We start from the raw sequence: 55,026 nt of genomic DNA on the forward strand, positions 1-55,026 counted from the left end.
AAGGCCGCTTCGATGGTTGCGACGTTCCCGCCATGGCCGTTCAGCCAGTAGATCCGCTCGAAGCCGTGGCGCATCAGGCTTTCGGTCCAGTCCGCCATGGCCGCGATCATCGTGGTCGGGCGCAACGTGATCGTGCCGGGAAAGCCGAGGTGATGCTGGGCGCAGCCGACCGAGAAGGTCGGGCCGACCAGAAGGTCATGCGGCGCCTGCGCTTCTGCATGGCGGGCGATGATCTCCGGGCAGAGCGCATCGGTGCCGATAAAGCCGTTTGGCCCGTGCTGTTCCATCGAGCCGATGGGGATCAGGATGGTGCGCGATTTCTGCAGCCAGGCTTCGATATCCTGCCAGGTGGAGACGGGAAGCAGCATGGGATCTGTCCTCTTTTCAGGCCTTCCGGGGCGCGAGCCGTCGCGTGATGTGGCCCATCTTGCGGCCGGGGCGGGCTTCGTGCTTGCCATAAAGGGTCAGCACGTCGCCGGGGGCAAGGCTGGCCGGATCGACATTGCCTGCCTCGCCGATCAGGTTTTCCATCTCGGCGTCGAACAGCCGGCGCGTATCGCCCAGCGGCCAGCCGCAGATGGCGCGGATATGCTGTTCGAACTGGCCAGTCTGGCAGGCTTCCGGCGTCCAGTGGCCGGAATTGTGGACGCGCGGCGCAAATTCGTTCGCTAGCAGGCTACCATCCGGCAGCACGAACAGTTCCAGCGCCAGCACGCCGACATGACCCAGCGCATCGACCAGCGCGATGGCCTTCTCCCGTGCGGCCTGTTCCACGGCAATCGGCAAGCCGGAGGGGACGGTGGAGGTCGAAAGGATGCCATCCTTGTGTACATTGTGCGGCGGCGCCCAGGTCGCCGTCTTGCCAAGGCTGGAGCGGGCGACGATGACGGAGATTTCGCGCTCAAACGGAACAGGCGCTTCCAGCACGCAGGGCGCGGCGCCGACATCGGCCCAGGCGGCGGCGATGTCATCGACTGAGCGGATCCAGGCCTGGCCCTTGCCATCATAGCCGTCGCGGCGGGTCTTCAGCAGTCCGGTTCCGCCAAGCTCCGGCAGGGCCTTGGCAATGTCCTGATCCGAATTGATCACACGATAGTCCGCCGTGGCGATGCCGATATCGTTCAGGAAGGCCTTCTCCTCGGCCCGGTCCTGCGAGACGGCGAGCGACTTTGCGCCGGGATAAAGGTGGTGGCCCGTCGCCTCGATGACGTCGGCGGCGATGACGGGGATGTTCTCGAATTCCAGCGTGATGACGGCGCAGGCCTTTGCGAACTCGGCCAGTAGTGCCTTGTTATCATAGGCACCTTTCCAGTGATGGCGAGCAACGCGTGCGGCGGGTGGATCGTCTTCCGGGCAATAGATGTCGACATCGAAGCCCAGCCGCTGCGCGGCATTCGCCAGCATGCGGCCCAGCTGGCCGCCGCCGAGGATCCCGATAACGCTGCCTGGCGCGACAGATGTCATCCCTCAGGCGTCTCCCCGACCCCATCGGTCTGCGCCTGACGGTAAGCATCGAGCTTGGCGGCAACGGCATCGTCTTCCAGCGCCACGATGGAGGCGGCCATGATACCGGCATTTACGGCGCCGGCCTCACCGATGGCGAGGGTGCCGACAGGTACGCCGCGCGGCATCTGGACAATCGAGAGCAGGCTGTCGAGGCCGGACAGGGTTTTCGACTGAACCGGAACGCCAAGAACGGGCAGGGGGGTCATCGAGGCGGCCATGCCGGGCAGGTGGGCTGCGCCGCCGGCGCCCGCGATGATCACTTTCAGGCCTCTTGCCTTTGCGCCCTTGGCATAGCTCACCAGCCTGTCGGGCGTCCTGTGAGCCGAGACAATCCGGGCTTCATAGGTGACGCCGAGTTCGCCCAGAAGGCGAGCGGCTTCCTTCATCACCGGCCAGTCCGACTGACTGCCCATGATGATGCCGACCTTGGGGGATTCGCTTGTTGCCATGGCATCCTCGCTGGCGGAAAGCGCGCACCATATGCAGGCGGCTTGCCTCGTCAACTGCCGCCTGCTGGGTGAACTCGCTCCACAAGGGGCCTGACTGCACGTATCGTCAGGAAATGGCAGATGATGGCTTCCATGTGCAGGCAGACCGGCGGCGGGCGCTGATCGACATCCTCGGTGTCGATCTGGACAGCACGGACCGGCAAACACGCGCCGCCATCGAGGCGCTGTGCGATGAGGTCATTTCGCTACGCGAGGAGCTGGCCAGCGCCCGCAAGGCCCTGTCGGAGGCCGAATTGCTGGCCGACCATGATACCCTCTGCCCGATGTTCAACCGCCGCGCCTTCGAGCGCGAAGTCCGCCGCGAGATCGCGCTGGCAAGCCGTTTCGGCACGCCGCTCAGCCTGATTTTCACCGATCTCGACCATTTCAAGCCGGTGAACGACATTTTCGGCCACGCCACAGGCGATGCAGTCCTGCTGAAAGTGTCGGAGATCCTGCTCAGCCTGACGCGCGATACAGACATTGTCGGCCGGCTCGGCGGAGACGAGTTCGGCATCGTGCTGTCACAAGCGACTCTGGCCGATTCGGAACGCAAGGCTGCCCAGTTGACCGAGCGGATCGATGCCCTGACGGTGCGCGGCGCTGACGATGCGCCGGACCGGAGTTTGCGCATTGGGGCATCCTGCGGCGTGGTGGCCTGGCAGCCCGGAGAAGATGCCGGGCACCTGATTGCACGGGCCGATCAGGCTATGTTTGCGCAAAAAGCGAACAGAAAAAGCGGGCGTTCTGCCCGCGGTTGAAGCGGAGACTGATTCTGAAGGAGGATTCATTTGAGATCAGGGTGACGAAGGGCCAACCTTATGCTTAAGTGTTGCTGTTAAGACACAGCCACTTAACATGCAGAAGGAGACGAATATGTCGCTACAGGGCCGGAAAAGTGAGCTCGCCAACAAGCACCGCCAGCTGGACCAGATCATCGAAGAAGAAGAAAAACGCCCGGCTGCCGACACCCTTCGCCTCAAAGACCTCAAGCGACAGAAACTCAAGATTAAAGAAGAGCTGCGATGGCTTGAAGCCAGCTAACGGCTGAACGGACCAGAGTCCTTTCGCCGGCAAATGCAGCAGGCGAAAGGACGGGTTCCATGCGGGACATTTTTGATCAGGACAAATCTCTGAGCCTCGGCGCGATCCGCCAGGCCGCAGGTATATTCAACCTGCTTCTGGCCGCCCTGGTCTTGCTGGCCGTGTTGCGCGGCCTCGGCCTCTTGTTCACCGGCCATTTCGTCGGTGCTTTTCTGGAAACCCTGGGCGCCTTCGCTGTGCTCGGCTTCCTCTTCCTTGTCGTGCGCCTGTTGACCGAGCTGCTCGCGGCGCTTCATCGTCTGAACGACCGGCTGACCGTCCTCGGTGACGATCTGCGGTCTGTCCGCAGCGCGGACGAGGACTGATCGCCGTGGGATCACCCGTCACCGCCATTCTGGGCCTTGGCCGCGAGGTCGGCGATGCGGTTGCGCGCCGCTTCCATGAACTTGGCCACAATGTGCTGGCTGCCGATTCCAGCGGCGACCGCCTGCTGACGGCCCAGAATGCGATGCCGGAGAAAGTGCTCCTGCATCTGGGAGACCTGCACACGAAGCTTGGCCTGCGCAATGCCGTGGCTGCGGCGGTGGAAGGTTTCGGCCGGATCGACAATCTGATCGTCATCCCCAGTATCGAAGATCCCGATTCCATTCACGACTTCTCTCAGGAGAAGTTCGACAAGGCGCTGGCCAAGACGGTCCGAGGCGCCGCTCAATGTCTGAAAGTCTTCTCCGAGCGGATCGAGGAACAGGCCGACCTGCCGACTTCCGGCGCAGAGCGCATCCGCCAGCGCGGCACGGTTACTTTCGTTCTGTCCTATTCTGCGCTGGCGACGATGCCGGGCCGCTTCACTGAATCCGTGACGCAGGCCGGTGTGCTGGGCGTGATGCGGGCCGGGTCGCTGGACCTTGCCGAGGCAGGCATCCGCGTGAACGCGATCGTTGCGATCCGTCCGCGGGAGGAGAAAATGGAAACATGGACGGGCAAGCGCACACCCCTTGGCCGGGCGGCGCTGGCCGATGAGATCGCTGATTCGGCTGCCTTCCTGGCATCGCCGGAAGCGGCCATCATTACCGGCGAGGTGTTGCGTCTCGATGGGGGACGCTCGGGCCTCGCCGGCATTCTGGACTGATCAGGCGTTTGATCAGGCGGGCATCAGGCCCGACATGCCGCCGTCTTCTGCTGTTGCCTTCCAAGCGGCAACCGATTCCAGCGACCATTCCGTCGACAGGATGGAGGACACCTTCTTATATTCCGCATGCGCCGTATCCGGCGTCAGGGTCATGACGATATAGCCGTGACCGAACGGATCGTACCAGTCGACTTCCTTGTTGGCATCTGCCAACAGCTCGCCGAGATTCGGGACATCCTTGACGACAGAGCCCATGCCCGGCGAGGTGATCGAGGTGCAGCCGAACTCCACGCCGCGCTGATCGCCCTTGGCATCATACAGCGTGTTGGCCCAGGCCGTGTGCGTGTCGCCGGTCACGGTGACGAGGCGCGCGCCGGTCTTCTCGGCTGAAGCATAGAGGCGTTCTCGGGCGGCCGGGAAACCGTCCCAGGCATCGAGGTTGAACGGCAGGCCGAGGGCGGAGAAGCCGACCATGCCTTCGACATAGGGGCTGTCCTGTGCGGCGATCTGTTCCGGCGTCAGAACTTCGCCCATGTTCGGCAGGGCGACCTTGGCCATGATCACCTGATTGGCCAGCACCTGCCAGGTCTTGCCGGCGGAGACGGACTTGCCAAGCTCGCCTTCCAGCCAGACTTCCTGTTCGGCGCCGAGCATCGTGCGGGCAGGATCATTGACTTCGGCCACTTTCGCCTCGATGCGGGCCATCATTTCTTCCTGAGACGGATTACCGGCGAGGACGGAATACCATTCAAGCTCCGGCGACCGGCCGGTCAGGCGGGACTCCAGCGCGTGGACGGTGGCGACGTCGCCGAATTCGAAGCTGCGCCAGACGGCAGAGGTGATCTTGCCGGGCTCCGGCTCGCGCACCGGGATCCATTCGAAATAGGCCTGGATAGCGGCCATCTTCCGGTCAGACCAGCTGCCTTCATTGTTTTCCGGATTATGGTTCTGTGCGCCCGTACGGTAGGAATCATTCGCGCTTTCATGGTCGTCCCAGGTGCAGATCCACGGGGCCGCCGCATGGGCAGCCTGCAGGTTCGGGTCGGACTTGTACTGGGCATGGCGCAGGCGGTAGTCGGCCAACGTGATACATTCCGTCACCGGATCATGCAGGCGGCCGAGCTTTTCGGCCACTTCGCTGCCATAGCCGTCGATGCCGTATTCATAAATATAGTCGCCCAGGTGCAGGATCACGTCGAGGTCTGGCTCTTCCGACAGGGCCTTGTAGGCATTGAACTGGCCGAACTGCCAGTTGGAGCAGGAGATGACGATCATCTTCACCGGTGCGTCGCCTGAAGCGGCCGTCGTGCGCGTGCGCCCGGTGGGGGAGGCGACATCGCCGCCTTCTGTCAGGGCGGTGAATTTGTAGGTGTAGGTGGTGGCAGGCTTCAGGCCTTTCGCGTCGGCCTTGACGCAGAAGTCATGCGCGGCATCTGCGCTCAGCATGCCGGAGGCCACGAGGGCGCCGTCCTGGCCGAACACTTCGTATTTCACCGGGATCGCCCCGTCGCCGGACTTCGGCGTCACGCGCGTCCACAGGATGACGCGGTCGGTCAGCGGGTCACCGGAGGCGACACCGTGGAGGAATTCCACCTCGCCGGCGTAACCGGACGGGCCGGTCTTGGCAGCGGAGGTCGCGCAAGCAGCAAGGCTGAGTGTTCCTGTGGCGGCAGCACCAAGCAGGCCGCGGCGTGTGACGTTTGTCATGGGATATCCTCCAACTGGGCGGGGCCGGTCTAGCGCCGGTTCGAGACAATAGCATGACGCGCGCCTCCGCTTTCGTCTATAAGCCGCGCGATGACCCGCCCGATCCACCGACTGACCTTCACCGCCGCCCCGGATGATGCCGGCAAACGGCTCGATGTTTTCCTCGCCGCTGCGGCGGAGGACCTGTCGCGTTCGCGCCTGAAAGCCCTGATCCTGGAGGGGGCGGTCACGATGGACGGCGCGGCCGAGACCAATCCGAAAAAGCCGGTCATTGCTGGGGCCGAATACGCGGTCGCCGTGCCGGAACCGGTGGCGGCAGAGCCCGAGCCACAGGACATCCCGCTCGACGTGCTGTTTGAGGACGAGTATCTGATCGTCATCAACAAGCCGTCCGGCATGGCCGTGCACCCGGCGCCCGGCAGCCCGGACGGGACGCTGGTCAATGCGCTGCTCCATCATTGCAAGGGCCAGCTTTCCGGCATTGGCGGGGTGGAGCGGCCGGGCATCGTGCACCGGATCGACAAGCTGACGACCGGCGTGCTGGTCGCTGCCAAGACGGAACAGGCCCATCAGGGCCTTTCGGCGCTTTTCAGCTCGCATGATATCGAACGCGCCTACCTCGCCGTCACGCGCGGCGCCCCCCGGCCTTCGCAGGGGACCGTGGACGAGCATATCGCCCGCTCCAGCGGGGACCGGAAGAAGATGGCCGTGGTCAAGAATCCGGAGGCCGGGTTCGGGCGCCATGCGGTGACGCACTACAAGACGCTGGAAACCTTCGGCATCCGAGAGAAGGGCACGAATTTCCCGTCAGCCGCGCTCGTCGAGTGCCGTCTGGAAACCGGGCGCACCCACCAGATCCGTGTGCACATGGCGCATATCGGTACGCCTCTGGTCGGCGATCCGGTCTATGGCCGCCACAAGGGCGTCTCGGCGCTGGGCTCAGGGCCGGGGCGCGATGCCGGCTTCGATGCGGCGCGCGCCTTTCCGCGTCAGGCGCTGCATGCCGCCGTGCTCGGCTTCGTGCATCCCATAACGAAAGAGGCACTCCGGTTCGAAGCGCCTCTGCCTGAGGATATGAGCGATCTGATCGCGGCGCTGCAGCGCCTTCCCAAAAAGGTTTAGTGGCGAAAACAGTCTAGTTTTCGGCCATCTCCTGTCCGGCCGCGGCTTCGGTCGTGACCAATGGTTCGAAGCGTAGCTTTTTCGCCGTCAGGGTCACATCGCCGATCTTCTTGGAATCGGCGGCGATCTTGATTGGCACCGATGCGCCATTGTCCAGTGGGGCGAGCCACATGCGCAATGGGCCGTCGATGCCGGTCAGATTGTCATTGTCGGCTTCGCCCTTCTTGTAGCCGGCGATCTTGTCCATGGTGACATGGCACTCGATGGCTTCGCCGGTCCAGACAGGCGTGTCGACGCGTTTCGTGCCGGCATTTTTGAGGTGCAGATAGGTCAGCTGCCGTCCGTCGAAGATACGGATCGGACCGCCGCAGGGGTCTGCGCCAGGCGCCCGCGGCTCCAGCGCGAACGTGATCAGCGCCGTGATCGGATCGTTCGTCTTCAGCACCTGTTCCGTTGTGGCCGCCGGATCACCAAGGTTCCCGAACACCGGATTGGCATTCATGGTGAAATCCGTATCGGTGATTTCCATCTCCACCTTGCGGTTCTTTTTCCCGTCCTTGTTCTGCGAGACATAGGTGCGGGTCTTCAGCTCATTGTTGCGGGTTTCGCCTTCGGCATGGATGTTCATGTCATAATTGACGAACCAGTCCGCGATGCCGGTGACCTTCACGCGCGAGTCGATCGTGTAGGTATCGGGCTGCAGGTCGGTCGTGAACGTGGCCCGGCCGGTGGCCGGAATGAAGAAGATGTAGGCCTTGGCCTGCAGCTCGTATTCCATACGCGTCGGCGTGCCGGCCTTCACATTGGTCAGGATGGCGCCCGAAGCGTTCTTCGGGGCAGGCGATTTGTCGGCGCCGGCCTGGCCTGCCGTGGCCCATCCCGCCATGGCGAGCCCGGTCAGGGCCAGTGTGGCGGCGGAAGCAAGGAAGATCGAACGTTTCATCATCTGAACTGTACCGTTTCCTGACCGGCCGGGAGGGCTGGTCACTTTAGTTAAGCCATATATAGGCATCCGGTGCCAACGCTGCCTGAACAAGCCTGTCGTTTTCCCGCCTTAATCGGGCGGATTTGCGGTCAAACCTTGTGACAAGCAGTTACAGGCCCTGTGAACTGAGGATTCGCCGCACACCGGAGTTGACAGGCAGGCCTCAGGCGTTTTAACAGCGCGCCTTCGAGATAAGACCCATTTATTGGAGCGAGACCATGTCCCGCGAGTGTGAACTTACCGGCACCAAGCCGATGGTCGGCCACCGTGTCAGCCACTCCCAGATCAAGACGAAACGGATTTTCCGTCCGAACCTCGTGCGCGTCACGCTTCACTCCGAAGCGCTGAACCAGAACTTCCCGATGCGTATCACCGCCTCGGCTCTGCGCACCGTCGACAAGCTGGGTGGCCTCGACGGCTTCCTGGCCAAGGCCAAGGACGACACGCTGTCGGCCAAGGCTCTCAAGATCAAGCGCGATATCGCCAAAAAGGCAGTTGCCTGATATCTGCGCATATCTGCAGCAGAAATTGCAGAAACGGAACAGCGCGCCAGTTTTGGCGCGCTTTTCTTTTGCCCCTTGGAAAATCGCGTGGCAGGAGAAAGACCGCTGATCAACGGAGGTCTTAAATGTTGCGCTTTGCCAGTCTCGCCCTCGCCCTGACACTCGCTGCCTGCGGCGCAGGCCAATCGGCAGAGCCGGCAGACACGGTCCCCGCGCAGAAACTGACCGTCTTTACCGGCGGCACGATCTATACCGGAAATCCTGACCTTCCGACCGTCGATGCCGTCGTGGTCGGCGAGGATGGCCGCATCGTCGGCACTGCCCCGCCGCTCTCGGAGGACTGGGACGAGGCCGAGATCGATCTCGTCGATCTCAAGGGCAGCTTCATGTATCCGGGTTTCACGGATTCCCACGCCCACCTCATGGGGATTGGCCAACGTGAACTGAACCTCAGCCTGGAAGGCACCGCCTCCATCGCCGAACTGGTGACTCGGATCGAATCCGAACTGGTCGGCATGGAGCCGGGCGTGCTGCTGTTCGGCCGCGGCTGGATTGAGACCGGCTGGCCTGAAGGCCGCATGCCGTCGGCGGCAGACCTCGATGCCGTCAGCCCGGACAATCCGGTGATCCTCACCCGCGCAGACGGCCACGCCATGGTGGTGAACACCGCCGCAATGGAAGCGGCCGGCATCACCGATGAGACGGAAAGCCCGGACGGCGGCGCGATTGAACGCGACGCTGACGGCCATGCCACTGGTATGCTGATCGACAATGCCATGGGCCTGGTCGCGCCGCTGCGGACCAAGCCCGATGCCGCCGACAAGGCGCGGGCGCTGGAAACCGGCGCGAAAGTCTATGTCTCGCGCGGCTGGACCGGCGTGCAGAACATGAGCGTCGGTCCGGATGAAGCCCCGATCATGCTGGAACTGGCCGGGGAGGGGAAAATGCCCCTGCGCCTGTGGAACGCCTTTGATGCAACCGAGGAGGGCATGGCTCTCGCGGCGGCTCGGGAATACGAAGCGCCGACGATCACCAACAATGCCATCAAGCTCTACATGGACGGCGCGCTCGGCTCGCGCGGGGCCCAACTGATCAAGCCCTATTCCGACCGTCCGGATACGTCGGGCCTCTCCCTCATCACCGATGAAGACCTCGCCGACTTCATGAAGCGTGCCGACGAGTCGGGTATTCAAGTGGCCATCCATGCCATCGGCGACCTCGCCAACCAGCGCATTCTCGATATCTATGAAGCCGGCGGTTACCCGCCGGAGAAGCGCTGGCGCATCGAACACACGCAGATCCTCGCCCCGACGGATATCGCCCGCGTCGGTGCCCTCGGCCTGATCGCGTCCATGCAGCCGAGCCACGCCATTGGCGACCTGCATTTCGCCCCGTCCCGCCTCGGCATCGACCGTCTGGCTGGGGCCTATGCCTGGAAGGCGCTGATCGATGATGGCGCCGTTGTCGCGGGCGGCTCTGATGCGCCCGTGGAAGTCGGCTCGCCGCTGATCGAGTTCTATGCTGCGGTCGCCCGGAAAGACCTCAAAGGCTTCGAAGGCGAAGGCTGGCACCCGGAACAGAAGCTGACCCGCGAGCAGGCACTCGCCCTCTTCACCTCCTCGGCCGCTTACGCAGCCTTCCAGGAAGACGACCTCGGCACGATCGAGGCCGGCAAGCTCGCAGACTTCACCGTCTTCGACATCGACCTGATGACCGTTCCGGAAGCGGAAATCCTCGATGCCAAAACGGTCATGACTATCGTGGGCGGCAAGATCGTGTATGATGCCAGCTCGGCTGAGGGCCAGTAGGGGCACACTTCAAAGGAGAGGCGAATGCCTCGATTGATGCAGCGTCTTATCGCCCTGCCGGCGATTGGCCTTGCCGCCTGTGCTACAGTTTCCACACCCGCTGCCACCGAACAGGAATTGCTGGAAGCTGACCGGGCGTTCGCTGCCCGCGCGCTGGAAATCGGCGCCGGACCGGCCTTTGTCGAGTTCGCCGCCGATGACGTCACCATCTTCCCCGCCGGGGCGGCGCCCGCCGCAGGCAAGGCGGCTGTTGAAGAGTGGACGTCTGCATGGCCCGCCGACATGATCATCGAATGGGCGCCAGAGGCGGCCCAAGCCGGTGCGGGCGGGGATTTCGGCTACACCTGGGGCTACGCCACCTACACCCAGCGCGGGCAGGAGGGCGCCTCCTACGGCAAATACATCACCATCTGGCAGCGCCAGGAGGATGGCAGCTGGAAGTGGATTGCCGATATGGGGGCAGGCGCCCCGGCGCCGGAAGACCGCTAGCCGCCCACGAGCCGTCTTCCCGCGGGCTGCAGGATTTACCCTACGTCGCACTAGCCCGGACACGTAGCCGTGCTAGAAGCCTAATTGTATGAATAGACCTCCCGAAGCCTGAGATATTTGCAATGACCGTAATGAGTGACACCACCGCCCTGGACGGCCTGGAACCGACCGAGAAAATCAATGTCCGCAAGGTGTTCGGCCTCGACACGGACATGGTGGTACATGGCTTCAAGACCCGCACCGAATATGTGCCGGAGATTGACGACGCCTACCGGTTCGACCCGCAGACGACGCTGGCGATCCTTGCCGGCTTCGAACACAACCGCCGGGTCATGGTGCAGGGCTATCACGGCACCGGGAAATCGACCCACATCGAACAGGTGGCCGCGCGCCTCAACTGGCCGATGATCCGGGTCAACCTCGACAGCCATGTCAGCCGGATCGACATGGTCGGCAAGGACGCCATCGTCTTGAAGGAAGGCCAGCAGATCACCGAATTCCGCGAAGGCATCCTGCCATGGGCGCTGCAGCGCCCGGTGGCGATCACCTTCGACGAATATGATGCCGGCCGTCCGGATGTGATGTTCGTGATCCAGCGTGTTCTGGAAAGCTCAGGCAAGCTGACCCTGTTGGACCAGAACCGTGTCATCGCGCCGAACCCTTATTTCCGTCTGTTCTCGACCACCAACACGGTCGGCCTCGGCGACACGACGGGCCTCTATCACGGCACGCAACAGCTGAACCAGGGCCAGATGGACCGCTGGAACATCGTCACAACGCTGAACTATCTGGAACACGACGCCGAAGTGGAGATCGTGAAATCCAAGGCGACTGGCGTGGACGACGACACGCTCGCCAAGATGGTGACGCTCGCAGACCTGACCCGGAACGCCTTCATGGCCGGCGACCTCTCCACCGTGATGAGCCCGCGGACCGTGATCACCTGGGCGGAAAACTTCGCCATCTTCGGCAATCTCGGCCATGCCTTCCGCATGACCTTCCTCAACAAGTGTGACGAGCTGGAACGCCCGTTGGTCGCCGAGATGTACCAGCGCTGCTTCGCCGAGGAACTGCCTGAAAGCGCCCTGATGGTGCGGGTGGCCTGAGATGAGCGGCACAGTCATCGAGCTGACGAGCGGTGACGGCTTCCGGTTCAATGCGCTGCATGTTCCGGCCAGGGGCGCACGCAAGGGCGGCCTGGTACTGGTGCAGGAAATCTTCGGCGTGAACTCCTACATGATCGAGGCGTGCGAGCGCTTTGCTGCCGAAGGCTATGAAGTGCTTGCCCCGTCCATGTTCGACCGCCAGAAGAAAGGCTTCGCCACTGAAAGCCATTCCGCGGAAGCGATCGCGGAAGGCGGCGGTTATGCCCGCGCGAACGGCCTCGACAACGCCATGGCGGACATTGCGGCCTGCATCGCCGAACTGGAGGCCCCGGTCTTCATCACCGGTTTCTGCTATGGCGGGTCGATGGCCTATCTCGCCGCCTGTCAGCTGGACGGCCTGTCCGCCGCGAGCGGCTATTACGGCAGCCTCGTGCCCGGCGCGAAGGACCAGGCGCCGAGATGCCCGACCATCGTTCATTTCGGCCAGCACGATGCGCACATTCCGATGGAAGGCGTGCGCGCGTTCGAGCAGGCGAGGCGCGATGTGCCGGTCTATGTCTATGACGCCGGCCACGGCTTCGCCCGGCGGCGCTCTGACGACCATGACGCCCACGCCGACGAGCTCGCTTTCCGCCGCACCCTCGACCTTTTCAACCAGGCCGCCGCCGATGCGGGCTTCTAGATTGCGCCCCGGCGCACCAGATAAGACTTAGATGGCCAAGGACACGACCCCTCAGGAACTCTTCAAGCAAGCGCTCGCCGTGACGACCAAGGCGATGAGCGCGGACCGGGACGTGGAAGTCGGCTTTGGCAATGATGCCGGTGCCGATGCCGAGCGTATCGTGCTGCGCCCGCCGCCGGTCACACTGCCGGCCGAGGTGGCGGCCCGTATCCGCGGCGAGGCCGATGCCGTTGCCCTGCGCAAGGCGCATCATGACGCCGCCGCCCACAGCAAGCACCGCCCGCAAGGCGAGTTGCCCCGGAAGGTGTACGACGCGGCCGAAACCGCACGGATCGAAAGCCTCGGCGCCAACGCCATGCGCGGCACGGCCAACAATCTGGACGCGGTGCTGACCTATCGCTGCCAGTCCGGCGAATTTGCCATGGGCACAGAAGAGCCCGAAGCCGTGCTGGCCCCGGCGATCGAATTCCTGCTGCGCGAGCGCCTGACCGGCCGACCGCTGCCGGAAGCGGCAAACCGTGTGGCCGATGTCTGGCGTGAACAGGTCGCCGAGAAGACCGGCGACGCGCTCGACAAGCTGATCTCCCAACTGCACGACCAGCCGGGCTTTGCCCGCACCGTGCGCGACATGATCCGGGACCTGACGGCCACCGATGTACCCAGCGAGGACGCTGAAACCAGCGAAGACCAGCAGGACAGCGAGATGGAGTCCGAGCAGCAGCCGGACCAGGGCGAGCAGGAAATGCAGTCCGAGGAGGAAATGGGTGCCTCCACCGAGCAGATGGAAGCCGGGGACACGGAAGAAATGGAAGGCGAGGAATCCAACGTCTCTGTCGATCAGGACATGGACATGGAGTCCGACGACACGCCGGACGACGACGAAGACGGCACCCAGCCGCTGCGCCCGAATTTCCGCGACGGCGACGACAAGGACCGCTTCACCTATTCGGTCTTCACCCGCGAGCATGACGAAGTCGCGCAAGCGCCGGACCTTTGCGATGCCGAAGAGCTGACCCGCCTGCGCGCCTATCTGGATCACCAGCTGCAGGGGCTGCAGGGCGCGGTCTCGAAACTCGCCAACAAGCTGCAGCGCCTGTTGATGGCGCAGCAGAACCGGTCGTGGAGCTTTGACCTGGAAGAGGGCGTGCTGGACACCGCGCGCCTGACGCGTGTCATCACCGATCCGACCGCACCGCTGTCTTTCAAGCAGGAAGACGATTCGGAATTCCGCGACACGATCGTGACGCTGCTGCTGGACAATTCCGGTTCCATGCGTGGCCGCCCGATCATGGTGGCGGCTCTGTGTGCGGACATTCTGGCCCGCACGCTGGAACGCTGCAATGTGAAGACCGAAGTGCTGGGTTTCACCACCAAGGCGTGGAAAGGCGGCCTCTCCCGTGAAGACTGGGTGAAGGCCGGCAAGCCGTCCTCCCCGGGGCGCCTCAATGATGTGCGCCACATCGTCTACAAGCAGGCAGACGCCCCGTGGCGCCGCGCCCGCAAGAATCTCGGCCTGATGATGCGAGAGGGCCTGCTGAAAGAGAATATCGACGGCGAGGCGCTGCTCTGGGCGCATGACCGTCTGCTGGCCCGGCCGGAACAGCGCAAGATCCTGATGGTGATCTCGGACGGTGCGCCGGTCGACGATTCCACGCTGAACGTGAATGTCGGCAACTATCTCGAGCGCCACCTCCGCCAGGTGATCGAGGAGATCGAAACGCGCAGCCCGGTGGAACTGATCGCCATCGGCATCGGTCACGACGTGACGCGCTATTACAAGCGCGCCGTCACCATCGTGGACGCCGAACAGCTCGGCGGCGCGATGACGGACCAGCTGGCGAGCCTGTTCGACGAGAACCAGCCGAATCCGAAGGCGATGGCCATTCCTCCGCTGACGGAACGCACCGTCCGTCCCGGCGCCGTCTCAGGCGCCTCCAGCGGCGCGCCCTCCTATGGCAAAGGCAAGAAAGTCGACATCGGCCGCGCCGTGAAGACGACCAGCTTTCAGGAAGTGAAGGGCGCTAAGAAGTAGCGGCGCTCTTTACGGGAAACCCGCCCGCCTTGCTGAGGGATGAGCTGACGGGGTGCTGCAGCACCGTCTCCAGCCATTTCGAGGTCCTGATCAGCTTGGCGAGGTCCAGCCCCGTTTCGAAGCCGCCGCGTTCCAGCATGTAGACGACATCTTCCGTCGCCACATTGCCCGTCGCCGCCGGCGCAAAGGGGCAGCCGCCGATGCCTCCGCAGCTCGCATCGATCACGTCGACGCCCGCATCCACCGCCGCCGCCACATTGGCGAGGCCCTGTCCGCGCGTGTCGTGGAAATGCATGCGCAGGTAAACGTCCGGCGCCTCGATCCGTACCCGGTCGATGGCGCGGCGCACGGCCCAGGGGTCTGCGACGCCAATCGTGTCGCCGAGGGCGAGCTCTGCCACCCCCGCGCGCTGCGACTGGGCGGCGAGATTGCCGACCACGCCCATGTCCACTTCGCCATCATAGGGGTCGCCGAACGCGACAGAGATCGTGGCGGAGAGGGGGATGCCTGCCTCATGTACCAGCGGCGCGCACTGGGCCAGCATGTCCGCGCTCTCCTGCGGGCTCATGCCCTGGTTCTTCCGGCCGAAGGTTTCGCTGGCGACCAGCACGAAATTGATCTCGTCGGCCTGCGCATCAATGGCGCGGCGTACGCCTTTTTCATTGAGAGCGAGCGCGATGTGGCGCGTCGGCTTCGACCGGTCGAGCCCGGCGAAGACGGCCGGGCTGTCCGCCATTTTCGGTACGGCCTTCGGCGAGACAAAGCTGCCGGATTCCATCCGCTTCACGCCAGCGTCTTCCAGCCGGGCAATGAATTCCAGCTTCTGCTCGACCGTCAGGTTTGCAGGATCGTTCTGCAACCCGTCACGCGGGCCGACTTCCACAATGTCGATGCGGCGGGTCATGATGCTCCTATCGTCCTTTGAACTGCGCAGCGCGGCGTTCCACAAAGCTCGCCACACCTTCCTTGAAGTCGAATGTGGTAAAGCTTTCCTCCATTGCAGCATCTGCTTCTGCAAGAGAGTCGCCGAAACTCTGGAAATAGGTCTTGCGCACCTGCTGTTTCATCACCGCGACAGAGCGGGGCGAGACCATGGTGGCGAGGTGGTGGGCGGTGTGCTGTACATTGCCCATCAGCTCGCCGACCGGCAGGGCTGCATTGACGAGGCCCAGCTCTGCGGCTTCGGCCCCGGTAAACTTGCGGGCGGTGAAGAGCAGGTCCAGCGACTTGGCTTCACCGATCAGGCGCGGCAACAGCCAGGCGATGCCATGTTCCGCGATCAGGCCGCGCTGGGCAAAGGCGGTCGTGAATTTTGCCTCGGCGGCGGCGTAACGCAGGTCCGCGAACAGGGCGAAGATCAGGCCGATCCCGGCGCAGGCGCCATTAATCGCCGCGATGATCGGCTTCGGGCAGGCATACATGTAGCCGAACCGGCCCGGATAGAGATCGCGCAGGTCAGACGGCGCTTCCTCGATTTCCGCCAACCGGTCGCGCGCGCCGCCCTGAATGCCCTGCAGAACATCCATGTCCGCCCCGGCGCAGAAGCCGCGCCCGGCGCCCGTCACCACGATCACACGCACGGCGTCGTCGCTGCTGGCGGTCACAATCGCGTGTTTCAGCTCATTGTGCATGACGTCGGTCCACGCGTTCAGCCGGTCCGGCCGGTTGAGGGTCAGCGTCAGCACCCCGTCCTTCAGGTCGCTCAGGATCTGCTCATAGTCCGCCATGGTCATGCCTCCGTCATGGGTTGGTCCGTTATGGACTCGTATGATCACAGCCTAGACTGTGGCTGGCGCGAAGGGGAGGGGTGACGTATGGAGCGGGCATGACACAATTTCCGCCCCCCCTTTCCGGAAGTGCGCAGGACGAGACGTCCGAATTGCGCCCGAAATTCAATGCCGACGGTCTGATTGCCGCCATTACGCAGGACGCAGAAACCGGCGACGTGCTGATGCTGGCCTGGATGAATGCCGACGCGCTCGCCGCCACGCTTGAGACGCGCCGGGCCACTTACTGGTCCCGTTCGCGCGGCGAATTGTGGGTAAAGGGCGAAACTTCCGGCCACACGCAGGAAGTGGTGGAAGTGCGGATCGACTGCGATCAGGACGCGGTCCTCTTGAAGGTGAAACAGACCGGCGGGGCCTGTCACACCGGCCGGGCGAGTTGTTTCTACCGGATAGTCCCTTTTGAAGGGACTGCGCTTTCGCACGATCCGGACATGGGGTAGGCTTTCCTTCAGTGGGTTTCACCGAACTGAAGGGGGTTCTGATGCGCCTGATCCATGCGCTGCTCGCAACAACTGCGTTTACGCTCGCACCGGCCTGTGCGCCGAATTCTGCACCGCCTGAGGTGCCTGCCGAACCGGAAACCGGGATAGTTGCCGAAGCCGAAGCGCCGGCTCCGCTGAACGTGAACGTGCTGGACTGCGGCACGATCAATGTGCTCGATCTCGATGCCTTTTCCAGCGCCGGGGATTATGCCGGCCAGTCGGACACGTTCACCGACACCTGTTACGTCATCAATCATCCGGATGGCCGCCTGCTGTGGGATCTCGGCCTGCCGGGCATGCTGGCGGGCGCCGGAGAGCAGAATGTCAGCGGCATTTTCAATGTCTCGCTGGACAAGACGATCACCGCCCAGCTCGCCGATCTTGGCCTGACACCGGACGACATCGACTATGTCTCTCTCTCGCATGACCATTTCGATCATATCGGCCAGGTGGACCAGGTGCAGGGCGCGACCTGGATCGTTCAGGAAGACGAATACAACGACATGTTCCCGCCGGAAGGCACCGAGCGTGCGGTCGATCCGCAGCTCGCTGCCATGTGGGCCGCCTTCGGTCCGATGGATGCGAAGACCATCTCCGGCGACTATGATGTCTTCGGCGATGGCACCGTGAAGATCCTCGAAATGCCGGGTCATACGCCGGGCCATTCTGTCCTGCTGCTGGATATGCCGGAAAGCGGCCCCGTCCTGCTGGCAGGGGACCTGTATCACCGCACGGAAAGCCGCGACCTGCGCCGGGTGCCGCGCTTCAACTGGAGCGAACCGGTCACGCTGGAATCGATGGACAAGTTCGAGGCCCTGGCCGAAGAGCTTGGCGCCAAGGTGATTCTGCAGCACGAGCCGGACGATGTCGAACCGCTTGGCGGCGTGATCCGGTAGGGAGGCATGAAACGCCTTCTAGCGTCCCTTTTTCTCGTCCTGTTTGTCGGTGCCTGTGAAACACAGACCTTTTCGGCATTGGATGAAAAGTCCCCTGAATGGCGGCTCGTCTTTCAGGACGAGTTCAGCGGCAGGGGCCGTCCGGATCCGGACAAATGGATTTCAAAGGAATACAATCGCCGGCCCAATGATGACGGCCCGGATGGCTGGTGGGATCCCACCAATGCCTATCTGAACGGGTCAGGCAAGCTGGTGCTCAAAACCAGCGTCATCAAGAACCGCAATCCGGACGAGGATTCGGATCCCTACGACTATGCCAGCGCCATGGTGTCGACGGAGGGAAAATTCGAGCAGGCCTTCGGCCGTTACGAAGTGCGGGCGAAATTGCCACACTCGCCGGGCTGGTGGTCCGCCTTCTGGCTGTTCTCACAGTCCGTACACCATGTGGACGGGTCTGGCCGCGACGGCACGGAAGTCGACATCATGGAAACCTTCGGCTGGAACGACAAGGTGCACCATGCGCTGCACTGGGACGGTTATGGGGAACAGCACCAGTGGAGCGCTTTCTCCGCGGTACGGCCGGGGATCCGGCGGGGCTGGCACACCTTCACGCTGGAATGGTTCCCCGACGAATACATCTTCTATGTCGACGGTCAGGAAACCTGGCGCTCATCCGCCGGCGGCGTCAGCCAGAACCCGCTTTGGGTGAAGCTTTCCGGAGAAATCTCCTCGCGGGAAGACATGGCCAACAAATGGTGGGCGAACACGCCTGATCCGGACAGGTTTCCGGACAAGTTCGTGATCGACTGGGTGCGCGTCTACGAACACGTGCCGTCTGCGGAATAGGCCGCCGGCAGACTGATTTGCCTGCCGGTAAAGGTGATGGGGGCTAATTGCCCCCTTCGACCAGGCGGCGCGCGATGACCATGGCCTGCACTTCGCCAGCACCCTCGAAGATGTTGAGGATACGGGCATCCTGCAGGATACGGCTGATCGTGTATTCCAGCGCGAAGCCGTTGCCGCCATGGATCTGCACGGCATTGTCAGCGGCGGCCCAGGCGACGCGTGCGCCGAGCAGCTTGGCCATGCCGGCTTCGAGGTCGCAGCGCTTGCCTTCGTCCTTCTTGCGGGCGGAGTAATAGGTTAGCTGGCGCACGCCGACGAGTTCTGCGGCCATCATCACCAGCTTGTTGGCAACGCGCGGGAATTCGAAGATCGGCTTGCCGAACTGGTTGCGGTCGAGGGCGTATTGCAGGCCGGTCTCGAATGCGTTCTGCGCGACGCCAATGGCACGGGCCGCCGTCTGGATGCGGGCACTTTCGAACGTTGCCATCAGGTGCTTGAAGCCCTGGCCTTCCACACCGCCGAGCAGGTTCTCCGACTTCACCTTGAAGTTGTCGAAGCCGATTTCGTATTCCTTCATGCCGCGATAGCCGAGCACTTCGATCTCGCCGCCAGTCATGCCTTCGGCCGGGAACGGGTTGGCATCGTCGCCGCGCGGTTTCTCGGCGAGGAACATGGACAGGCCGGAGAAATTGTTCGTGGCCGGATCGGTCCGGGCGAGCAGCGTCATCACGTCCGCGCGCACCGGGTGGGTGATCCAGGTCTTGTTGCCTGTGATCGAGTAGGTCTCACCATCGGCATCCTTCACCGCGCGGGTGCGCAGGGAGCCGAGGTCGGACCCGGTGTTCGGTTCGGTGAAGACAGCCGTCGGCAGGATCTCGCCGCTGGCGATCATAGGCAGCCACTTCTCCTTCTGTTCCGGCGTGCCGCCGATCAGGATCAGTTCCGCTGCAATCTCGGAACGGGTACCGAGCGAGCCGGTGCCGATATAGCCGCGGGAAAGTTCTTCGGAGACGACGCACATCGCCGTCTTGCCCATGCCGAGGCCGCCGAAATCTTCCGGAATGGTCAAGCCGAACACGCCGAGCTCTGCCATCTCGTTGACCACGTCCATCGGGATATAGTCATTGCGCAGGTGCCAGCCATGGGCGTGCGGCTTGATGCGTTCGGAGGCGTATTTCGCAAACTGCTCACGCACCATGCTCATGGTTTCGTCGAGGCCAGTCTCCTCGACCGTATTGCGTGTCAGGGCATCCGGCAGCAGGGCAGCGGCAGCGGCCATCGAGGCCGGCGCCTTGCCTTCGGTGATCAGCTTCTTGATTGATGCGTCCGCGAACAGCGCGCCCGAAGCTTCGAGGCTGCCAAGTTCGTGCGGGCGAATGGTCTCGCCCTGGTTCATCGGGATGCCGCCGACAATCTGGGCGCAATAGTCGCTGAACAGGATCTGGGACAGCAGGGCTTCGATCTCGCCGAACTTGCCTTCGGCTTCGAGGCGGGAGGCCCATTCGGACACCTGGCGCAGCGTCTCGACATAGGTGACGAGCCAGGACAGGCCGTGCGCGAGGTGCTGGTGGCGCTCGAACGCCTTGCGGTCCGGACGGCCGTCTTCGCCAGCCAGCTGGCCGCGGGCGCCGGAGGTTGCTGCCGCCGCATAGGTGTCGAGCGCGCCGAGGGCGTCGCGCATCGTGGCCGTCAGGCCTTCCATCACAATCGGTTGCTTGTCCTGAACCATTTCGCCGGTGCTCATATCCTTGCCCCTTTTCAGTTTTTTGCCCTTATAGGGGCCTCTCTTTGCCCTGTCAGTCCATATTTGTGCGGTGCAACATCGCAGGCATTCACTCCAACCTGCGGAAACGCTTTCCCTGCGACCGGACCATGGCCCGGCCCAATGGTTCCGGCAGGATGCGGGACAGGGTCGCTATCCCTTTGTTGACGAGGCCCGGCACGACGACCGGTTGTCCCCTGTTTACGGCCTCGATGCCCTGGCGGACCACTGGTTCTGCAGGCATCCACATCCATTTCGGCATCTTGTTGGTGTCTTCCCGCGTGCCGTTTACGTCATGGAACTCGCTCCAGGTGAAGCCGGGGCAGAGCGCGGTGCAGTGAATGTCTTCATGGCCGAGGCTTTCGCATTCGGCATTCAGGCTTTCGGAGAATTTGATCAGGCCGGCTTTGACGCTGGCATAGAGCGTGTGCCCGGCGCTTCCGGCGGCGTAGCCCGCGAGCGAGGCGACATTGATGATCCGGCCATAGCCGCGCTCCACCATGCCCGGCAGGACCCGGTGCGCCAGTTCCAGCGGCGCGACATAGAGCACCTGCAGGAAGTCGGCCTGATCCTTCCAGCTGGTGGAGAAGAAGGTACCCGGCAGGCCGTAACCGGCATTGTTCACCAGCGCATCGACATGGCGGCCCTTTTCGTCAAGCGCGGCGAGGATCTTTGCCGGCGCGGATTTCTTTGCCAGGTCCTCGGCGATCACGATCGCCGTCACCTTGTATTTTTCCTCGATTTCGGCCGCGAGCGTTTCAAGCCGGTCAGCGCGCCGCGCCGTCAGCGCAACGTCCCATCCGAGCGCGGCATACTGGCGGGCGAATTCTGCGCCGATTCCGGCGGAGGCTCCTGTGATCAGGCAAAGTCGGCGTTCCATAAATGCGCTCCTTTGCCTTTAGATGTAGCGCATTCCGCTCCGGGTAACAGGCCCCGCCAGACAAGACCTGTCAGATGCGCCGGACGAAGAATCCCGCCCGCGGGAAATGAACATGCACCGTTCCGGCTTCCTCAGACAGGCGTTGCAGGATCACGCGCTGGGAATCGGCATGCACGATTTCGCCTTCCACCCAGACCTGTCCGTAATCGTCCGGAGCCACCGCCACCATGTCGCCGGGGGCAATATCCTGCGGCTCATATTTGGTTGTCGCCATGACGAGGCGCGGCGCGGCATGCAGGCCGATGTCCAGTGCTTCTTTCGAGGAGATGGTCTCCGGTTCCTGGCCTTCATATTCCTGCAGGCGCTCGAACCACGCCTTGGTCAGGTCGGCGGTCTCGAAACACTTCTCCAGGAAGTCCGGCAGGTTCTGCTGCATGAACCAGACATTCATGTAGGCATGAACGTCGACCAGTCCCGGCTTCATGCCGACGAGATACATGCCGGACCCAGCGCCCTGCCCGCCCTGAAGGCGTTCTTCCAGCAGCATCAGCCGCGCGCGCCACTGGTCGCGCATCATCGGGGCGACGGCTTTCATGGCGTTCACGTCGAACGGACGGCCCGACAGCTTTTCCCGGTCCTTCTTGAACTCCTCGCCAACCTTGTCGCCCATTTCGCCGAAGATCACAGCGACGGAAGACTGGAACCAGCGCCCATCTGTCCAGCCGGCCACCATCTGGGCAAGGCCTTCATGCCCCGGCAGCTTCAGCGCCGGCATCGGATAGCGTGCTTCCAGCTCGCGCAGGATGATGGCGGTGTCGCAATAGATGTCGGCGCCGATCTGCATGACAGGGGTCCGACGATAGCCGCCGGTCAGCGGCATCAGGTCCGGCCGGGGCATGATCACGGGGATCTCCACGCGTGACCAGGCGAGGTTCTTCAGGCGCAGGGCGAGACGGATTTTCTCGGCATAGGGCGAAGTCGGGTATTCGTGCAGAATAATGCTGCGTGCGTCCGCCATGTCCGTTTCTCTCCGGTCTCTTGTTTTTTGAGTTGTGTAGTCATGCCGGGCTTTTCACGGGCAGGGAAGAGGCCAATTCCGACCAGTCAGCATTGTGCATCTGCGCAAGAATCGGGTGGCCTGCCTTGGAACGCTCAGGCAAATTGATGCCCATGCAGACCCAAGCGACCCCTCTCGACGAACGCGCCGCCGCCTATGACCGCATGGCTGAGGCGCTCTCCTATCTGGGTGACACATGGCGGGACTGGCCGGATCTGGCCTCGATCGCGGGGGCCATGGGCCTCAGCCCCAGCCACTTCCAGCGGGAGTTTACCCGTTGGGCTGGCGTCTCCCCGCGCCAGTTCCAGTCGGCCATCGCCCATGCCGAGGCTGGCGAATTGCTGCGCCAGGGCGCGAGCGTTCTGGACGCGACGTTCGAGACGGGCCTCTCCGGCCCCGGACGCCTGCATGACTTGTTCATTGCGCATGAGGGCCTGACCCCCGGCGAAGCCAAGGCTGGCGGGCGGGGCGCTGACCTCGTGCTCGGCCGGGCGCCGACCCCGTTCGGGGAAGGGGCCTGGCTGATCTCGCCCCGGGGGCTCGTCGCGCTCGGTTTCATCGACGACAACGCCCCTGAAAAGGCCGGTTTCGTCCATCCGGGCTATGGCGAGGACGCCGCCTTTGCCGATCTGGCCGGGCGGTATCCGAACGCGGACATCCGCCGGGATGATGCGGCGGCGCGGAAAATGGCCGCGCAGGTCTTCGAAAAGGGTGAGCCGCTTCCGGTCGCGCTTTATGGCACGCCCTTCCGGCGGCAGGTCTGGCGCGCCCTGCTGGAAATCCCTGCCGGCACCACCTGTACCTATGGCGACCTGGCACGGGCGAGCGGGCATCCGAAAGCGGCGCGGGCAGTGGGGGCTGCAGTCGGCGCAAACCCGGTCAGCTGGTTCATTCCCTGTCATCGCGCCCTTGCGGCGGATGGGCGTCTTCATAATTATCATTGGGGTGTGGCCCGCAAACGCGCCATGCTCACTTATGAACGCGCCCATGCCGCCTGATGGCTGACCGGGGCGCACAGCCCGGACGGCCTGCTCATGCTGCTCTATTTCTTCGTCGTTGCCGGATTGCTGATCTGGGGCGCCAGCCTTGCCTGGCGCTGGAGAGAGGTGAAGGCCTTTGCGCCGGACGTGCTCGCCGCGAAGAAGCGCGACAAGGAACTGCCTGAAAGCGTCACCGATGAGGCGTTCACCGACCTCTATCTGCGCAGCGAGGGGCCGAGGGGGCAGACCTATTTCTTCGTCTGCGCCGCCATCATGTTCCTGCTGCTCGGGCCCTTCGTGGCAGGCTTCAATGCCGTGTGGCAGATGTTCTGGGAGATGAGCGGAAAATCACCGGTCTTCGAGACCGGCACGCTGATCCACACATTCATGGTGTTCCTGACATTCATGTTCGCCACGATCGGTCTTCTGGCGATTGCCATGCGCCGCTATTACGCGCTGATGCCGCCCAATCTGAAACAAGTCATTCGCGATCTGAACGGAGGTGCCTTATGAGCATCGAATTCCTGCATACAATGGTGCGTGTCACCGATATCGACGCCTCGCTCAAATTCTATTGCCAGGGTCTCGGCCTGACCGAAGTCGGCCGCTATGACAGCGAGGCCGGGCGCTTCACGCTGGTCTTCCTCGCGTCTCCGGCGGATATCGAACGGTGCGGCGGCATCCCGGAAGGCAAGAGCCCGACGGACATGCAGATCCCGATGATCGAGCTGACGCACAACTGGGATCCGGAAGATTATGGCGGCGGGCGGAATTTCGGCCATCTCGCCTATTCGGTCTCGGACATCTACGACGCGGTCGAAAAGCTGCAGGGCCTTGGCGTCACCATCAACCGTCCGCCGCGTGACGGGCGCATGGCCTTCGTCCGCTCGCCGGACGGGATCTCGGTCGAGCTCCTCCAGCAGGGCAAGCCGCTGGCACCGAAGGAGCCCTGGGCCAGCGCGGAGAATATCGGCAGCTGGTAAGCCTGCCTCGCGGAAAACACCGCCGTATAGACGGTCCATACATGGTCTATACACGGTGTTCTTCATGGTGTTTTGAGGCCCCGGAAATGAAAACGCCCCGCCTGGCTGATACCGGGCGGGGCGTTTGTTTTGGGGGAGGGCGCCTTACTCTTTCGGCGCCTGCTTACGCTGGTCGATGATCGGATAGCGCGGCTTCGGTGTGCCGTTCCGGACGGCTTCGAAGTGCGCCTTGGTCATCGCGAACACGACCGGGCTCAGGAAGACCAGGCCGACAAGGTTCGGCGCGGCCATCATGCCGGTCAGCGTATCGGCAACCAGCCAGAACAGGTTCACGATATTGGCGACCGAGCCTTCGAACATCAGGGCAGCGGCACCAAGGAAGGTGACCACGATCCAGCTGATGCGGAACGGCAGGATCGACTTCTCGCCGAACAGGTATTCGCAGCAGCGTTCGCCATAATAGCTCCAGCCGAGAATGGTCGTGAAGCCAAACACGGTGAGGCCGATGGCGACGATATGCTCGCCGATGCCGGTCAGGCCCGCATCAAACGCAGCAACGGTCAGCGGTGCGCCTGTGTCACAGCCAGCAGGCTGTCCGTTCGCCAGAATGTCGGCGGCATTGGCAGCGGTCGGAATGCATTCCGGGCCAAGCACGCCAGAGGTCAGGATCACGAGTGCGGTGATGGAGCAGACGATCAGCGTGTCGATGATCGTGCCCAGCATGGCGACGAGGCCCTGGTCGACCGGGTCCTGGATCTTGGCGGCAGCGTGGGCGATCGGGGCGGAGCCCTGACCGGCCTCGTTCGAGAATATGCCGCGCGCGACACCTTTCTGCATGGCCAACATCAGAAGGCCGATGGAGATGCCGGTGCCCGCGCTGTCAAAGCCGAACGCGCCCGAGAAGATCATGCCGAAGGCCGCCGGGACGGCGTCGAGGTGTAGCGAGATCACCAGCAGGCCGCCGGCAAGATAGGAGATCGCCATGACCGGCACGAGCCGGCTCGCCACGCTCGCAATCCGCTTGATCCCACCCAGGATCACCGCCGCTGCAGCGACGGACAGCACGATGGCCGAAATCAGCGGTGAGATGCCATAAGTTGCGTTCAGGGCATCGGCGATCGAGTTGGACTGGATCGAGGCGCCTGTGCCCCAGCTGGCCAGGATGCCCAGCGTCGCGAACAGGCCGCCGAGCCAGATCCATTTCTTCCCCATGCCGTTCTTGATGTAGTACATCGGCCCGCCGACATGGCGGCCATCATGGTCAATCTCGCGGAAGCGGACGGCCAGGACGCCTTCGGAATATTTCGTGGCCGTGCCGACGATGGCCGTGATCCACATCCAGAACACCGCGCCCGGTCCGCCAATAGCGATCGCTGCCGCGACGCCGGCAATGTTGCCCGTACCGATCGTGGAGGACAGGGCGGTCATCAGGGCGGCGAACGGGGTGACGTCACCTTCTTCATTCCGGTCCGGTTTCTTGAACAGCTGGCCGAAGGCGAAGGGGATCTTCAGAACCGACAAGAGCCGGAGGCCGATCGTAAGGTAGAGCCCGGTCCCCAGCAGGAGCACCAGCATGGGTGGCCCCCAGACAAATTCGTTTAGCGCCCGAATAATGTTTTCCATAAGCCTCCCCGGCTCCTTTACTCTGCTTGGGGCCGACACTAACCCCGTTTGCCCATGTGTGAAGCGAGCATTGCAGGTATGTAACGCTGCAAGGGCTCCGCAATCGGCTGTGGAAGGACGGCCTGTTTTCAGGCATAAGCCCGCGAATGACCGACCCCCGCGAACCCAAGCAGGCCAAAGGCGTCTTCATCAAGACCTATGGCTGCCAGATGAATGTATATGACTCCGAGCGCATGCGAGACGTGCTGCGGCCGCTCGGTTATGCGCCGGTAGATAGTGCCGATGAGGCCGACCTCGTAGTGCTCAATACCTGCCATATCCGTGAAAAGGCGACCGAAAAGGTCTATTCGGAACTGGGCCAGCTGAAGCTGACCAAGCAGGCCCGCGGCGGCAATCTCACTATCGCCGTGGCTGGCTGTGTCGCCCAGGCCGAAGGTGCCGAGATCATGCGCCGCCAGCCTGCCGTGGACCTGGTGCTTGGCCCGCAGGCCTATCACAAGCTGCCGGAGATGATCGCCCGGGCCAGCCGCGCTGTGGGGGACCGGTTGGAAACCGAATTCGAGACACTCGAGAAGTTCGACGCCCTGCCGAAGACGCGCGAGGCGGACGGGCCGACGGCTTTCCTGTCCGTTCAGGAAGGTTGCGACAAGTTCTGCACCTTTTGCGTGGTGCCTTATACACGCGGCGCTGAACTCTCGCGTCCTGTCGACGATATTACGATGGAGGCCCGCAGCCTTGCGGCGCAGGGCGTGCGTGAGATCACGCTACTGGGCCAGAATGTGAACGCCTTCCATGGCGCCGCGCCGGCCCTGACCAATGAAGCCGACTGGACGCTTGGACAGCTCGTCCGTCACATCGCGAAAGTCGGCGGAATCGAGCGGATCCGCTACACAACCAGCCATCCCCGCGACATGGACGACGATCTGATCGCTGCCCATGGCGAAGTGCCGGAAATGATGCCTTTCCTGCACCTGCCGGTGCAGTCGGGCTCAGATAATATCCTGAAGGCGATGAATCGCGGCCACACGGCGGAAGAGTATCGCGAGATCATCCGCAAGGTACGAGAAGCCCGGTCCGATATCGCAATCGCCTCTGATTTCATTGTCGGTTTTCCAGGTGAGAGCGATGCCGATTTCGAGGCGACGATGCAGCTCGTCCGCGATATCGACTACGCAATCGCCTATTCCTTTAAATATTCAGCCCGCCCGGGTACGCCGGCAGCGGACATGTTCGGCCAGGTGCCGGAAGAGGTGAAGGACGCGCGCCTGCAGCAGCTGCAACAGCTTCTGCGCGAGCAGCAGATCGGGTTCAACCGCTCCAAGATCGGCCAGACCGTACCGGTCCTGATCACAGGCAAGGGCCGCAATCCGGGTCAGGCGCATGGCCGCTCACCGTGGCTTCAGGCCGTTCACTTCGAACTGCCGCTGGATCACGCCATGACGATACCGGACCTGGTCGGAACCATCGTGGACGTCCGCGTGATCGATGCGAGCCTCAACTCGCTGACCGGCGAACTAGTCAAAGTTCGCGAGGCCGCCCTGTGAGCGGAAAGCGCCGTCCGAACGTGTCACCGGAAGCGCCGGTGAGCCGGTTCTACGAAGTCAGCAATGCCGAGCGCCTGCGTGACCTGTGCGGGCCGCATCACCGGTATCTGCACCGGCTGGAAGCTAAGCTGAAGGATTATGGCCTGCGCGCCGAAAGCCAGGGCGGCGGCATCCTGCTGGCCGGCACGGCGGAGGGCGTCTCCATTGCGGAGGCCGCGCTGGCGGAGCTGGAGCGCCGCATGCGGTCCGGCGCGGACATCACCGACATGGACCTTGATGCGGCCATTGAAGCCGCCTCCACCCCGGCGCAGAGTTTCGGCGGTGGCCTGAAGGGTCTGAAAAAGCCGATCACGCCGCAGACCAAGGGTCAGGCACGCTACATCAATCTGCTGGCCAATCCGGACAACGGGCTCGTCTTCGGCATCGGCCCGGCCGGCACGGGCAAGACCTTCCTGGCTGTCGCGGCCGGTGTGGCCGAATTGATCTCCGGCGCGCGCCAACGCCTGATCGTAACGCGACCTGCTGTCGAAGCGGGCGAAAAGCTCGGCTTCCTGCCCGGCACGCTGGAAGAAAAGGTCGACCCCTACATGCTGCCCATCTGGGACAGTCTGCGCGAACTGATGGGCCAGGAACAGATGGAACGCCGTATGGCGCGCGGCGAGATCGAGGTCGCTCCGATCGCCTTCATGCGCGGGCGGACGCTGAAGAATGCCTTTGTCATCGTCGACGAGGCGCAGAACACGACCGTCCCGCAAATGAAGATGGTGCTGACCCGGCTTGGCCGCGACAGCCGCATGGTGGTCACCGGCGATCCGGGCCAGGTGGACCTGCCGGGCATCCAGACCTCGGGCCTGCGGCACGCCCTGCAGATCCTGTCGGATGTCGAGGGGATCAGTGTACACACGCTGACCGCTGCAGACGTCGTGCGCCATGGGCTCGTCAGCCGGATCATCGATGCCTATGCCGCCGCCGGCGAGGGCAACTGAGCTGTCCGATGATCACCACCGACCTGATCGTTGAAGAGTCCGGCTGGGAGGCCGTGCCGGATCTTGCCGCCCTGTGCGACCAGGCCTTTGCGGCTGCGGCGGCCGTTGAGCCCGCTGAAGGCACTGTGTCCCTTCTGCTGGCGGATGACGAGACGCTGCACCAGCTGAACCGGGATTTCAGGGGCAAGGACAAGCCGACGGATGTCCTGTCTTTTCCGGCCCATGAGATGGATCGGCCGCAGCTGGGCGACATCGCCGTGGCGCTCGGCGTTTCCGCGCGAGATGCAGAGGCGCAGGGCATAAGCCTGGCCGATCACCTGACGCACCTGCTGGTGCACGGTTACCTTCACCTTCTCGGGCATGATCATGAGGTGGAGGCAGAGGCTGAGATCATGGAGGGATTGGAAATAAAGGCGCTTGCATCGCTCGGCATTCCAAACCCATATGGAACGGACTGATTTACAGAGACGATGAGCGATCCAGACCCTTTAGAACCCGCGCCTCAAAGGCGCCGGCGTAGTTTTTTCGGAATAGGCCGCCGGCAGGAAAGTGCGCCTGAAGCACCGGCTGAACCAAATGGCAGTCCGGAGGCGTCCGCCCCGGTGACCCCGCAGGCGATGCGCCTGCGCATCCAGGAATTCCAGGAACTGCGCGTCGAGGACGTGATGGTCGCCCGGGCTGAGGTGAAGGCCGTCGAGGTGAACACCGAATTCCCCGACCTTCTCAAAGTCTTTGCCGAATGCACCCATTCGCGCCTGCCGGTCTTCCGGGAAACGCTGGATGACCCGATCGGTTTTGTTCACATCAAGGATGTCGTCAGCGAACTGGCCAAGGGCGGCGAACCGCCCAAGCGCCCGCTGGAACGGCTGCACCGGGAAGTGCTTTATGTGCCGCCTTCCATGAAACTGTCCGATTTGCTGGTGAAGATGCAGTCGACCCGCATCCATCTGGCATTGGTTGTGGATGAATATGGCGGAACGGACGGACTTGTGAGTCTGGAAGACCTGGTTGAGGAAATCGTCGGTGACATCGAAGACGAACACGATGATGAAGAGCCCATGTTCGTCCGGCGCAGCGCTCGGGTTTGGGAAGTCGATGCGCGCACCGAAATACAGGATTTCGCCGAGGAGACGGGGATTGACCTCGAACTCAGTGATGAGGATTCGGAATTCGACACGCTGGGCGGGATTGCCTACGCGCTCGCTGGCCGTGTGCCGGTGCGCGGGGAAATCCTCAAGCATCCGTCCGGCGTCGAGATCGAAGTCCTCGATGCCGATGCCCGCCGCATCCGGCGCCTGCGTCTCCGGACGCCCGAACCTGTGCCCGCGCCCAAGCCGCAGGAGTAGGCAAAAATGAATACCGCTGTCCGCAGCCACGGGTTCACTGCGCTTGGACCCCTTCACGAAGCCTTTGCCCGGCTGACCGGTTGGGCTGCCGCCGGCGCCGCCGTCCTGCTGGGCGCGTTCTCGGCCGTTGCGTTTGCCCCGTTCCATTTCAGCGCCGTGCTGGCGCTGTCTTTCACCGGCCTGATCTGGATGATCGACGGTGCCCGCAGTCATCGCCGATGGGGCAGGGCGGTGTTCATGCGCACCTGGGCTTTCGGCGTCGGTTTTACCCTGATTTCCATGCACTGGACGGCCGAGCCTTTCCTGGTCGAGCCGGAACGGTTTGCCGTCTTTCTCTGGATGCCGCTGATCCTGCTGCCGGCCGGCATGGCGCTGATCTGGGGCGCATTTGGGGCAATGGCGGGCGCTTTCTGGTCTGCGTCGCCGTCGCGAGTGTTCGTTTTTGCCTTCTTCTTTGCCATTGCCGAATTCGTGCGCGGGCATTTGTTTGGCGGCTTCCCGTGGAACCTGCCGGGCACGACCTGGGTGCCAGGCGGGGCGATCTCGCAGGCGGCGTCGCTTGGAGGGGTATATTGGCTGACCCTTCTGACCGTCTTCGTCATGGCGGCGCCGGCCGCAATGGTGGATACGCGCGATGCGCGCGGTCTGGTGCTGCGGATCGCGCCGTCCTTCGGGGCGGTCATCCTGCTGGCCGTCGGCTGGGCCTGGGGCGCTCAGCGCATCGCCGCGCCGTCTCCGCTGACGGAGCAATATGTCGTCCTGATGGATTCCGGCGTGCCGCAGGACGAAAAATGGGAAACCGGTCCCGATCCGGTGATGATCGAATACCTGCGCATGATGACCAATGGCGAAAGCCAGCCAGGTGACATCATGATCTGGCCGGAAGGCGCGGTGCCGACCAGCCTGCTGAACGATATCAACGCGCTGGATGCGATCGGCGCCTATCTCGGCCCGCGCACGCTGATCGCCGGGACGACACGCTACCAGCTCGAAGGACAGAACGAGCGCGTCTATTTCAATTCCATGGTCGTGCTGGACGAGAATGTCAGCCGGTCGGGCGCCGTGGCGCTGTATGACAAGTTCCGGCTCGTCCCGTTCGGCGAACTGGCCGCCGCAGAAATCATCCCCTTCGGGCAGGCCATGTCGGACTTCCTGCCGGGCGCGATGCAGCAACTGGCCCGCAACGGGTTCCATCCCGGCACGGGCCCTGCGGTGATCTTTGCCGACAATGTGCCGCCTTTCGTGGCGCTCATCTGCTATGAGGGCCTGTACCCGGAGATTACGCGCGCGGCGAACCTTGCCACACGGGCGGACTGGATTGTCCTCGTCTCCAATGATGCCTGGTTTGGTGGCGGTATGGGCCCGTCCCAGCACTATGCGCAGAACCGGTATCGCGCGATCGAGAGCGGCTTGCCCATGGCGCGTGTCGCAAGCCGTGGCGCCTCGGCAATTATCGACGGCTATGGCCGCGAAGTGCTGCGCGCTTCACCGGTCCAGGATGCCCCCTCCGGCTGGAACACGACCTTCGGGCGCGGCAAGTTGCCGGCCCCGGCGAAAGTGACCCTGTTCCAGAGCCGGGCGGGTGTTGTGCTGTTCTGGCTCACACTTGCTGCCTTTGTGGGTCTGGCATTTGCAACATGGCGCCGCTAGGAGTGCGCGCCGGACTACATTTTCGTCGCGGGTAGGGGTTAAATGTCTGACAGCAAGCTTCCGAGTGGAATAGACCGCGTCGTCGGCCAGCGCATTCGCTGGCGCCGCCGGGAGCTGAAGCTGTCCCAGGAACAACTCGCCGAATTGCTGAGCCTGACCTTCCAGCAGGTGCAGAAATACGAGAAGGGCGTGAACCGCGTCTCGGCCGGGCGCCTGTTCGAGATCGCCTCGGTCATGGGCGTGAACGTCAATTATTTCTATGACGGCGCCGAAAGCCAGCTGGAAGATGACCGGCAACATCGCTTCGCCGAAGGCGGCAACGCAAGCGACGGCCCGCGCGCGCCTGTGCTGGATGCGGAGACGCTGGACCTGATCGCGGCCTTCCAGAAGATCGAGGACGATTCCCTGCGCAGGTCGCTGCTGAACACCGTACGGGCCGCTGCATCTGCTTTCGAGTCGAAGCAGGGCGAGGATTGATTGCAGCGCAGGGCTCGGGCATCAGGCGCGCCATGAACGAGACATCAGGTAATAGGGGCGGCAAACAGGGCGGCCAGCAACCCGGGCGCCCCATCCGCACTTTCGGCCGCATTGGCGGCCGGGCATTGTCCGCGCGCCAGCAGGTTTTGGTCGACGATCTGTTGCCGAAACTGCAGGTTCCGGACGGGCTGAGCGATCCGCTGGAGATGTTCCCGGGTCTGACGGAAACCTGGCTGGAGATCGGTTTCGGCGGCGGGGAGCACCTCGCCGAACAGGCGCGCCGGAACCCGGAGGTCGGCTTCATCGGCTGCGAACCCTTTGTTGAAGGCATGGCCAAGGCCCTAACGCAGGTCGATGCGGATGGCCTGGATAATGTCCGCCTCCGGATGGACGATGCGCGGCCGCTGATCGACGGGCTTGCGCCGGGCAGCCTCGCGCGGGTGTTCATCATGTTCCCGGACCCCTGGCCCAAGAAGCGCCAGCAGAAGCGCCGCCTGATCCAGCCTGACTTTCTGGAAAGCCTGCACCGCGCCTGTCGGAAAGGTGCGCGCATACGCTTTGCGACCGATGTGACGAGCTATGCCGACGAGGCGCTCTGGCGCTTCCTGCAGCATGGCGGCTATCGCTGGCTGGCCGAAAGCGCCGACGACTGGCGCACTGCCCCCAGCGACCATGTGACGACCCGTTATGAAACAAAGAAGCTCGGCGATTGTGACCCGGTCTGGTACAATTTCGAAACCGTCTGACCCCTGCGGATATTCTTGACGGAAGCCTGTAAAGCGTGTACAAAATGTCGCATCGAATTCGGTCGGTCTGAAATATCAAGACCCCGTCAGACCGACGGCCATGACTTTCTTCCTACCCGTTTCGATAGGCAGACCTTCCCATTCCGGGATCGGCTGCTTGAATTGACACAAAGGACTAGAAGTAATGGCAACTGGCAAAGTGAAATGGTTCAACGACCAGAAGGGCTTTGGCTTCATCAAACCTGATGAAGGCGGCACGGACGTGTTCGTTCACATCTCCGCAGTTGAACGCTCGGGCCTCCGCACTCTTGCGGAAGACCAGGCGGTTTCCTACGAGCTCTACAAGGACGAGCGCCGCGGCAAGACCTCGGCGGTGGACCTGAAAGTTCTCTAAGGTTTCCTGCAATCAGGAACAGGAACGGCAGCTCTGCGGAGCTGCCGTTTTTTGTTGGGCCAATTTTGTTTCGAGCGGGCCTGCTGAGTGTGCCTCTCGACAGCGGGCAGCTACAGCATTATATAACCTCCCAAGTCGAAACATATCGGCGGCGGTTCCGGGAACGGGGCCGCCGCTTTTCTTTACCCGAAGGTCTGTCCCGGACGCATGATCGCCCTGACTGAACAGGAACGCCGCATTCTCAGCCTCGCCGCACCCGTGGCGGAGTCGCTGGGCATGGAGATCGTGCGCCTGCGCATCCAGGGCGGGCGCCGGCCGCACCTTCAGATCATGGCCGAGAAAGAAGGCGGCGCGCCGACCGATGTCGAGGATTGCGCGCGCCTGTCCCGTGCCATTGGCCCGGTGCTGGAAGCCGCTGACCCGATCAAGGAAGCCTACACGCTGGAAGTTTCGACCCCCGGCATCGACCGGCCGCTGACCCGGGAAGGGGATTTCGGCCGCTGGGTAGGTCACCTTGCCAAGGTGGAACTGGCCCGGCCGATCGATGGCCGCCGCCGCTTCACCGGCGTGATCACTGGCGAAGACGAGGATGGGGCCCACATAGAGCTGGACGATGACGTCGAGCTGGTGGCCCACGTCCATGAAATGAGCCGGGCAAGCCTCGTCCTGACGGATGAGCTGATCGAGGCCGCCCGGCAGGCAGGCAATCTGCCGCCGCAACCTGATGAAGACGACCTCGGCGATCTTGAGATCGACGAGACCGAAGACGAAACAGATACCAACGAAGAGACGGGAGACGTCCAATGAGCGCTATCGGCGTTTCAGCCAACAGGCTCGAAATTCTGCAGATCGCCAAGGCGGTGGCCGAAGAGAAGTCGATCGACCAGTCGATCGTCATCGAGGCCATGCAGGAAGCCATCGAGAAGGCTGCCAAGGCGAAATACGGCCAGGAGCATGACATCCGCGCCACCATTGACCCGGTGACCGGTGAGCAGACGCTGCTGCGTGTCCTGACGGTGGTTCCGGACGAGGAATTCGAAGACGAAGCCAAGCAGCTGCGTCTTGCCGAAGCCAAGAAAATCGATGCGTCGCTCGAGATCGGCAGCGAGCTGACCGAAGAGCTGCCGCCGTTCGATTTCGGCCGTGTCGCTGCACAGACCGCCAAGCAGGTCATCATGCAGAAGGTGCGCGATGCCGAGCGTGAGCGTCAGTACAATGAGTACAAGGACCGCGTCGGCGAAGTCATCTCCGGCGTCGTCAAGCGTGTTGAGTACGGCCATGTGATCGTGGACCTCGGCCGCGCTGAAGGCATCATCCGCCGCAATGACGGTATCCCGCGCGAGAACTTCCAGCCGAACGACCGTGTGCGTGCATACCTCTACAAGGTCTCCCGCGAAACCAAGGGGCCGCAGATCTTCCTGTCGCGTGCTGCGCCTGACTTCATGGTCAAGCTCTTCGCCCAGGAAGTGCCGGAAGTTTACGAGGGCGTGATCGAAATCAAGGCCTGTGCCCGCGATCCGGGTTCGCGCGCCAAGATTGGTGTCATTTCCAATGACAGCTCCATCGATCCCGTCGGCGCCTGTGTCGGTATGCGCGGTGCGCGCGTGCAGGCGGTTGTCGGCGAACTGTCGGGCGAGAAGATCGACATCATTCCGTGGAGCTATGACGACGCGACCTTTATCGTGAACGCGCTGCAGCCGGCCGAAGTGTCGAAAGTGGTGCTGGACGAGGAAGAGCGCCGCGTGGAAGTCGTCGTCGCCGACGACCAGTTCCCGCTGGCCATCGGCCGCCGCGGCCAGAACGTGCGTCTCGCTTCCCAGCTGACCGGCTGGCAGATCGACCTGATCACGGAGAGCGCCGATTCCGAGCGTTATCAGCGCGAATTCCAGGAGCGTACCGAACTCTTCATGAAGGCGCTCGACGCTGACGAAACGCTGGCCCAGCTGCTGGCTTCGGAAGGCTTCGAGACGGTCGAAGAGATCGCTTATGTGGCTCCGGAAGACTTCATCTCGATCGAAGGCTTCGACGAAGATGTGGCTGCCGAGCTGCAGGAACGTGCCCGCGAATACCTCGAACGCCTGGCCGCTGAAAATGATGCCAAGCGCAAGGAACTGGGTGTCGAGGATGCCGTCATGGAACTGGAAGGCATGAATCCGTCCTTCGCGGTTCGCCTCGGTGAGGAAGGCGTGCAGACGCTGGACGATGTGGCCGGTCTTGTGCCGGACGACATCACCGGCTGGCGCGAGCCGGGCCCGGACGGCAAGCCGGTCTGGGTCGAGGGCATCCTGAAGAAAGGCGAAATGCGCAAGGATGACGCCCAGATGTTCATCATGAAGGCCCGCGTCGCCGCTGGCTGGATTGAGGCAGACGCCATCGACCAGATGATTGCCGCCCAGAAAGAGGCCGAAGCCCCGCAGGAGCTGACCGAGGAAGAGCGCGCGCTGCTCGCCCTCAACACACTCGATAGCGGTGAGACCGAGGAAATCGATCTCGGTGACCTCGGCGATCTTGGCGATATCGACCTTGAAGCACTTGCAGCGGAGGGCGGCGATGACGAAGCCGCACCCGAAGAGTGATGTCGCAGTAGCCGGCACTGAAGGAAATGCTGCGGACGGAGGCGATGCTTCCGTCCGGCAGTGTGCCGTCACGCGTGAGCGTCTCGGCAAGGAAGCGCTTGTGCGCTTCGTGCTTTCGCCCGATGGCGTGGTGACGCCGGACGTGGCGGAGAAGCTTCCCGGACGCGGGGTCTGGATCAAGGCAGACCGTGCTGTTCTGGCGGAAGCCGTGAAGAAGAATGCGTTTGCCCGCGCATTCAAGACATCCGTCCAGGTGCCCGATGGCCTTCCGGATACGGTGGAAGGCCTGCTGGTACAGCGCTTTGTCGGCCTTCTCGGCATGGCAAAGAAGGGCGGGGACGTGGTGCTTGGTTTCGATCAGGTCCACGCGGCCCTGCAAAAACGGCCGCCGGGACTGATGCTGGAGGCATCCGACGGTGCAGAAGATGGCCGTTCGAAGCTGTATTTCCTCGCAAAAGGCCTATATAGCGAGGTGCAGGTTGCGGGTGCCCTGACATCGACTGAATTGGGCATGGCATTCGGACGTGAGCGTGTGATACACGGTCTCGTCCGCAAGGGGCCTTTCGCCAAAGCTCTGAAGGCCGCGTATGCGCGCCTTACCGGGTTTCGGGAGAGGCCGGAGCTGGACTGGTTTGCGGATCAGGATCGGTAGCGGACAAACCGCCTTCGCGCCATGTGGGTGCGTTGGCCAGAATTGTGATATGTAGGACGAATGAGCGATACGAAAGACACTGGTGGCAATACGGGCGGGCGCAAGCCGCTCACTGTTTCCCGCAAGACCTCGGGGACGGTGAAGCAGAGCTTCAGCCATGGCCGGTCCAAACAGGTCGTCGTGGAGACGAAGAAACGCCGGACGGTTGGTCCGGGCGGCTCTGAGGGAGGCGGCGGCGCAGCTGCATCCGGCTCCGGTAAGGCAGAGCCTTCGCTTGAGCAGAAGCTGAAGGCGATCGCGGCCCAGCGCGGGATTACCGTGGCAGAGCTGATCGCGCAGCAGAAAGCGCTGGCTGAACGCAAGGCCCAGCAGAACGCGCGCGAGAAAGAAATCGAGAAGGACAAGGCCGCCCAGGAGCGCCTCCGGTCCGAACAGGAGCGCAAGCTCCAGGAACAGAAAGAGCGTGAAGAGGCCGAAGCCCGCCGCAAGGCTGAGGAAGAAGCCCGCAAGGCAGCCGAAGCCGCGGAGAAAGAGCGTGCCGAGCGCGCCTCGAAACCTTCCCGTGCAAAATCGGACTTCCAGCCGGCACCCGGCGAGCCTGCTCCTGCTGAGGAAAGCGCCGGCCGCGGAAAGCGCGGCAAGTCCGGCCGTGACGACCGCAATGAGCGGCCGCGTAACGAAGCCCCGTCCCGTGGTGCACGCGGGGGCGATTCCCGCCGCCGTGGCAAGCTGACCATCACGTCTGCCCTTGGCGACGATGCCGATCGCCAGCGTTCGCTCGCGTCGGTGCGCCGGGCCCGTGAGCGTGAACGTGAGCGCCGCGGTGGTGGTGGCGGTGAGCGCGAGAAGGTCTCCGTCGAAGTCACGTTGCCTGAAACCATCACGCTGCAGGACTTGGCCGGCCGGATGAACGAGCGCGTCGCAGACGTCGTGAAGTTCATGATCCAGCAGGGCGAGATGCTGCGTGGCAACGACATCATCGATGCCGACACGGCCGAACTGATTGCCGAGGAATTCGGCCACACCGTGAAACGTGTCTCCGAGGCCGATGTCGAAATCGGTCTGGAAGGGGTTGAGGACGATCCGAAGGATCTGGAGCCGCGCCCGCCGATCGTGACCATCATGGGCCACGTCGACCACGGCAAGACCTCGCTGCTCGACGCCTTGCGCAAGACGGACGTGGTCTCTGGCGAAGCCGGCGGCATTACCCAGCACATCGGTGCCTATCAGGTGAAACTGAAGTCGGGCGAGCGGATCACGTTCCTCGACACGCCAGGCCACGCGGCCTTCACGGCGATGCGGGCACGCGGTGCAATTGCGACCGATATTGCCATTATCGTTGTGGCGGCTGACGACTCGGTCATGCCGCAGACGATTGAATCCATCAATCACGCCAAGGCGGCCGGTGTGCCGATCATTATCGCCGTGAACAAGAGCGATCTTGAAACGGCCGACCCGAACAAGGTGCTGACAGACCTGCTGCAGCATGACGTTCAGGTTGAGAGCATGGGCGGTGAAACCCAGGCGGTTGCTGTGTCGGCCAAGACCGGCATGGGCCTTGATGAGCTGACCGACGCGATCTCGCTTCAGGCCGAACTGCTTGAGCTGAAGGCCAATCCGAACCGGGATGCTGACGGCATCGTGGTCGAAAGCCAGCTGGACAAGGGCCGCGGCCCGGTTGCGACCGTTCTGGTCAAGCGCGGCACGCTGAAGCGCGGCGATATCGTCGTCGCCGGCACCCAGTGGGGCAAGGTGCGTGCTCTGGTCGACGAGCGCGGCCAACAGCTGAAAGACGCTGGACCATCCCAGCCGGTCGAGGTGCTTGGCCTCGATGGTGCGCCCGACCCGGGCGAGGCCTTCGTGGTTGTCGATACTGAAGCTCGCGCCCGTGAAATCACGGATTACCGTATCCGGACGAAGCGTCAGGTCGCCGGCAAGGCCGGTGTTGCCGCACGTGCTTCGCTGGATCAGCTGCTGACCAAGCTGAAAGAGGGCGCTGTCGAAACGTCCGAACTGCCTGTCGTTGTCAAAGGCGACGTGCAGGGGTCGGTCGAAGCGATCAGCCAGTCGCTGGACAAGCTGTCGACCGAAGAAGTCCGCGCCCGCGTCATTCATGGCGCTGTCGGCGGTATTTCCGAAAGCGACGTGCTGTTGGCGAAATCGTCTGAAGCTCCGATCTTCGCGTTTAACGTCCGTGCCAACAAACAGGCCCGCGACCTTGCGGAGAAGGAAGGCGTGGAGATCCGCTATTATTCGGTGATCTACGACCTGATCGACGATGTGAAAGCGACCCTGTCGGGCATGCTGGCACCGGAGAAGCGTGAGACCTTCATCGGCTATGCCGAGATCCTCGAAGTCTTCAATATCACCAAGGTCGGCAAGGTCGCTGGCTGTAGGATCTCTGAAGGCAAAGTGCTTCGCGGTTGTGGTGTCCGCCTCCTGCGCGACGATGTCGTTATCCACGAAGGCAAGCTGAAGACGCTGAAGCGCTTCAAGGACGAAGTGAACGAAGTGACGGCCGGTATGGAATGCGGCATGGCGTTCGAGCGCTATGACGACATCCGGGTCGGCGACAAGATCGAATGCTTCCAGGTTGAGGAAATCGCAAGAACGCTCGACTAGTCTGGTCCTCCATGACTGAGCCGCTCACCGTCACCGGTCTTCTGACCGAGAAGGATGTCAGGAAACTGACACGGCTGGCGCGTGGCGGCACAGTCGGGCCAACGGCGGTCTACTATGCCGGTGTGACGGCGCCGATCATCTCGGCCAGCATGTCGGTCCTGATGCGCAATGCCATGATCATGGTTGGGGCCAGTCCGTATTGGCAATGGCTTGTGGCGGCCCTCGTCGCAGCCTTCGCCGGTATCGCCTGGTATCTGATCTTCATCCGGTGGTCCTACCGCCATGTTCATGGGCGCGGTACGGAAACCCGGCTGGAGACCAGCATCGCACTGGAAGAGGACAGTCTGGTCGTCCGGCGTGGCGGTATTGAAACACGCGCCGCCTGGAGCAGTGTTACGAATGTGGCAGCCACAGGCGGGCATGTTACGGTGCGGTTGGACGGGGCAGCGCCGCTGATCATCCCGAATGCCTGGTTTGGCAAGAACAAGACCGCGCGTCAGGCTTTCCTGGCCCGGCTCAATGAGAAGGTTCCATCCTGATGGCCCGCAAATCCGCCCCGCCCGGCATGCCATCGCAGCGTCAGTTGCGGGCTGGTGAACTCGTGCGCCATGCCCTGACCGATATTCTCTCGCGCGAAGCCTTTCGCGACCCGGATCTGGAGCAGGTCATGATCACGGTCGGGGAAGTACGCTGCTCACCGGACCTGAAGCATGCGAACGTGTTCGTGTCTCCGCTGGGCGACGACTCCGATGAGGGCCGGACGAAACTTGCCAATGCGCTCAACCGGGCAGCCGGTTTCCTCCGTGGCCGTCTCGGCCGGGAGGTTGAACTGCGTTACACACCGGAACTGCACTTCATCGCTGACAAATCCTATGACGACGCCACGGCGATCGACCGTCTCCTGATGGATCCGAAGGTCCGCCGGGATGTGGAAGGCGAATAGGCCTAGCTGGTCCGGTATTCTGGACCGGATGTAAGTTGACTTACTCTGGCCACATTGCCAGCATTTCATGACATGCCGAAAAGGGGCCATAGGAAGCGCCCCGGAATAGGGGCAAGTGATGGATCGCCAGACGCTCGACATGGAAGGCGCCCGCCAGGGTGAGATTTCCGCTGCCTCGCTGCAGATGGGCGATGACACGATTGCCATACAGCGCATCGCGACAATGAGTGTGGAAGCGAAAGATTTCTTTCCTTGGGACACGCCGAAGAACCGCGTGACGCAGAAGGGCTATGCCACCGCGTTCGTGTCGCTGATGTTCTTCGCGCTGATGGGCATCGGCTGGTGGGCCGTGCTGCCGGGCCGGCCATCCAGCATGGTGATGCTGGCGATCGGCGTCGTGATGCTGATCGGTGCCATGGTCTGCGGCCTGCGGGCGGGGATGATTGCGGCGAAGCTGCGGGTGAAGCAGAAATATTTCCGCCTCGTCATTGGCACGTCGGATGCGCGCCAGATCCCGTTGGTGGACGATAATCGCGACGTGCTGTGCAAGATCCGCGATGTGGTACGCCACAAGATGGACACCGACGACCGCACGATCATGGGCGATTTTGATCTGAATCTCGACATCGTGAACCTGAAATCCCCGAACCCGTCCCCGGGCCAGCCGGACCCTGAGCCCCCGCGGGGCCGGGCTTCAGCTGTGCCGGAACGCCCGGCAGAGCCGGAACCGAAACCGCTGCCCGAGCTCGGCGATGCGGACAATGACCCGCCGCTGCCGAAGCTTGCCCGCCGGCATGATGACGACCATCAGGACGCCCTGTTCGACAAGGTGGCCGAGGCGATGAAGCCGGCCTCCTGACCGGGAACACAATTCGCCCGGTTGACGGCGGGGGTCCGCCCGCTTAAGGCCCTCGCTTTCCATTCTGCCAGACCGCATCGCGGCGTCCGATCCGCCGGCCGGTGCAAGGGAGTTGATCTTGGCGAGACAGCGCAAGCGCAAGGGCGATCCGGTCACCGGATGGCTGAACCTGTTCAAACCGGTCGACATGACCTCCACTCAGGCCGTGGCGATCCTGAAGCGCCGCTACAATGCCGCGAAGGTCGGCCATGGCGGAACGCTTGATCCGCTGGCAGACGGTATCCTGCCGATTGCCTTCGGGGAGGCAACCAAGACCGTCCAGTGGGCGATGGACGCCGAGAAGGAATATGTCTTCACCATTCGCTGGGGCATTTCCACCGCCAGCCAGGACGCGGAAGGGGAGGCGACGGCCACTTCCGATGCGCGGCCGACGCGGGATGAGGTCGAGGATGTCCTCAGGAACTATGTCGGCACGATCGAACAGGTCCCGCCGAAATACTCCGCCATCAAGGTGGACGGCCAGCGCGCCTATGACCTGGCCCGCGAGGGTGAGGATTTCGAACTGAAATCCCGCGAAGTGGACGTGTTCGAGGCTGCCGTGATCGGCATGCCGGATCCGGATCATACGGTCATTCACGTCACCTCCGGCAAGGGCTTCTATGTCCGGGCCATGGCGCGAGACCTGGCGTTCGACCTTGGCTGCGAGGGCCATATCAGCCAGCTGCGCCGCACGCGCGTCGGCAATTTCGGCGCCGCGACGGCCGTGCCGATCTCCAGAATCGAGGAGACCGAGGACAAGGCGGCACTGCTTGCCCTGCTGCAGCCGGTCCAGGCCGTACTGGACGATATTCCCCAGCTCACCATCACCCGCGACGAGGCCGCCAATGTGCGCCAGGGCCGCGAGATCCAGCTGATGCCCCATCTTGTGGAACAGTGGCGGGTCGAGCGCGTGGACGATGACCGCTCCGCCCTCGTCATCTGCGATGGCCACGCCGTGGCGATGGGAGAGGTGCGTGCCGGGCGGTTTGAGCCGGCCCGCGTATTCGTAGCGTAATTTTTCACGTCGCCTCCACCGGATTTTAAACCTGATCCCCCATACAGGCGTGATGGATTTCGTGGAAATCTTCGCGCGCTTTTATGCCCTCGGGTTCGGCCTCGTCGTTGGCGGCGGGGCGCTGGCCATTGTCATCTGGCGCGACAGCTGGCGCTGGCGCCAACTGGCGGAGGCCTATGAATCCGCCGCCGAGCCGGAAGGTCCGCGCAAGCGTTTCAGCACGGTGATCCTGCATGGCCGGGGCGTTGCCTATAATTCCTACCACTCCATGGTGACGCTTCATGTGGACCGGAAAGGTATCTGGCTGCTGTTCCGACCCTTCCTGCTGAACATTCCAATCTTCAAGCCGCTCTACATTCCGTTTGCCGACCTTCAGGCCACGCCGCAGAGCTGGATGCTGATCCACAGGACGGTGGAGCTCGAAACCGGAAAAACGCCGGGCCTCAAGATCGTGGTCTGGCAGCGCACTGCCGACTGGATCGACGAGCAGAGCGGCGGCCGCCTCGGCCTCTTTTCCCGGCAGGCGAGCCGCATGGCCGCCAGCTGGCCGAACTGATCCCGGCGCGCCCTTTGGCCGCCTAGAGCGTCGCCATGTCGATCACGAAGCGGTACTTCACATCGCTGGCGACGACGCGGTCATACGCTTCGTTGATGTCCTTCATGGCGATCACTTCCACATCGCAGGTTATGTCATGCTCGGCGCAGAAATCGAGCATCTCCTGCGTCTCTTCGAGACCGCCGATGCCGGAACCCGCAATGCGCCGCCGGTTGGCCAGCAAGAGGCCGCCATGCATCTCTTCCAGCGGTTCGATCGCGCCGACGATCACCATCGTGCCGTTGCGGGCGAGGAGGCCCAGATAGGGGTTCAGGTCGTGCTTCACCGGCACGGTGTTCAGCAGGAAATCGAAGCTGCCCAGATGCGCCTTCATCTGTGCCCGGTCTTTCGAGACCAGCACATCGCTGACGCCGAGGCGGCGCGCATCCTCTCCCTTTTCGGGTGAGGTGGTGATCATCACGACTTCTGCGCCGAGGGCGACGGCGAACTTGATGCCCATATGGCCGAGGCCGCCGAGGCCAATGACGCCCACCTTGTCGCCCTTGCCGATATTCCAGTGCTTCAGCGGCGACCAGCTGGTGATCCCGGCGCAGAGCAGGGGGGCGACCTTTTCCGGCGGCAGTTTCTCAGACACTTTCAGCACGAATTCCTGGCGCACCACGATCTGGCGGGAATAGCCGCCAAAGGTCGGTCCGCCGATCACGGGCTCCGTGCCGCCATAGGTGCCGACCATGCCTTTCTCGCAATATTGTTCGTCCCCGTCATGACAGGCCGGACAGGCAAGGCAGGCATCCACCATGCAGCCGACGCCGACGAGATCGCCCACCTTGTGCTGCGTCACGTCCGGGCCGATCTCGCTGACCCGGCCGATGATCTCGTGCCCCGGCACGAAGGGATAGCGCGAGCGGCCCCATTCATTGCGCGCGGCATGGATGTCGCTGTGGCAGACGCCGCAATGCGTGATGTCGATCAGAACATCGTTCGACTGCAGGTCGCGGCGCGTGATCTCGAACGGTTTCAGCGCCTCCGTGGCGCCCTCTGTTGCGTATGCGTGAACCTGCATGATGTGCCTCCCTTTATCGTTAGAAGCATTTCACCGGAGCGGGGCCTTGTCCATGCGTGCCGGTGCGGGAGGCGGGCCCAGCGCTGAGAGCCGGACTGGCATCGGCCATCCGGTTACGGGTCGATATTTGCTCCTCACTTGTCGGACACACGTGGATTGCTTTGTTTGACGGACAGCCACAAGAAGTATTGGACGCTTGTGCCGCGCTCGCATCACTCGAACCGCAGTACTTAGGTGAATTTGATACTCGTATAGCGTTGGTGAATTGGGCTCATGCACAAACGCTTCTTGGAAATGATGCCCAAGCAAACCAAGTTTATATTGCTTTTGCTGATGGCGATTATGGGTCTGAGGTTCGTTGGCCGGAAGTTATTGTCGAGGATTTCCGAATCCTGCGGGCCGCTGGCTACGTCCATCGAAACATGGACTTCATTTTGGCGATTATAGGAGCTCCGGAATAGCGCTCTGGAAATATGGGCATGGGATTACGCCAACTCACCTCGCCCCCTTCCAATTCGCCCCGAAATGAGCCATAAGCCGCCGCTTGAGGTGGGCCCTTCGGACCTTGACCCTGCTGGACGACATCCCGGCTGTGGCCATTGACCCCGGAAACCACCGAAAAACCCCGCCAAATCAGGCGTTTAAGTGAACCCCGCCGCAAGGCGACAGTACGAAAGATATTCGATGTCGATTACCGCTGAGAAAAAAGCAGAGCTGATCACGAAATTCGCCACCAAACCGGGCGATACGGGCTCTCCAGAAGTGCAGGTCGCGATCCTGACCGAACGGATCAACAATCTGACCGACCACTTCAAGACCAACAAGAAAGACAACCACTCCCGCCGCGGCCTGCTGGCCATGGTGGCAACGCGTAGAAAGCTGCTTGACTACGTCAAGGGCAAGGATGAGGCGCGCTATACAAAACTCATCACCGAACTGGGCATCCGCCGCTAGGGCGACCCAAAACAAGCCCGCCGGGCAATAGGGCCGCGGCGGGCTTTTCGTATGTGAAGAAAGACAAGACGAAATGTTTAACAAGCAATCCGTGTCGCTGGAATGGGCCGGCCGCACGCTGACGATTGAAACGGGCCAGGTGGCCCGCCAGGCCGATGGCGCCGTTATGGTGACGTATGGCGACACGGTCCTCCTCGCGACGGCCGTTTTTGCGAAGGAAGCCAAGCCCGGACAGGACTTCTTCCCGCTGACGGTCAACTATCAGGAAAAATACTACGCATCGGGCCGCATCCCGGGTGGCTACTTCAAGCGTGAAGGCCGCCCGACCGAGAAAGAGACGCTGACCTCGCGCCTCATCGACCGCCCGATCCGCCCGCTGTTCGTTTCCGGCTTCAAGCATGAAGTCCAGGTCGTGCTGACGGCTGTGTCCTACGATCTCGAAAACGATCCGGACATTCTCGGAATGATCGGCGCCTCCGCGGCGCTCGTCCTTTCCGGCGCCCCGTTCATGGGCCCGATCGGCGCTGCGCGTGTCGGCTACAAGGATGGCGAATACATCATCAACCCGAGCCAGATGGACCTTGAAGAGTCCGAACTGGACCTCGTCGTCGCCGGTACGGCCGACGCCGTGATGATGGTGGAATCTCAGGCCAAGGAACTTTCCGAGGACATCATGCTGGGCGCCGTTGTCGCCGGCCATGACGCCATGCAGCCGGTGATCGACGCGATCATCGACCTCGCCGAGAAAGCCGCCAAGGCCCCGTTCGACTTCGAGCCGGTGGACAACTCCGCCGCTGTCGCCGCGATCCAGGGCATTGTCGGCGGGGATCTCTCCGCTGCCTACAAGATCACCGAGAAGCTGGCCCGTCAGGCCGCCGTGGCCGAGGCCCGCGACAAGGCGAAAGCCGCGCTTGTCGGCACCGAGGAAGCGCCGGGCGAAATGTCCGCCGAGACCTTCAAGGCAGCCTTCAAGGAAACCGAGGCCGCTGTGGTCCGCGGTGACATCCTGAAAACCGGTGAGCGCATCGACGGTCGTAAGCTGGACCAGGTTCGCCCGATCGTGGCCGAAGCCGGCTTCCTGCCGCGTACCCACGGTTCCTCGCTCTTCACCCGCGGTGAAACGCAGGCGATCTGTGTGGCAACGCTGGGCACGTCCGACGACGAACAATATATCGACAGCCTGGACGGCACCCGGAAGGAGAACTTCCTGCTGCACTACAACTTCCCGCCTTACTCCGTCGGCGAGACCGGCCGGATGGGTGGTGCTGGCCGCCGCGAGATCGGCCACGGCAAGCTCGCATGGCGCGCGCTGAAGGCTGTGCTGCCGGATCACGCGGAATTCCCGTACACGATCCGTCTCGTCTCCGAGATCACCGAGTCCAACGGCTCGTCCTCGATGGCGACGGTCTGCGGCTGTTCGCTGGCCATGATGGACGCCGGTGTGCCGGTGAAGCGTCCGGTCTCCGGTATCGCCATGGGCCTGATCCTGGAAGGCGAAGAGTTCGCCGTCCTCTCCGACATCCTGGGTGACGAAGACCACCTCGGCGACATGGACTTCAAGGTCGCCGGGACGGAAGTCGGCGTGACCTCGCTCCAGATGGACATCAAAGTTGCCGGCATCACCAAGGACATCATGGAGAAAGCCCTCGCCCAGGCGAATGGCGGCCGTATGCACATCCTCGGCAAGATGGCGGAAGCCCTCGGCGAAAGCCGCGGCCAGCTCTCCGACAACGCCCCGCAGATGGAAATCATCAAGGTGCCGACCGACAAGATCCGCGACGTGATTGGCTCGGGCGGCAAGGTGATCCGCGGCATCGTGGATGAGTCCGGCGCAAAGGTGAACATCGACGACGATGGCACCGTGCAGGTTTCTGCCCTCGACCGCGCCTCCATCGACAAGGCCCTGCAGATGATCAAGGAGATCGTTGCAGAGCCGGAAGTCGGCGAGATCTATCAGGGCACGGTCGTTGGCCTGAAGGACTTCGGCGCCTTCGTGAACTTCTTCGGTCCGAAGGACGGCCTCGTTCACGTGTCGCAGATGGCAAACGAGCGCGTTGGCCATCCGAAAGACGTGGTCAAGGAAGGCGACAAGGTCTGGGTCAAGCTGCTCGGCTTCGATGACCGCGGCAAGGTCCGCCTGTCGATGAAAGTCGTCGATCAGGAGACCGGCAAGGAACTCTCCGAAGACAAGGGCGGCGAAGAGGAATAATCCTCGCCCCTCAACGGACTTCAGAAGGCCGCCCCGAAACGGGCGGCCTTTTTATTGCCCAGATGTTTTCCGGAACCAGGCCGCATTTCACGCGTCAACTCTGTCAGCAACAAGAACAGATGAGCCGTAACCATGCCTGCCACCAAGACTTATGAAGCCTCCCGCATCGTCTTTGCGCCTGAAGACACGATCTATGGCGTGATGACGGATATCGACCGGCTTTCCCTCTGGCTGCTGCCGGACGGGGAAGACGTGCGGATCGACAAGTTCGACCTGCGCCCGGGCGGACGGTTCCGTGTGGCATTTACCCCCGCCGACGACTGCCCCGTTCAGGCGATCAATGGCCGCTTTATCGACATTGTCAGTGACCAGCAGATTGTACAGGTTGTGGAACTGGAGTCCGCCCTTCAGGGCTTTACCGGCACGATGCGTATCATCTGGTGTCTCGAAGACGTGCCCGAAGGCACCTGCCTGCGGCTTGCCGCGCAGGACATGCCGCCGGGCCTCGATGCCGAATGGCTGACCCGCCAGTTCGAGGTCACGCTTGACCGGCTCGCCCTGCTGGTGGAGCGCCTGCCCAGCGCCAGCATTATCTATTCCGAAGCCGGTGCCCGGCCCTGTTAAACGCCCGCGCCTGATAGCGCCTGCTTCACCGCGGCAATCGTCCGCTTCACATCCTTTTCATTCGTCCGCCAGCTGACGACGCTGATGCGCATGGCGCGTTGGCCGTTCCAGGTGGTGGGGGAGAAGAAGGCCTCTCCGGTGGCGTTGACGCGGGCGATGATCTCGTCCGTGAAGGCGTCATTCTCTTCCTTGCTCGCGCCCGCCCGTTCGAAGCGGACGAGGCCCTGGTTCAGGACCGGATCGTTCAGCGCGCGCGCGCCAGGCAAAGAACCGATACCGGAAACCAGCGCGCGGCAGTGATTGCAGCAGCGGTCGATCATGTCGGCCACGCCCTGCCGCCCCAGTTCCTGAAGCGCGGCATAGACCGGGATTGCCCGCGCCCGGCGGGAGAGTTCGAGGTTCCAGTCATTCGGATCGCGCGCTTCCCGGGTGGGGGAAAGATAGGTGGCGCCCAGCGCCATGGCAGCGCGGTGGGCGTCCGTATCGCGCACGAAAGCGATGCCGCAATCATAAGGCACGTTCAGCCATTTATGGCCGTCGGTTGCCCAGCTGTCGGCAAGCTCGATCCCCTCGGTCAGCGGTCGCAGCCGCTCGCTCACCCGCGCGAACAGGCCGAAGGCGCCGTCAACATGCACCCAGGCGCCCGCCGCCTTTGCCACCGGGATCAGTTTCGCAAAATCGTCGAACGTGCCGACATTCAAATCCGCCGCATTGAGGCAGAGAATGATCGGCCCGTCATAGTGGGAGAGCTTGCGTTCGAGATCGTCCAGCAGCATGTCGCCCATCGCCCCGGTATCCACGTCCACAATGTAGGACTGGCCGATGCCGAGATAGCGAATGGCAGAATCGATGGAGCCATGCCGGTTGCGGCTGGTCAGCACGCGGATCGCGGGCGCGCCGAACAGGCCGTCTTCCTCCACATTCCAGCCTGCATTGGCCAGCACGCGGTGGCGCGCCGCGGCGAGCGCCGTGACATGCGCCATCTGGCAGCCGGTTGTGAAGGCGAAGGACGCCTCGCGCGGCAGGTCGAACAGATCCTTCAGCCATTCGCCGGCGATTTCCTCGATCATGGCGGCAGCGGGGGCGACGGAGAACAGGCCGACATTCTGGTCCCAGGCCGAGACCAGCCAGTCTGCTGCCGTGGCAGACGGCAGGGACCCCGCCATCACCCAGGCGAAGAACCGCCCGCTGGCGTTGGCATTGAGGCCCGGCGTCGCCTTGGCGGCAAGATCGTCGATGATCGCGCCCGCGTCTCGCCCCGTTTCAGGTAGCGGCGCCGCGAAGGCGGCGCGCAGCTCGGCGGCGCTCGCCTGCGCCCCGGCCGGGCAGTTGCCGAGATTGTCCAGCCATTGATGGGCATGGAACCGGGCGCGGTCGAAGGGATCAGACATGTGAGGTCTCCTCGTCCCCCCACGTCATACGCCTGTGGCCGGGCAGGACCACCCGGAAAATGTCGTTCCCGCTGCAGGCGTGCGGCGGTTTCCCCGTTGAAGCGCAAGGGTATTTGCCGCAAAAGCCAATGCATGACCAAGCGCAAATCCTTCCTCATCGCGATGTCCGGCGGGTCCGGCTCCGGCAAGTCCACCCTGGCCGAGGCCCTGCTGGAACATTTGCCGGACGGCAAGGCGGTCATGTTCGGGGAAGACGCTTATTACCACCCGATGAGCTTCTATGGTGCTCCAGCGACCGAGGCCGAACGCCAGGCCCTGATCGCGACGATCAACTATGATGCCCCGGCCTCGAAAGAGGTCGACCATCTGGTGAAGGACCTGAAGGCCCTGAAATCAGGACAGGGGATCGACCAGCCGATCTATGATTATGACCGCCACGATCGCAGCACCAAGACGCGCCGGATCGAACCTGCGCCGGTACTGATCCTCGAAGGCATCCATGCGCTCTCCATGCCCAAGATCCGGCCCTTGATCGACCTGTCGGTCTATGTCGACACGCCGGACGATCTGCGCCTCGCGCGCCGGATCCGGCGGGACGTGGTGGAGCGTGGGCGCGATGTGGAAAGCGTGCTGCAGCAATATCTTGGCACCGTCCGGGCGGCGCATTACCGCTGGACCCATCCGGCGAAGTTCGAGGCCGATCTCGTGATCGCCGACGAAGGCCTGCCGGCCTATGGCAATGTGCGGCCGACGGGCGAGGCGCTGGAGCGGATGCTGGCGCCTGTGCTGGCGCGCCTGCAGACGGCCGGCGTGATCTGAAAAACCGGAAAATTGACAGTTCTGCTGTAACTGTTCTGTTCATCTTCGGCGCGGTAGACTGCGCAGGCCATGAAGATGCGCGCGCTGTTTCTTGCCTCCGGCTTCCTGTTTGCGGCCCTGCCGGCCGCGGCCTGCAATATGGATGTGCACCATCGCGGTGTGACTGTGGCGGATTATGTCGAGACCGTGCAGCCCTGCCTGCGGGCCTGGCCGGCGGGCTACACCGCCGATGCGCGGATGGAGGCGGACTTCTTCACCCGCGTGAATGAGGAGCGCACGTCGCGCGGCCTGACGCCGCTGCGGTACCGGCCGGAATTGCTGGACGCCGCGCGCTTCCAGAGCCTCGACATGGCCTACAACAAATTCTTCGGGCATGAGAGCCCGGACGGGCGCCACCATGATGCGCGCGTCGCCGCCTTCGACCGCAGCGCGCTGGTCGAGTTCAGCGCCGAAAATGTCGCCATGGTGGAAGTCATTGGTGGGCGGTGGAATCTGAAACGCAATGCCGTTGATCGCCTGCACGGCAATCTGATGGACAGCCCCGGCCACCGGGCGAACATTCTCAATCCGGATATTACGGATGTTGCGATGGGGGTTGTGCGGACGGAGTCAGGTGTCTGGGTGACGCAGGTTTTCGTTGAACTGTCCGGTTCGCTGCCTGCGCCGCTGCCTGTGCGGATGCGGCCGGGCCAACGGCTGGACATGCAGCCCGCGCTGCGCGAGTGGAATTTCCAGAACTTTGTCGCGAAGCAGGCGGACAACCGCTACACGGCGCTGGGCAAGGCGATCCCGAAAGGCCTGAGCGGTGATTTCGAACTGACCGCGAATGGCCGCATGCGTGGGGAACTGCCCGGCATGTATTACACGATCCGCCTGCCGGGGCCGGCCGTGACGGTGGGGCGCTAGGCGTCAGAGGAAGCCGGCGATCTCGTCCAGCGGTTTCTTGATCAGGGCATGTTTTGGCACCATGGCGCCCTCCGCCGGGTGGCCCGCGACGAGGATCAAAAACGGTTTCTCCGTCTCCGGACGGCCGCAGATACCGTTCAGGAACTTCATCGGGTTCGGCGTATGGACCAGCGAGGCGAGACCTGCTTCGTGGCAGGCCGCGATCAGCAGGCCCGTGGCGATGCCGACGCTTTCATGGATGTAGTAATTTTTGCGGTCTTCGCCTTCCCGCACGCCGCCGCGGCGCTGGGCGAAGATGCAGATCAGCCAGGGCGCGGTTTCCATATAGGGCTTGTCGGCATCGGTGCCGATCGGGGCGAGGGCATCCAGCCATTCTTCCCCTGCGCGGCCTGAATAGAATTCGCGTTCCTCGGCCTCGGCGGCCTCGCGGATCTCGCGTTTCTTTTCCGCGCTGCCGACGCAGGCGAAATACCAGGGCTGGTGGTTCGCGCCCGACGGGCCAGAGCCTGCCGTGCGGACGCAGGCCTCGATGACATCCTGCGGCACAGGCTTGTCAGAGAACTGACGGACAGAGCGGCGGCGCGCCATCCGGTCATGGAAGGCGAGGGCCCGGGCCAGCATTTCGTCTTCCGGCAGATCGGCATAGCCGGTCAGGGGCACATGGGTCTCGGGCGAGGTTTTCATGCCTCACCGATACCATGCGCACCTGACCGGGCAACATCACTTACCGGTTATCGAATTCCGCGCGGACGAGCTCCAGCCCCCGCCGCGTGATGCGGTAAGGCTTGCCACCTTGCGAGGCGATGGCACGATTGCGCTTCAGCTTGCGGAAGAGACGGAGGCTGAGGCCCGGATAGCGCCAGCCATCGCGGGTAAAGCAATGCAGTTCTTCCGGCTTGTTGTGTTCGTTGCGGATGATTTCGATATGCCCGCCCTGTGCGAGCAGGTGGAGGATGCGCTGTTCTGCGCGGGAGATATCCATTGTAGGTGGTCCGAAGTCGGGCGCCGCACTTCGGAGATGTGACGGCGCGCAAAAACGTTCACTGGCGTCAATTGCCAGCGGCATCGTTCTCGCCGGCCTGCCTGACGCTGATCCTCAGCGCCTCAAACGGCAGGCCCCTTACCGGGACTCAAACATGGAATTGGACATAAACGCTCCGTTGAGCCGCCTATCTGGGTAAGCAGCCCTCACGGGTCAAGTCTTTTCCGTGCGGATTATTCTTCTTCAGGAAGCTCCGGGACGCCGACGGCGTGGAAGCCGGCGTCGACGTGGATCACTTCGCCGGCAATGGAGTGGCCGAGCTCTGACAGGAGGTAGAGTGCACAGCCGGCGACGCCGGACATTCGAGTGTCTTCCTTGAGGAGGGACCAGTCACGGCCCGTGCCCATAAGGCTCTTGCCTCCGCGGATGCCCGCGAGGGAGAGCGTGCGCATCGCGCCCGCACTGATCGCATTGACGCGGATGCCCTGATGGCCCAGGTCGCGCGCGGCATAACGGGTGGAGGCTTCGAGCGCGGCCTTGGCAACGCCCATGACGTTGTAAGACGGAACGGTCCGCTCGGCGCCGAGATAGGTCATGCAGATCATCGCGCCGCCATCCGGCATGATCTCTGCCGCGCGGCGGGCGCTGTCGATGAAGGAATAGACGGAGATGTCCATCGCGCGGCGGAAGCCTTCGCGGGACGTATTCGCGACCATGGAGCCGACCAGCTCGTCCTTGCCGGCAAAGGCGATGGAGTGGACCAGGAAGTCGATCTTGCCCCATTTCTCCTTCACGGAGGCGAAGGCGGCGTCCATCGAAGCGTCGTCGGTCACGTCAGCAGGGATCATGAAGTCCATGCCGATGGACTCGACCAGCGGGCGTACGCGGCGTTCCAGGTTCTCGCCCTGATAGGTGAAGGCAATCTCGGCGCCTTGGGCGGCCAGTTGCTGGGCGATGCCCCAAGCGATGGAGTTCTGGTTGGCAACACCCATCACGATGCCGCGCTTGCCCTTCATCAGGGTGCCTTCGGGCGGGGTCCAGTCATCAGCCATGGCGCGAATCCTTCCTGCTTGTCTTTGAAGAGAACGGCTAGGGGGGCGGTTGGGCCCCGTCAAGCGCGCCGGATCAGGCCGGCTGGTCCATGTTCTTCAGGCCGACGCGCATGTCGGTGGCCGTGTAGACATGCTCGCCGTCGACATAGACGCGGCCATCGGCGATGCCGAGGACGAGCTTGCCGCGGCGAACGCGCTTCATGTCGATTTCATAGCGCACCAGCTTCTTGTCCGGCGTGATCTCGCCGGTGAAGCGGACATCGCCCACGCCGAGCGCGCGGCCCTTGCCGGGGCTGCCGGACCAGCCGAGCCAGTAGCCGACGATCTGCCACATCGCATCGAGGCCAAGGCAGCCCGGCATGACGGGGTCGCCCGGGAAGTGGCATTCGAAGAACCAGAGGTCCGGCGTGATATCGAGCTCAGCCACGACATGGCCCTTGCCGAACTGGCCGCCATCCATCGTGATCTCAGTGATCCGGTCCATCATCAGCATCGGCGGGGCCGGAAGCTGGGCGTTGCCGGGACCGAAATAGCCGCCCTTGCCGGATTCGAGCAGGTCTTCCTTGGAATAGGAGGATTTGGGCGTGTGATAGTCGTGCGGTCCGGACATGCGTGATTTTCCTTAACGTCAGTAACCGGCCTTGAAGGCACCGGACCGCCCGGATTGTCAACTCATGAGGCGCGGTTTTGGCCTCAGAGGCCCGTTTCGCCAGGGTCTGCGCCCCATAGCGAGGGCTGGGGCGCATAGCCCTTGAATTCCTGGGCCTGGACGCGGCACCAGCCGCGCGAACAGGCGCCCAGATCGACCAGAACGCCCCGGCCCAGGTCGGCCACGGGTTCGGCGCCCGGCGTCGGATCCTGGCGCAGGACGGTGGGCGTCTGGACATAGGCCTTGTGGCCTTCTTCCAGCATGCGGGCATGGACCCAGACCTCAGTGCCGGAGGGGTCGCGTACGCGCCGCCAGTTCTGGCTTTCCTTGATCACCAGAAGGGGCAGGCCCTTGCGCTGGTATTCCCACAGGACCGGGTGTTGCTTGGACGGGCCGGCGCGGCCGTTGACCATGGCGAATTTCAGGGTTTCGAAGCGGGGGACCGGCTTTCCGGAGAATCGCGACACGCGCACCAGCTCCGGTGCCTGCGCCATGGCGGTCCCTCCGAGGAAGAACACGACCGAGATCAGAAAGGGTGCCCACTTCATGTGCATCAGCTTCCAAAGCGAAATCTGCGACAAGATTGCACGCTCTGGTGAATTAGCCGTAAAATCTTCGGCATTGGCGTACCGGCAGGGCTTTGCTAAGGCCTCCGCAGAGTCGATTATAAAAGATACAAAGGGTGCTCATGCCGACCAGGAAGCTGAAGATCGTCGTCACCCGCAAACTGCCGGCTGCGGTAGAGTTGCGGATGAAGGAGTTGTTCGACGCCCGCCTCAATGAGGACGATCACCCCTTCACGCAGGAAGAACTGGCCGAGGCGATGCAGACCGCCGACGTGCTGGTGCCCACCGTGACCGACCATATCGACGGCCGCCTTCTGGCGCGGGCAGGGGAGCAGCTCCGCCTGATCGCCCAGTTCGGCGCCGGTGTGGACAATATTGACGTGCAGAGCGCCATCCAGCGCGGCATCACCGTCACCAACACGCCGGGTGTGCTGACCGACGATACCGCCGATGTCGCCATGGCGCTGATCCTTGCCGTGCCGCGCCGCCTGCATGAGGGCGCGCAGATCATGGATGGCGGCGGCTTCGATGGCTGGACGCCGACCTGGATGCTCGGCCGCCGTCTCGCGGGCAAGCGCCTCGGCATCATCGGCATGGGCCGTATCGGCCAGGCCGTTGCGCGCCGCGCAAGATCCTTCGGCCTGCAGATCCACTATCACAACCGCAAGCCGGTCGGCGCGCGGATCGAGGAACAGCTCGAAGCAACCTATTGGGACAGCCTCGACCAGATGCTGGCCCGCATGGACATCGTCTCCATCAACTGCCCTCACACGCCGGCCACGTTCCACTTGATGAATGCCCGCCGGCTGGAGCTGATGAAGCCGGAAGCCTACATTGTGAACACGGCCCGCGGCGAAGTCATCGACGAGGCGGCGCTCGCCCGTGCCATCAAGGCCGGCAAGCTGGCCGGGGCCGGGCTCGACGTATTCGAACGCGAACCGGCGGTGAACGAGGAACTGATCGGACTGCCGAACGTCCTGCTGCTGCCACACATGGGCTCGGCCACGATCGAAGGCCGCACCGAGATGGGCGAGAAGGTCATCATCAACATCAAGACCTTCGCCGACGGCCACCGCCCGCCAGACCGCGTGATCCCCGCGATCCTGTAGCGTTGACGCCTGTCAGCGCCGTGCCTTTCTGAGATTCCGGGCGCGGGCGCGTACGGAGGCGGCCGGATCCTTTTCCGCATCTGCAAGCGCGGCTTCCGCTTCGGCGGAAATGCCGTGATCGCGTTCGGCGAGATAGCAGAGAAGGTCCAGAGACCAGGCCCGCAGGAAGGGGCGCGGGCTCGCCAACAAGGGACGGGCAAAGGCGAGCAGGTGATCTGCTACATCGTCTGGATAGGGCAGGAGACGGGCGCTCTGACAGATGTGCAGTTGCGCATCCCAGGTCGTGAGACCGGTAAGCCGGCCTGCCAGTTTCACGCACTGGTCCGGCGTCAGGAGCTGGTCGTTTTCGGCATGATGCTTGATCAGCCAGGTCGCCCCGGATGAGATCGCATCGTTCTCA

At 63.1% G+C, this 55,026-nt stretch carries 60 protein-coding genes (2 of these 60 only partly in view); 41 read left to right on the top strand and 19 right to left on the bottom strand.

Annotated features, from left to right (window positions below; translation table 11 throughout):
- The 3 genes in view from HY17_RS00315 to purE are tightly spaced (at most 16 nt apart) and all read right to left on the bottom strand, a layout consistent with a single transcriptional unit that may run on beyond the window.
- Positions 1-368 carry the 5' end (the start) of a creatininase family protein gene (locus HY17_RS00315; RefSeq protein ID WP_034760958.1) on the bottom strand. It extends 388 nt beyond the left edge of the window, so 368 of the gene's 756 nt are visible here — the first part of the coding sequence; its start codon is at positions 366-368; its stop codon lies off the left edge, out of view.
- Between the two features lie 16 nt (positions 369-384).
- Positions 385-1,464: a 5-(carboxyamino)imidazole ribonucleotide synthase gene (locus tag HY17_RS00320; protein WP_034760960.1), complete on the bottom strand. Its 1,080-nt coding sequence runs from the start codon at positions 1,462-1,464 to the stop codon at positions 385-387.
- Complete coding sequence (purE, locus tag HY17_RS00325; RefSeq protein WP_034760963.1) at positions 1,461-1,955, bottom strand: 5-(carboxyamino)imidazole ribonucleotide mutase; 495 nt, start codon at positions 1,953-1,955, stop codon at positions 1,461-1,463. The genes HY17_RS00320 and purE overlap by 4 nt, the downstream gene beginning before the upstream one ends.
- A 113-nt stretch (positions 1,956-2,068) precedes the next feature.
- Here purE and HY17_RS00330 point away from each other — a divergent pair, with 113 nt between their 5' ends.
- From HY17_RS00330 to HY17_RS00345, 4 genes are all read left to right on the top strand, one after another.
- Positions 2,069-2,755 (top strand): GGDEF domain-containing protein, encoded by a 687-nt coding sequence (locus HY17_RS00330; protein ID WP_051599461.1) that lies wholly within the window; start codon positions 2,069-2,071, stop codon positions 2,753-2,755.
- A 115-nt stretch (positions 2,756-2,870) separates the two neighbouring features.
- Positions 2,871-3,038: a YdcH family protein gene (locus tag HY17_RS00335; RefSeq protein ID WP_034762201.1), complete on the top strand. Its 168-nt coding sequence runs from the start codon at positions 2,871-2,873 to the stop codon at positions 3,036-3,038.
- 59 nt (positions 3,039-3,097) lie between these two features.
- Positions 3,098-3,403: a hypothetical protein gene (locus tag HY17_RS00340; RefSeq protein ID WP_034760965.1), complete on the top strand. Its 306-nt coding sequence runs from the start codon at positions 3,098-3,100 to the stop codon at positions 3,401-3,403.
- Between the two features lie 5 nt (positions 3,404-3,408).
- A complete protein-coding gene (locus HY17_RS00345; RefSeq protein WP_034760967.1) occupies positions 3,409-4,167 on the top strand; it encodes an SDR family NAD(P)-dependent oxidoreductase in 759 nt (252 codons plus the stop codon).
- A gap of 12 nt (positions 4,168-4,179) precedes the next feature.
- Here HY17_RS00345 and HY17_RS00350 read toward each other — a convergent pair whose 3' ends face one another.
- Positions 4,180-5,874 carry an alkaline phosphatase gene (locus HY17_RS00350; RefSeq protein ID WP_034760969.1) on the bottom strand — a complete coding sequence of 565 codons (1,695 nt, stop codon included), beginning with the start codon at positions 5,872-5,874 and terminating at the stop codon, positions 4,180-4,182.
- 90 nt (positions 5,875-5,964) lie between these two features.
- Between HY17_RS00350 and HY17_RS00355 the strand changes: the two genes are divergently transcribed.
- A complete protein-coding gene (locus tag HY17_RS00355) occupies positions 5,965-6,996 on the top strand; it encodes an RluA family pseudouridine synthase (protein ID WP_034760971.1) in 1,032 nt (343 codons plus the stop codon).
- A gap of 13 nt (positions 6,997-7,009) precedes the next feature.
- Here the strand turns inward: HY17_RS00355 and HY17_RS00360 are convergent, their stop codons facing one another.
- Positions 7,010-7,942 (bottom strand): DUF3108 domain-containing protein, encoded by a 933-nt coding sequence (locus HY17_RS00360; protein ID WP_233348557.1) that lies wholly within the window; start codon positions 7,940-7,942, stop codon positions 7,010-7,012.
- A 257-nt stretch (positions 7,943-8,199) separates the two neighbouring features.
- Between HY17_RS00360 and rpmB the strand changes: the two genes are divergently transcribed.
- The 6 genes from rpmB (at position 8,200) to cobT (ending at position 14,601) form a co-directional block, all read left to right on the top strand.
- On the top strand, positions 8,200-8,484 hold the full coding sequence (gene rpmB, locus HY17_RS00365) for a 50S ribosomal protein L28 (protein ID WP_034760974.1): 285 nt from the start codon (positions 8,200-8,202) through the stop codon (positions 8,482-8,484).
- 125 nt (positions 8,485-8,609) lie between these two features.
- Positions 8,610-10,292 carry an amidohydrolase gene (locus HY17_RS00370; RefSeq protein ID WP_034760976.1) on the top strand — a complete coding sequence of 561 codons (1,683 nt, stop codon included), beginning with the start codon at positions 8,610-8,612 and terminating at the stop codon, positions 10,290-10,292.
- 24 nt (positions 10,293-10,316) lie between these two features.
- Positions 10,317-10,781, top strand: coding sequence for a DUF4440 domain-containing protein (locus HY17_RS00375; protein ID WP_112074320.1), 465 nt, complete (start codon positions 10,317-10,319; stop codon positions 10,779-10,781).
- 122 nt (positions 10,782-10,903) lie between these two features.
- Positions 10,904-11,887 carry a cobaltochelatase subunit CobS gene (cobS, locus tag HY17_RS00380; protein ID WP_112074319.1) on the top strand — a complete coding sequence of 328 codons (984 nt, stop codon included), beginning with the start codon at positions 10,904-10,906 and terminating at the stop codon, positions 11,885-11,887.
- Position 11,888: 1 nt separating this feature from the next.
- On the top strand, positions 11,889-12,569 hold the full coding sequence (locus HY17_RS00385) for a dienelactone hydrolase family protein (protein ID WP_034760980.1): 681 nt from the start codon (positions 11,889-11,891) through the stop codon (positions 12,567-12,569).
- A gap of 31 nt (positions 12,570-12,600) precedes the next feature.
- Positions 12,601-14,601, top strand: a complete 2,001-nt coding sequence (gene cobT, locus HY17_RS00390; protein WP_034760982.1) for a cobaltochelatase subunit CobT — start codon at positions 12,601-12,603, stop codon at positions 14,599-14,601.
- On the opposite strand, the gene HY17_RS00395 is transcribed toward cobT, so the two are convergent.
- Both HY17_RS00395 and HY17_RS00400 read right to left on the bottom strand, forming a co-directional pair.
- A complete protein-coding gene (locus tag HY17_RS00395; RefSeq protein WP_034760984.1) occupies positions 14,591-15,505 on the bottom strand; it encodes a hydroxymethylglutaryl-CoA lyase in 915 nt (304 codons plus the stop codon). The two genes, cobT and HY17_RS00395, sit on opposite strands and share 11 nt — an antisense overlap.
- A 7-nt stretch (positions 15,506-15,512) precedes the next feature.
- Entirely contained in the window at positions 15,513-16,328 is an 816-nt protein-coding gene (locus HY17_RS00400; RefSeq protein ID WP_034760986.1) for an enoyl-CoA hydratase, read from the bottom strand.
- Between the two features lie 98 nt (positions 16,329-16,426).
- Here HY17_RS00400 and hisI point away from each other — a divergent pair, with 98 nt between their 5' ends.
- The 3 genes from hisI to HY17_RS19045 are packed head-to-tail and all read left to right on the top strand — an operon-like array spanning position 16,427 to position 18,612.
- Positions 16,427-16,828 (top strand): phosphoribosyl-AMP cyclohydrolase, encoded by a 402-nt coding sequence (gene hisI / locus HY17_RS00405; protein WP_034760987.1) that lies wholly within the window; start codon positions 16,427-16,429, stop codon positions 16,826-16,828.
- A 41-nt stretch (positions 16,829-16,869) separates the two neighbouring features.
- Positions 16,870-17,766, top strand: coding sequence for an N-acyl homoserine lactonase family protein (locus HY17_RS00410; RefSeq protein ID WP_051599463.1), 897 nt, complete (start codon positions 16,870-16,872; stop codon positions 17,764-17,766).
- Between the two features lie 6 nt (positions 17,767-17,772).
- Entirely contained in the window at positions 17,773-18,612 is an 840-nt protein-coding gene (locus HY17_RS19045) for a family 16 glycosylhydrolase (protein ID WP_051599465.1), read from the top strand.
- 43 nt (positions 18,613-18,655) lie between these two features.
- Here HY17_RS19045 and HY17_RS00420 read toward each other — a convergent pair whose 3' ends face one another.
- From HY17_RS00420 to HY17_RS00430, 3 genes are all read right to left on the bottom strand, one after another.
- Complete coding sequence (locus HY17_RS00420; RefSeq protein WP_034760989.1) at positions 18,656-20,356, bottom strand: acyl-CoA dehydrogenase family protein; 1,701 nt, start codon at positions 20,354-20,356, stop codon at positions 18,656-18,658.
- A gap of 88 nt (positions 20,357-20,444) precedes the next feature.
- Positions 20,445-21,254, bottom strand: a complete 810-nt coding sequence (locus HY17_RS00425; protein WP_034760991.1) for an SDR family oxidoreductase — start codon at positions 21,252-21,254, stop codon at positions 20,445-20,447.
- A 70-nt stretch (positions 21,255-21,324) separates the two neighbouring features.
- Entirely contained in the window at positions 21,325-22,272 is a 948-nt protein-coding gene (locus HY17_RS00430; RefSeq protein ID WP_034760993.1) for a glutathione S-transferase N-terminal domain-containing protein, read from the bottom strand.
- Positions 22,273-22,424: 152 nt separating this feature from the next.
- On the opposite strand from HY17_RS00430, the gene HY17_RS00435 reads away from it, so the two are divergent.
- The 3 genes from HY17_RS00435 to HY17_RS00445 are packed head-to-tail and all read left to right on the top strand — an operon-like array spanning position 22,425 to position 24,274.
- Entirely contained in the window at positions 22,425-23,309 is an 885-nt protein-coding gene (locus HY17_RS00435; protein WP_034760995.1) for a bifunctional helix-turn-helix domain-containing protein/methylated-DNA--[protein]-cysteine S-methyltransferase, read from the top strand.
- A 36-nt stretch (positions 23,310-23,345) separates the two neighbouring features.
- The gene (locus tag HY17_RS00440) at positions 23,346-23,804 is read left to right on the top strand and encodes a hypothetical protein (RefSeq protein WP_034760998.1); all 459 of its coding nucleotides are present in this window, start codon (positions 23,346-23,348) and stop codon (positions 23,802-23,804) included.
- On the top strand, positions 23,801-24,274 hold the full coding sequence (locus HY17_RS00445; RefSeq protein WP_034761000.1) for a VOC family protein: 474 nt from the start codon (positions 23,801-23,803) through the stop codon (positions 24,272-24,274). Before HY17_RS00440 ends, HY17_RS00445 begins: the two co-directional genes overlap by 4 nt.
- A 144-nt stretch (positions 24,275-24,418) precedes the next feature.
- Here the strand turns inward: HY17_RS00445 and HY17_RS00450 are convergent, their stop codons facing one another.
- Positions 24,419-25,897, bottom strand: a complete 1,479-nt coding sequence (locus HY17_RS00450) for a sodium:alanine symporter family protein (RefSeq protein WP_051599467.1) — start codon at positions 25,895-25,897, stop codon at positions 24,419-24,421.
- Between the two features lie 146 nt (positions 25,898-26,043).
- On the opposite strand from HY17_RS00450, the gene miaB reads away from it, so the two are divergent.
- The 17 genes from miaB to HY17_RS00535 all read left to right on the top strand — a co-directional run bounded on the left by miaB (position 26,044) and on the right by HY17_RS00535 (position 42,302).
- Positions 26,044-27,441: a tRNA (N6-isopentenyl adenosine(37)-C2)-methylthiotransferase MiaB gene (gene miaB, locus HY17_RS00455; RefSeq protein ID WP_034761003.1), complete on the top strand. Its 1,398-nt coding sequence runs from the start codon at positions 26,044-26,046 to the stop codon at positions 27,439-27,441.
- Positions 27,438-28,427, top strand: coding sequence for a PhoH family protein (locus tag HY17_RS00460; protein ID WP_233348558.1), 990 nt, complete (start codon positions 27,438-27,440; stop codon positions 28,425-28,427). Before miaB ends, HY17_RS00460 begins: the two co-directional genes overlap by 4 nt.
- Before the next feature lie 8 nt (positions 28,428-28,435).
- Positions 28,436-28,885, top strand: a complete 450-nt coding sequence (ybeY, locus tag HY17_RS00465) for an rRNA maturation RNase YbeY (protein WP_034761004.1) — start codon at positions 28,436-28,438, stop codon at positions 28,883-28,885.
- A gap of 144 nt (positions 28,886-29,029) precedes the next feature.
- Positions 29,030-29,773: a transporter associated domain-containing protein gene (locus tag HY17_RS00470; protein WP_233348560.1), complete on the top strand. Its 744-nt coding sequence runs from the start codon at positions 29,030-29,032 to the stop codon at positions 29,771-29,773.
- A 6-nt stretch (positions 29,774-29,779) separates the two neighbouring features.
- The gene (gene lnt / locus HY17_RS00475) at positions 29,780-31,423 is read left to right on the top strand and encodes an apolipoprotein N-acyltransferase (RefSeq protein WP_034761009.1); all 1,644 of its coding nucleotides are present in this window, start codon (positions 29,780-29,782) and stop codon (positions 31,421-31,423) included.
- A 42-nt stretch (positions 31,424-31,465) separates the two neighbouring features.
- The gene (locus HY17_RS00480; protein WP_034761012.1) at positions 31,466-31,900 is read left to right on the top strand and encodes a helix-turn-helix domain-containing protein; all 435 of its coding nucleotides are present in this window, start codon (positions 31,466-31,468) and stop codon (positions 31,898-31,900) included.
- Between the two features lie 32 nt (positions 31,901-31,932).
- Positions 31,933-32,646, top strand: a complete 714-nt coding sequence (trmB, locus tag HY17_RS00485; RefSeq protein ID WP_051599596.1) for a tRNA (guanosine(46)-N7)-methyltransferase TrmB — start codon at positions 31,933-31,935, stop codon at positions 32,644-32,646.
- Between the two features lie 184 nt (positions 32,647-32,830).
- Positions 32,831-33,040, top strand: a complete 210-nt coding sequence (locus tag HY17_RS00490) for a cold-shock protein (protein ID WP_034761014.1) — start codon at positions 32,831-32,833, stop codon at positions 33,038-33,040.
- A 207-nt stretch (positions 33,041-33,247) separates the two neighbouring features.
- Positions 33,248-33,847, top strand: a complete 600-nt coding sequence (gene rimP, locus HY17_RS00495) for a ribosome maturation factor RimP (protein ID WP_034761017.1) — start codon at positions 33,248-33,250, stop codon at positions 33,845-33,847.
- Positions 33,844-35,616 carry a transcription termination factor NusA gene (gene nusA, locus HY17_RS00500; RefSeq protein WP_034761019.1) on the top strand — a complete coding sequence of 591 codons (1,773 nt, stop codon included), beginning with the start codon at positions 33,844-33,846 and terminating at the stop codon, positions 35,614-35,616. The genes rimP and nusA overlap by 4 nt, the downstream gene beginning before the upstream one ends.
- Positions 35,591-36,268: an RNA-binding protein gene (locus HY17_RS00505; RefSeq protein WP_034761021.1), complete on the top strand. Its 678-nt coding sequence runs from the start codon at positions 35,591-35,593 to the stop codon at positions 36,266-36,268. Before nusA ends, HY17_RS00505 begins: the two co-directional genes overlap by 26 nt.
- A gap of 60 nt (positions 36,269-36,328) precedes the next feature.
- Positions 36,329-38,890, top strand: coding sequence for a translation initiation factor IF-2 (gene infB / locus HY17_RS00510; protein ID WP_034761024.1), 2,562 nt, complete (start codon positions 36,329-36,331; stop codon positions 38,888-38,890).
- 11 nt (positions 38,891-38,901) lie between these two features.
- A complete protein-coding gene (locus HY17_RS00515; RefSeq protein ID WP_034761026.1) occupies positions 38,902-39,429 on the top strand; it encodes a YcxB family protein in 528 nt (175 codons plus the stop codon).
- A complete protein-coding gene (gene rbfA / locus HY17_RS00520; RefSeq protein WP_034761029.1) occupies positions 39,429-39,833 on the top strand; it encodes a 30S ribosome-binding factor RbfA in 405 nt (134 codons plus the stop codon). Before HY17_RS00515 ends, rbfA begins: the two co-directional genes overlap by 1 nt.
- Before the next feature lie 118 nt (positions 39,834-39,951).
- Positions 39,952-40,692, top strand: coding sequence for a hypothetical protein (locus tag HY17_RS00525; RefSeq protein WP_034761031.1), 741 nt, complete (start codon positions 39,952-39,954; stop codon positions 40,690-40,692).
- Positions 40,693-40,810: 118 nt separating this feature from the next.
- Positions 40,811-41,746 (top strand): tRNA pseudouridine(55) synthase TruB, encoded by a 936-nt coding sequence (truB, locus tag HY17_RS00530; RefSeq protein WP_034761034.1) that lies wholly within the window; start codon positions 40,811-40,813, stop codon positions 41,744-41,746.
- A 52-nt stretch (positions 41,747-41,798) separates the two neighbouring features.
- Positions 41,799-42,302: a hypothetical protein gene (locus HY17_RS00535; RefSeq protein ID WP_034761036.1), complete on the top strand. Its 504-nt coding sequence runs from the start codon at positions 41,799-41,801 to the stop codon at positions 42,300-42,302.
- Between the two features lie 22 nt (positions 42,303-42,324).
- Here HY17_RS00535 and HY17_RS00540 read toward each other — a convergent pair whose 3' ends face one another.
- Positions 42,325-43,365, bottom strand: a complete 1,041-nt coding sequence (locus HY17_RS00540) for an NAD(P)-dependent alcohol dehydrogenase (RefSeq protein WP_034761038.1) — start codon at positions 43,363-43,365, stop codon at positions 42,325-42,327.
- A 161-nt stretch (positions 43,366-43,526) separates the two neighbouring features.
- Here HY17_RS00540 and HY17_RS20100 point away from each other — a divergent pair, with 161 nt between their 5' ends.
- The 4 genes from HY17_RS20100 (at position 43,527) to HY17_RS00560 (ending at position 47,152) form a co-directional block, all read left to right on the top strand.
- Positions 43,527-43,826 (top strand): hypothetical protein, encoded by a 300-nt coding sequence (locus HY17_RS20100; protein WP_139068747.1) that lies wholly within the window; start codon positions 43,527-43,529, stop codon positions 43,824-43,826.
- Positions 43,827-44,049: 223 nt separating this feature from the next.
- Complete coding sequence (gene rpsO, locus HY17_RS00550) at positions 44,050-44,319, top strand: 30S ribosomal protein S15 (protein WP_034761042.1); 270 nt, start codon at positions 44,050-44,052, stop codon at positions 44,317-44,319.
- A 73-nt stretch (positions 44,320-44,392) separates the two neighbouring features.
- Complete coding sequence (gene pnp, locus HY17_RS00555) at positions 44,393-46,528, top strand: polyribonucleotide nucleotidyltransferase (RefSeq protein WP_034761044.1); 2,136 nt, start codon at positions 44,393-44,395, stop codon at positions 46,526-46,528.
- Positions 46,529-46,660: 132 nt separating this feature from the next.
- Entirely contained in the window at positions 46,661-47,152 is a 492-nt protein-coding gene (locus HY17_RS00560; protein WP_034761047.1) for an SRPBCC domain-containing protein, read from the top strand.
- Here HY17_RS00560 and HY17_RS00565 read toward each other — a convergent pair.
- Positions 47,149-48,543: a pyridoxal-dependent decarboxylase gene (locus tag HY17_RS00565; protein WP_034761051.1), complete on the bottom strand. Its 1,395-nt coding sequence runs from the start codon at positions 48,541-48,543 to the stop codon at positions 47,149-47,151. The two genes, HY17_RS00560 and HY17_RS00565, sit on opposite strands and share 4 nt — an antisense overlap.
- A 132-nt stretch (positions 48,544-48,675) precedes the next feature.
- Here HY17_RS00565 and udk point away from each other — a divergent pair, with 132 nt between their 5' ends.
- Together udk and HY17_RS19050 are read left to right on the top strand one after the other, a co-directional pair.
- Entirely contained in the window at positions 48,676-49,362 is a 687-nt protein-coding gene (udk, locus tag HY17_RS00570) for a uridine kinase (protein WP_034761054.1), read from the top strand.
- A 75-nt stretch (positions 49,363-49,437) separates the two neighbouring features.
- Positions 49,438-50,268: a CAP domain-containing protein gene (locus HY17_RS19050; protein WP_175354402.1), complete on the top strand. Its 831-nt coding sequence runs from the start codon at positions 49,438-49,440 to the stop codon at positions 50,266-50,268.
- A gap of 3 nt (positions 50,269-50,271) precedes the next feature.
- On the opposite strand, the gene HY17_RS00580 is transcribed toward HY17_RS19050, so the two are convergent.
- From HY17_RS00580 to HY17_RS00600, 5 genes are all read right to left on the bottom strand, one after another.
- Positions 50,272-50,952, bottom strand: a complete 681-nt coding sequence (locus HY17_RS00580; protein WP_034761058.1) for a nitroreductase family protein — start codon at positions 50,950-50,952, stop codon at positions 50,272-50,274.
- Positions 50,953-50,992: 40 nt separating this feature from the next.
- Positions 50,993-51,250, bottom strand: a complete 258-nt coding sequence (locus HY17_RS00585) for a YjhX family toxin (RefSeq protein WP_034761064.1) — start codon at positions 51,248-51,250, stop codon at positions 50,993-50,995.
- Between the two features lie 233 nt (positions 51,251-51,483).
- Complete coding sequence (locus tag HY17_RS00590) at positions 51,484-52,302, bottom strand: enoyl-ACP reductase (protein ID WP_034761067.1); 819 nt, start codon at positions 52,300-52,302, stop codon at positions 51,484-51,486.
- A 73-nt stretch (positions 52,303-52,375) separates the two neighbouring features.
- The gene (gene fabA / locus HY17_RS00595; RefSeq protein WP_034761071.1) at positions 52,376-52,912 is read right to left on the bottom strand and encodes a bifunctional 3-hydroxydecanoyl-ACP dehydratase/trans-2-decenoyl-ACP isomerase; all 537 of its coding nucleotides are present in this window, start codon (positions 52,910-52,912) and stop codon (positions 52,376-52,378) included.
- Positions 52,913-52,995: 83 nt separating this feature from the next.
- On the bottom strand, positions 52,996-53,499 hold the full coding sequence (locus tag HY17_RS00600) for an SH3 domain-containing protein (protein WP_051599471.1): 504 nt from the start codon (positions 53,497-53,499) through the stop codon (positions 52,996-52,998).
- Between the two features lie 140 nt (positions 53,500-53,639).
- Here HY17_RS00600 and HY17_RS00605 point away from each other — a divergent pair, with 140 nt between their 5' ends.
- Positions 53,640-54,626: a D-glycerate dehydrogenase gene (locus HY17_RS00605; RefSeq protein WP_034761074.1), complete on the top strand. Its 987-nt coding sequence runs from the start codon at positions 53,640-53,642 to the stop codon at positions 54,624-54,626.
- Positions 54,627-54,638: 12 nt separating this feature from the next.
- Here the strand turns inward: HY17_RS00605 and HY17_RS00610 are convergent, their stop codons facing one another.
- Positions 54,639-55,026: the 3' portion of a hypothetical protein gene (locus HY17_RS00610; protein WP_139068749.1), read on the bottom strand. It continues 134 nt past the right edge of the window; only the last 388 of its 522 coding nucleotides appear in the window; its start codon lies off the right edge, out of view; the stop codon is at positions 54,639-54,641.

Source organism: Hyphomonas sp. CY54-11-8, from assembly GCF_000682735.1.
Taxonomy (GTDB): domain Bacteria; phylum Pseudomonadota; class Alphaproteobacteria; order Caulobacterales; family Hyphomonadaceae; genus Hyphomonas.

Excerpts from the sequence above, each read along its gene's own strand:
- hisI (WP_034760987.1), top strand. The coding sequence starts at position 16,427 with ATGACACAATTTCCGCCCCCCCTTTCCGGAAGTGCGCAGGACGAGACG.
- miaB (WP_034761003.1), top strand. The coding sequence starts at position 26,044 with ATGACCGACCCCCGCGAACCCAAGCAGGCCAAAGGCGTCTTCATCAAG.
- HY17_RS00360 (WP_233348557.1), bottom strand. The coding sequence starts at position 7,942 with ATGATGAAACGTTCGATCTTCCTTGCTTCCGCCGCCACACTGGCCCTG.
- cobT (WP_034760982.1), top strand. The coding sequence starts at position 12,601 with ATGGCCAAGGACACGACCCCTCAGGAACTCTTCAAGCAAGCGCTCGCC.
- fabA (WP_034761071.1), bottom strand. The coding sequence starts at position 52,912 with ATGTCCGGACCGCACGACTATCACACGCCCAAATCCTCCTATTCCAAG.
- HY17_RS00320 (WP_034760960.1), bottom strand. The coding sequence starts at position 1,464 with ATGACATCTGTCGCGCCAGGCAGCGTTATCGGGATCCTCGGCGGCGGC.
- HY17_RS00335 (WP_034762201.1), top strand. The coding sequence starts at position 2,871 with ATGTCGCTACAGGGCCGGAAAAGTGAGCTCGCCAACAAGCACCGCCAG.
- HY17_RS00450 (WP_051599467.1), bottom strand. The coding sequence starts at position 25,897 with ATGGAAAACATTATTCGGGCGCTAAACGAATTTGTCTGGGGGCCACCC.
- rimP (WP_034761017.1), top strand. The coding sequence starts at position 33,248 with ATGATCGCCCTGACTGAACAGGAACGCCGCATTCTCAGCCTCGCCGCA.
- rbfA (WP_034761029.1), top strand. The coding sequence starts at position 39,429 with ATGGCCCGCAAATCCGCCCCGCCCGGCATGCCATCGCAGCGTCAGTTG.
- pnp (WP_034761044.1), top strand. The coding sequence starts at position 44,393 with ATGTTTAACAAGCAATCCGTGTCGCTGGAATGGGCCGGCCGCACGCTG.
- HY17_RS00585 (WP_034761064.1), bottom strand. The coding sequence starts at position 51,250 with ATGGATATCTCCCGCGCAGAACAGCGCATCCTCCACCTGCTCGCACAG.
- rpsO (WP_034761042.1), top strand. The coding sequence starts at position 44,050 with ATGTCGATTACCGCTGAGAAAAAAGCAGAGCTGATCACGAAATTCGCC.
- HY17_RS00605 (WP_034761074.1), top strand. The coding sequence starts at position 53,640 with ATGCCGACCAGGAAGCTGAAGATCGTCGTCACCCGCAAACTGCCGGCT.
- HY17_RS00600 (WP_051599471.1), bottom strand. The coding sequence starts at position 53,499 with ATGAAGTGGGCACCCTTTCTGATCTCGGTCGTGTTCTTCCTCGGAGGG.
- purE (WP_034760963.1), bottom strand. The coding sequence starts at position 1,955 with ATGGCAACAAGCGAATCCCCCAAGGTCGGCATCATCATGGGCAGTCAG.
- lnt (WP_034761009.1), top strand. The coding sequence starts at position 29,780 with ATGAATACCGCTGTCCGCAGCCACGGGTTCACTGCGCTTGGACCCCTT.
- HY17_RS00340 (WP_034760965.1), top strand. The coding sequence starts at position 3,098 with ATGCGGGACATTTTTGATCAGGACAAATCTCTGAGCCTCGGCGCGATC.
- HY17_RS00420 (WP_034760989.1), bottom strand. The coding sequence starts at position 20,356 with ATGAGCACCGGCGAAATGGTTCAGGACAAGCAACCGATTGTGATGGAA.
- HY17_RS00385 (WP_034760980.1), top strand. The coding sequence starts at position 11,889 with ATGAGCGGCACAGTCATCGAGCTGACGAGCGGTGACGGCTTCCGGTTC.
- HY17_RS00535 (WP_034761036.1), top strand. The coding sequence starts at position 41,799 with ATGGATTTCGTGGAAATCTTCGCGCGCTTTTATGCCCTCGGGTTCGGC.
- nusA (WP_034761019.1), top strand. The coding sequence starts at position 33,844 with ATGAGCGCTATCGGCGTTTCAGCCAACAGGCTCGAAATTCTGCAGATC.
- HY17_RS00410 (WP_051599463.1), top strand. The coding sequence starts at position 16,870 with ATGCGCCTGATCCATGCGCTGCTCGCAACAACTGCGTTTACGCTCGCA.
- HY17_RS00480 (WP_034761012.1), top strand. The coding sequence starts at position 31,466 with ATGTCTGACAGCAAGCTTCCGAGTGGAATAGACCGCGTCGTCGGCCAG.
- HY17_RS00400 (WP_034760986.1), bottom strand. The coding sequence starts at position 16,328 with ATGGCGGACTATGAGCAGATCCTGAGCGACCTGAAGGACGGGGTGCTG.
- rpmB (WP_034760974.1), top strand. The coding sequence starts at position 8,200 with ATGTCCCGCGAGTGTGAACTTACCGGCACCAAGCCGATGGTCGGCCAC.
- HY17_RS00445 (WP_034761000.1), top strand. The coding sequence starts at position 23,801 with ATGAGCATCGAATTCCTGCATACAATGGTGCGTGTCACCGATATCGAC.
- HY17_RS00580 (WP_034761058.1), bottom strand. The coding sequence starts at position 50,952 with ATGAAAACCTCGCCCGAGACCCATGTGCCCCTGACCGGCTATGCCGAT.
- trmB (WP_051599596.1), top strand. The coding sequence starts at position 31,933 with ATGAACGAGACATCAGGTAATAGGGGCGGCAAACAGGGCGGCCAGCAA.
- HY17_RS00440 (WP_034760998.1), top strand. The coding sequence starts at position 23,346 with ATGCTGCTCTATTTCTTCGTCGTTGCCGGATTGCTGATCTGGGGCGCC.
- ybeY (WP_034761004.1), top strand. The coding sequence starts at position 28,436 with ATGATCACCACCGACCTGATCGTTGAAGAGTCCGGCTGGGAGGCCGTG.
- udk (WP_034761054.1), top strand. The coding sequence starts at position 48,676 with ATGACCAAGCGCAAATCCTTCCTCATCGCGATGTCCGGCGGGTCCGGC.
- HY17_RS00540 (WP_034761038.1), bottom strand. The coding sequence starts at position 43,365 with ATGCAGGTTCACGCATACGCAACAGAGGGCGCCACGGAGGCGCTGAAA.
- HY17_RS00375 (WP_112074320.1), top strand. The coding sequence starts at position 10,317 with ATGCCTCGATTGATGCAGCGTCTTATCGCCCTGCCGGCGATTGGCCTT.
- HY17_RS00355 (WP_034760971.1), top strand. The coding sequence starts at position 5,965 with ATGACCCGCCCGATCCACCGACTGACCTTCACCGCCGCCCCGGATGAT.
- HY17_RS00435 (WP_034760995.1), top strand. The coding sequence starts at position 22,425 with ATGCAGACCCAAGCGACCCCTCTCGACGAACGCGCCGCCGCCTATGAC.
- HY17_RS00425 (WP_034760991.1), bottom strand. The coding sequence starts at position 21,254 with ATGGAACGCCGACTTTGCCTGATCACAGGAGCCTCCGCCGGAATCGGC.
- HY17_RS00505 (WP_034761021.1), top strand. The coding sequence starts at position 35,591 with ATGACGAAGCCGCACCCGAAGAGTGATGTCGCAGTAGCCGGCACTGAA.
- cobS (WP_112074319.1), top strand. The coding sequence starts at position 10,904 with ATGACCGTAATGAGTGACACCACCGCCCTGGACGGCCTGGAACCGACC.
- HY17_RS00590 (WP_034761067.1), bottom strand. The coding sequence starts at position 52,302 with ATGGCTGATGACTGGACCCCGCCCGAAGGCACCCTGATGAAGGGCAAG.
- HY17_RS00515 (WP_034761026.1), top strand. The coding sequence starts at position 38,902 with ATGACTGAGCCGCTCACCGTCACCGGTCTTCTGACCGAGAAGGATGTC.
- HY17_RS19050 (WP_175354402.1), top strand. The coding sequence starts at position 49,438 with ATGCGCGCGCTGTTTCTTGCCTCCGGCTTCCTGTTTGCGGCCCTGCCG.
- infB (WP_034761024.1), top strand. The coding sequence starts at position 36,329 with ATGAGCGATACGAAAGACACTGGTGGCAATACGGGCGGGCGCAAGCCG.
- HY17_RS00565 (WP_034761051.1), bottom strand. The coding sequence starts at position 48,543 with ATGTCTGATCCCTTCGACCGCGCCCGGTTCCATGCCCATCAATGGCTG.
- HY17_RS00395 (WP_034760984.1), bottom strand. The coding sequence starts at position 15,505 with ATGACCCGCCGCATCGACATTGTGGAAGTCGGCCCGCGTGACGGGTTG.
- HY17_RS19045 (WP_051599465.1), top strand. The coding sequence starts at position 17,773 with ATGAAACGCCTTCTAGCGTCCCTTTTTCTCGTCCTGTTTGTCGGTGCC.
- HY17_RS00370 (WP_034760976.1), top strand. The coding sequence starts at position 8,610 with ATGTTGCGCTTTGCCAGTCTCGCCCTCGCCCTGACACTCGCTGCCTGC.
- HY17_RS00330 (WP_051599461.1), top strand. The coding sequence starts at position 2,069 with ATGGCAGATGATGGCTTCCATGTGCAGGCAGACCGGCGGCGGGCGCTG.
- HY17_RS00490 (WP_034761014.1), top strand. The coding sequence starts at position 32,831 with ATGGCAACTGGCAAAGTGAAATGGTTCAACGACCAGAAGGGCTTTGGC.
- HY17_RS00430 (WP_034760993.1), bottom strand. The coding sequence starts at position 22,272 with ATGGCGGACGCACGCAGCATTATTCTGCACGAATACCCGACTTCGCCC.
- HY17_RS00350 (WP_034760969.1), bottom strand. The coding sequence starts at position 5,874 with ATGACAAACGTCACACGCCGCGGCCTGCTTGGTGCTGCCGCCACAGGA.
- HY17_RS00560 (WP_034761047.1), top strand. The coding sequence starts at position 46,661 with ATGCCTGCCACCAAGACTTATGAAGCCTCCCGCATCGTCTTTGCGCCT.
- HY17_RS00525 (WP_034761031.1), top strand. The coding sequence starts at position 39,952 with ATGGATCGCCAGACGCTCGACATGGAAGGCGCCCGCCAGGGTGAGATT.